The 57314-nt window shown below is 58.9% G+C and carries 56 protein-coding genes and 4 pseudogenes (1 of these 60 running past the window's edge); 30 read left to right on the top strand and 30 right to left on the bottom strand.

What is annotated here, in order from left to right; translation table 11 throughout:
* The 11 genes and pseudogenes from FF80_RS05040 to FF80_RS04985 all read left to right on the top strand — a co-directional run.
* A protein-coding gene (locus FF80_RS05040; RefSeq protein WP_152558272.1) for a Gfo/Idh/MocA family oxidoreductase crosses the window boundary here: on the top strand, positions 1-628 show its 3' portion. Its footprint begins 581 nt before the window's first position; the window shows 628 of its 1209 coding nt (coding positions 582-1209); the start codon falls outside the window, past its left edge; the stop codon is at positions 626-628.
* Positions 628-1620 carry an ABC transporter substrate-binding protein gene (locus FF80_RS05035; protein ID WP_200877157.1) on the top strand — a complete coding sequence of 331 codons (993 nt, stop codon included), beginning with the start codon at positions 628-630 and terminating at the stop codon, positions 1618-1620. Before FF80_RS05040 ends, FF80_RS05035 begins: the two co-directional genes overlap by 1 nt.
* A gap of 47 nt (positions 1621-1667) precedes the next feature.
* Positions 1668-2111, top strand: a complete 444-nt coding sequence (locus tag FF80_RS05030) for a hypothetical protein (RefSeq protein WP_035098158.1) — start codon at positions 1668-1670, stop codon at positions 2109-2111.
* Between the two features lie 312 nt (positions 2112-2423).
* Positions 2424-3419 carry a TAXI family TRAP transporter solute-binding subunit gene (locus FF80_RS05025; protein ID WP_052153188.1) on the top strand — a complete coding sequence of 332 codons (996 nt, stop codon included), beginning with the start codon at positions 2424-2426 and terminating at the stop codon, positions 3417-3419.
* Positions 3416-5344 (top strand): TRAP transporter fused permease subunit, encoded by a 1929-nt coding sequence (locus FF80_RS05020; RefSeq protein WP_081917259.1) that lies wholly within the window; start codon positions 3416-3418, stop codon positions 5342-5344. The genes FF80_RS05025 and FF80_RS05020 overlap by 4 nt, the downstream gene beginning before the upstream one ends.
* Before the next feature lie 105 nt (positions 5345-5449).
* Complete coding sequence (locus FF80_RS05015; protein WP_035098154.1) at positions 5450-5644, top strand: hypothetical protein; 195 nt, start codon at positions 5450-5452, stop codon at positions 5642-5644.
* Positions 5645-5708: 64 nt separating this feature from the next.
* The gene (locus FF80_RS05010) at positions 5709-6662 is read left to right on the top strand and encodes a DMT family transporter (protein WP_035098151.1); all 954 of its coding nucleotides are present in this window, start codon (positions 5709-5711) and stop codon (positions 6660-6662) included.
* A 217-nt stretch (positions 6663-6879) separates the two neighbouring features.
* Positions 6880-8432, top strand: a pseudogene (locus tag FF80_RS21280) (ISL3 family transposase).
* Between the two features lie 119 nt (positions 8433-8551).
* Complete coding sequence (locus FF80_RS04995; protein WP_052153187.1) at positions 8552-9031, top strand: MarR family transcriptional regulator; 480 nt, start codon at positions 8552-8554, stop codon at positions 9029-9031.
* 1140 nt (positions 9032-10171) lie between these two features.
* Entirely contained in the window at positions 10172-10510 is a 339-nt protein-coding gene (locus FF80_RS04990) for a ParB/Srx family N-terminal domain-containing protein (RefSeq protein WP_052153186.1), read from the top strand.
* Between the two features lie 69 nt (positions 10511-10579).
* A pseudogene (locus FF80_RS04985) lies at positions 10580-11281 on the top strand (IS256 family transposase); the annotation flags it as partial.
* Between the two features lie 76 nt (positions 11282-11357).
* Here FF80_RS04985 and FF80_RS21270 read toward each other — a convergent pair.
* The 3 genes and pseudogenes from FF80_RS21270 to FF80_RS04970 form a co-directional block, all read right to left on the bottom strand.
* Complete coding sequence (locus FF80_RS21270; RefSeq protein ID WP_081917258.1) at positions 11358-12221, bottom strand: TniQ family protein; 864 nt, start codon at positions 12219-12221, stop codon at positions 11358-11360.
* A pseudogene (locus tag FF80_RS04975) lies at positions 12221-13103 on the bottom strand (TniB family NTP-binding protein). Before FF80_RS04975 ends, FF80_RS21270 begins: the two are co-directional and overlap by 1 nt.
* Before the next feature lie 12 nt (positions 13104-13115).
* Positions 13116-14729 carry a Mu transposase C-terminal domain-containing protein gene (locus FF80_RS04970; protein WP_035098146.1) on the bottom strand — a complete coding sequence of 538 codons (1614 nt, stop codon included), beginning with the start codon at positions 14727-14729 and terminating at the stop codon, positions 13116-13118.
* Positions 14730-14893: 164 nt separating this feature from the next.
* On the opposite strand from FF80_RS04970, the pseudogene FF80_RS04965 reads away from it, so the two are divergent.
* The 4 genes and pseudogenes from FF80_RS04965 to FF80_RS04950 all read left to right on the top strand — a co-directional run.
* Positions 14894-15205: pseudogene (locus FF80_RS04965) on the top strand (SMC-Scp complex subunit ScpB); the annotation flags it as partial.
* Positions 15206-15472: 267 nt separating this feature from the next.
* Positions 15473-16288, top strand: a complete 816-nt coding sequence (locus FF80_RS04960) for a GH25 family lysozyme (protein WP_035098144.1) — start codon at positions 15473-15475, stop codon at positions 16286-16288.
* Between the two features lie 613 nt (positions 16289-16901).
* Positions 16902-18140 (top strand): plasmid replication protein RepC, encoded by a 1239-nt coding sequence (repC, locus tag FF80_RS04955; protein WP_035098143.1) that lies wholly within the window; start codon positions 16902-16904, stop codon positions 18138-18140.
* A gap of 405 nt (positions 18141-18545) precedes the next feature.
* A complete protein-coding gene (locus tag FF80_RS04950) occupies positions 18546-18878 on the top strand; it encodes a DUF736 family protein (RefSeq protein WP_035098141.1) in 333 nt (110 codons plus the stop codon).
* Positions 18879-19065: 187 nt separating this feature from the next.
* On the opposite strand, the gene arsH is transcribed toward FF80_RS04950, so the two are convergent.
* From arsH to FF80_RS04895, 11 genes are all read right to left on the bottom strand, one after another.
* Positions 19066-19773 carry an arsenical resistance protein ArsH gene (gene arsH, locus FF80_RS04945; RefSeq protein WP_035098138.1) on the bottom strand — a complete coding sequence of 236 codons (708 nt, stop codon included), beginning with the start codon at positions 19771-19773 and terminating at the stop codon, positions 19066-19068.
* Entirely contained in the window at positions 19766-20188 is a 423-nt protein-coding gene (arsC, locus tag FF80_RS04940; RefSeq protein WP_035098136.1) for an arsenate reductase (glutaredoxin), read from the bottom strand. Before arsC ends, arsH begins: the two co-directional genes overlap by 8 nt.
* Before the next feature lie 47 nt (positions 20189-20235).
* On the bottom strand, positions 20236-21309 hold the full coding sequence (gene arsB / locus FF80_RS04935) for an ACR3 family arsenite efflux transporter (RefSeq protein WP_035098134.1): 1074 nt from the start codon (positions 21307-21309) through the stop codon (positions 20236-20238).
* Between the two features lie 65 nt (positions 21310-21374).
* The gene (locus FF80_RS04930; RefSeq protein WP_035098132.1) at positions 21375-21902 is read right to left on the bottom strand and encodes an arsenate reductase ArsC; all 528 of its coding nucleotides are present in this window, start codon (positions 21900-21902) and stop codon (positions 21375-21377) included.
* Positions 21895-22251: a metalloregulator ArsR/SmtB family transcription factor gene (locus FF80_RS04925; RefSeq protein WP_035098131.1), complete on the bottom strand. Its 357-nt coding sequence runs from the start codon at positions 22249-22251 to the stop codon at positions 21895-21897. Before FF80_RS04925 ends, FF80_RS04930 begins: the two co-directional genes overlap by 8 nt.
* Before the next feature lie 407 nt (positions 22252-22658).
* Positions 22659-23858 (bottom strand): IS91 family transposase, encoded by a 1200-nt coding sequence (locus FF80_RS04920; RefSeq protein ID WP_035098130.1) that lies wholly within the window; start codon positions 23856-23858, stop codon positions 22659-22661.
* A gap of 4 nt (positions 23859-23862) precedes the next feature.
* Positions 23863-24768 (bottom strand): site-specific integrase, encoded by a 906-nt coding sequence (locus FF80_RS04915; RefSeq protein WP_035098128.1) that lies wholly within the window; start codon positions 24766-24768, stop codon positions 23863-23865.
* A gap of 202 nt (positions 24769-24970) precedes the next feature.
* Positions 24971-25711 carry a helix-turn-helix transcriptional regulator gene (locus tag FF80_RS04910; RefSeq protein WP_035098127.1) on the bottom strand — a complete coding sequence of 247 codons (741 nt, stop codon included), beginning with the start codon at positions 25709-25711 and terminating at the stop codon, positions 24971-24973.
* A 120-nt stretch (positions 25712-25831) separates the two neighbouring features.
* On the bottom strand, positions 25832-26185 hold the full coding sequence (locus FF80_RS04905) for a hypothetical protein (protein ID WP_152558271.1): 354 nt from the start codon (positions 26183-26185) through the stop codon (positions 25832-25834).
* Positions 26186-26238: 53 nt separating this feature from the next.
* Positions 26239-26604 carry a hypothetical protein gene (locus tag FF80_RS04900; RefSeq protein ID WP_035098123.1) on the bottom strand — a complete coding sequence of 122 codons (366 nt, stop codon included), beginning with the start codon at positions 26602-26604 and terminating at the stop codon, positions 26239-26241.
* Positions 26605-26617: 13 nt separating this feature from the next.
* On the bottom strand, positions 26618-27328 hold the full coding sequence (locus FF80_RS04895; RefSeq protein ID WP_035098120.1) for a ParA family protein: 711 nt from the start codon (positions 27326-27328) through the stop codon (positions 26618-26620).
* A gap of 424 nt (positions 27329-27752) precedes the next feature.
* Between FF80_RS04895 and mobC the strand changes: the two genes are divergently transcribed.
* Genes mobC through FF80_RS21610 form a run of 3 tightly spaced genes read left to right on the top strand, consistent with a single transcriptional unit; the run spans position 27753 to position 30904 of the window.
* Entirely contained in the window at positions 27753-28196 is a 444-nt protein-coding gene (gene mobC, locus FF80_RS04890) for a plasmid mobilization relaxosome protein MobC (RefSeq protein WP_081917255.1), read from the top strand.
* Positions 28196-30661 carry a hypothetical protein gene (locus FF80_RS04885; RefSeq protein WP_052153184.1) on the top strand — a complete coding sequence of 822 codons (2466 nt, stop codon included), beginning with the start codon at positions 28196-28198 and terminating at the stop codon, positions 30659-30661. The genes mobC and FF80_RS04885 overlap by 1 nt, the downstream gene beginning before the upstream one ends.
* 12 nt (positions 30662-30673) lie before the next feature.
* Complete coding sequence (locus tag FF80_RS21610) at positions 30674-30904, top strand: hypothetical protein (RefSeq protein WP_152558270.1); 231 nt, start codon at positions 30674-30676, stop codon at positions 30902-30904.
* Between the two features lie 30 nt (positions 30905-30934).
* On the opposite strand, the gene FF80_RS04880 is transcribed toward FF80_RS21610, so the two are convergent.
* The 12 genes from FF80_RS04880 to FF80_RS21260 form a co-directional block, all read right to left on the bottom strand.
* The gene (locus tag FF80_RS04880; RefSeq protein WP_035098118.1) at positions 30935-33070 is read right to left on the bottom strand and encodes a type IV secretory system conjugative DNA transfer family protein; all 2136 of its coding nucleotides are present in this window, start codon (positions 33068-33070) and stop codon (positions 30935-30937) included.
* Positions 33054-34079 carry a P-type DNA transfer ATPase VirB11 gene (virB11, locus tag FF80_RS04875; protein WP_052153183.1) on the bottom strand — a complete coding sequence of 342 codons (1026 nt, stop codon included), beginning with the start codon at positions 34077-34079 and terminating at the stop codon, positions 33054-33056. Before virB11 ends, FF80_RS04880 begins: the two co-directional genes overlap by 17 nt.
* On the bottom strand, positions 34079-35338 hold the full coding sequence (virB10, locus tag FF80_RS04870; protein WP_035098115.1) for a type IV secretion system protein VirB10: 1260 nt from the start codon (positions 35336-35338) through the stop codon (positions 34079-34081). Before virB10 ends, virB11 begins: the two co-directional genes overlap by 1 nt.
* Positions 35338-36141, bottom strand: a complete 804-nt coding sequence (locus FF80_RS04865) for a TrbG/VirB9 family P-type conjugative transfer protein (RefSeq protein WP_035098113.1) — start codon at positions 36139-36141, stop codon at positions 35338-35340. Before FF80_RS04865 ends, virB10 begins: the two co-directional genes overlap by 1 nt.
* Positions 36142-36143: 2 nt before the next feature.
* On the bottom strand, positions 36144-36833 hold the full coding sequence (locus FF80_RS04860; protein WP_035098111.1) for a type IV secretion system protein: 690 nt from the start codon (positions 36831-36833) through the stop codon (positions 36144-36146).
* Positions 36834-36850: 17 nt separating this feature from the next.
* Positions 36851-37873 (bottom strand): type IV secretion system protein, encoded by a 1023-nt coding sequence (locus FF80_RS04855; protein WP_035098109.1) that lies wholly within the window; start codon positions 37871-37873, stop codon positions 36851-36853.
* 208 nt (positions 37874-38081) lie between these two features.
* Positions 38082-38804: a type IV secretion system protein gene (locus tag FF80_RS04850; RefSeq protein ID WP_035098107.1), complete on the bottom strand. Its 723-nt coding sequence runs from the start codon at positions 38802-38804 to the stop codon at positions 38082-38084.
* A gap of 2 nt (positions 38805-38806) precedes the next feature.
* Entirely contained in the window at positions 38807-39901 is a 1095-nt protein-coding gene (locus FF80_RS22310) for a lytic transglycosylase domain-containing protein (RefSeq protein ID WP_035098105.1), read from the bottom strand.
* Positions 39901-42303, bottom strand: coding sequence for a VirB4 family type IV secretion/conjugal transfer ATPase (locus FF80_RS04840; RefSeq protein WP_035098103.1), 2403 nt, complete (start codon positions 42301-42303; stop codon positions 39901-39903). Before FF80_RS04840 ends, FF80_RS22310 begins: the two co-directional genes overlap by 1 nt.
* A gap of 3 nt (positions 42304-42306) precedes the next feature.
* Positions 42307-42606 (bottom strand): VirB3 family type IV secretion system protein, encoded by a 300-nt coding sequence (locus FF80_RS04835; RefSeq protein WP_152558277.1) that lies wholly within the window; start codon positions 42604-42606, stop codon positions 42307-42309.
* Positions 42603-42944 (bottom strand): TrbC/VirB2 family protein, encoded by a 342-nt coding sequence (locus FF80_RS04830; protein WP_035098101.1) that lies wholly within the window; start codon positions 42942-42944, stop codon positions 42603-42605. The genes FF80_RS04835 and FF80_RS04830 overlap by 4 nt, the downstream gene beginning before the upstream one ends.
* Positions 42945-42963: 19 nt before the next feature.
* On the bottom strand, positions 42964-43776 hold the full coding sequence (locus FF80_RS21260; RefSeq protein WP_160172791.1) for a lytic transglycosylase domain-containing protein: 813 nt from the start codon (positions 43774-43776) through the stop codon (positions 42964-42966).
* 218 nt (positions 43777-43994) lie between these two features.
* On the opposite strand from FF80_RS21260, the gene FF80_RS04820 reads away from it, so the two are divergent.
* From FF80_RS04820 to FF80_RS04805, 4 genes are all read left to right on the top strand, one after another.
* A complete protein-coding gene (locus tag FF80_RS04820) occupies positions 43995-44612 on the top strand; it encodes a hypothetical protein (RefSeq protein WP_052153181.1) in 618 nt (205 codons plus the stop codon).
* Positions 44609-45160, top strand: a complete 552-nt coding sequence (locus FF80_RS04815) for a succinoglycan biosynthesis protein exoi (protein WP_035098097.1) — start codon at positions 44609-44611, stop codon at positions 45158-45160. Before FF80_RS04820 ends, FF80_RS04815 begins: the two co-directional genes overlap by 4 nt.
* Positions 45157-45810, top strand: coding sequence for a thermonuclease family protein (locus tag FF80_RS04810; protein ID WP_035098094.1), 654 nt, complete (start codon positions 45157-45159; stop codon positions 45808-45810). The genes FF80_RS04815 and FF80_RS04810 overlap by 4 nt, the downstream gene beginning before the upstream one ends.
* Positions 45811-46260: 450 nt before the next feature.
* Positions 46261-46644 carry a hypothetical protein gene (locus FF80_RS04805; RefSeq protein ID WP_035098091.1) on the top strand — a complete coding sequence of 128 codons (384 nt, stop codon included), beginning with the start codon at positions 46261-46263 and terminating at the stop codon, positions 46642-46644.
* A 44-nt stretch (positions 46645-46688) separates the two neighbouring features.
* On the opposite strand, the gene FF80_RS04800 is transcribed toward FF80_RS04805, so the two are convergent.
* A complete protein-coding gene (locus FF80_RS04800; protein WP_035098089.1) occupies positions 46689-46952 on the bottom strand; it encodes a hypothetical protein in 264 nt (87 codons plus the stop codon).
* 272 nt (positions 46953-47224) lie between these two features.
* On the opposite strand from FF80_RS04800, the gene FF80_RS04795 reads away from it, so the two are divergent.
* The 5 genes from FF80_RS04795 (at position 47225) to FF80_RS04775 (ending at position 51410) form a co-directional block, all read left to right on the top strand.
* On the top strand, positions 47225-47953 hold the full coding sequence (locus FF80_RS04795) for a recombinase family protein (protein ID WP_244445702.1): 729 nt from the start codon (positions 47225-47227) through the stop codon (positions 47951-47953).
* A 280-nt stretch (positions 47954-48233) separates the two neighbouring features.
* Positions 48234-48881 (top strand): response regulator, encoded by a 648-nt coding sequence (locus FF80_RS21605; RefSeq protein ID WP_244445701.1) that lies wholly within the window; start codon positions 48234-48236, stop codon positions 48879-48881.
* 3 nt (positions 48882-48884) lie between these two features.
* Entirely contained in the window at positions 48885-49595 is a 711-nt protein-coding gene (locus tag FF80_RS21600) for an FkbM family methyltransferase (RefSeq protein WP_035098083.1), read from the top strand.
* Positions 49596-49686: 91 nt separating this feature from the next.
* Complete coding sequence (locus FF80_RS04780) at positions 49687-50145, top strand: hypothetical protein (RefSeq protein WP_152558269.1); 459 nt, start codon at positions 49687-49689, stop codon at positions 50143-50145.
* Between the two features lie 47 nt (positions 50146-50192).
* Positions 50193-51410 carry an ATP-binding protein gene (locus tag FF80_RS04775; RefSeq protein ID WP_160172790.1) on the top strand — a complete coding sequence of 406 codons (1218 nt, stop codon included), beginning with the start codon at positions 50193-50195 and terminating at the stop codon, positions 51408-51410.
* A gap of 179 nt (positions 51411-51589) precedes the next feature.
* Here FF80_RS04775 and lspA read toward each other — a convergent pair whose 3' ends face one another.
* Together lspA and FF80_RS04765 are read right to left on the bottom strand one after the other, a co-directional pair.
* Complete coding sequence (gene lspA, locus FF80_RS04770; RefSeq protein WP_052153180.1) at positions 51590-52081, bottom strand: signal peptidase II; 492 nt, start codon at positions 52079-52081, stop codon at positions 51590-51592.
* Positions 52078-52962, bottom strand: coding sequence for a cation transporter (locus FF80_RS04765; RefSeq protein WP_244445700.1), 885 nt, complete (start codon positions 52960-52962; stop codon positions 52078-52080). The genes lspA and FF80_RS04765 overlap by 4 nt, the downstream gene beginning before the upstream one ends.
* A 71-nt stretch (positions 52963-53033) precedes the next feature.
* On the opposite strand from FF80_RS04765, the gene FF80_RS04760 reads away from it, so the two are divergent.
* The gene (locus FF80_RS04760; protein WP_035098075.1) at positions 53034-53429 is read left to right on the top strand and encodes a helix-turn-helix domain-containing protein; all 396 of its coding nucleotides are present in this window, start codon (positions 53034-53036) and stop codon (positions 53427-53429) included.
* Positions 53430-53523: 94 nt separating this feature from the next.
* Positions 53524-54810 carry a cytochrome P450 gene (locus tag FF80_RS04755; protein WP_035098072.1) on the top strand — a complete coding sequence of 429 codons (1287 nt, stop codon included), beginning with the start codon at positions 53524-53526 and terminating at the stop codon, positions 54808-54810.
* 180 nt (positions 54811-54990) lie between these two features.
* Here FF80_RS04755 and FF80_RS04750 read toward each other — a convergent pair whose 3' ends face one another.
* Positions 54991-55422, bottom strand: a complete 432-nt coding sequence (locus tag FF80_RS04750) for a helix-turn-helix domain-containing protein (RefSeq protein WP_035098071.1) — start codon at positions 55420-55422, stop codon at positions 54991-54993.
* Between the two features lie 67 nt (positions 55423-55489).
* Here FF80_RS04750 and FF80_RS04745 point away from each other — a divergent pair.
* Positions 55490-57314 (top strand): heavy metal translocating P-type ATPase (locus tag FF80_RS04745; RefSeq protein WP_035098259.1); only part of this gene is annotated, 1825 nt, incomplete at its 3' end.

The following is a 57314-nucleotide window of genomic DNA, read 5'->3' as shown; positions in this document are numbered from 1 at the left end:
ATTAGCGAGCTCGGTTACGGCGATGACGGGCGCTTGGGACCCCGCGCGTCCGACTGAGGGCGCGTATTCGGCGCTACTTGACTTTCAGGGCAGCGCCTTCGCGTCGTTGACGTATTCTGGCTATGCGCATTTCGACAGTGACGAATGGATGGGCTGGATCGGCGAACTCGGCCACCCAAAGTCGCCGGAAGCCTATGGCGGGGCGCGAAAGGCGCTGCAAGCGGTTGATGCGGCCGACGCCGAGGCCGCGCTCAAATCGACGCGCACCTATGGGGCGGGCGAGGCACCGCCGGCAGCATCCCACCACGAACATTTCGGACCGATCATCGTCTTGTGCGAACGTGGTGATTTGCGGCTGACGCCAACGGGTCTTCACGTCTATGATAACTTCGAAAAATCTTTCCGCCCGGCCCCAGTGCTGCGTTTTCCACGGGCAGAGGTTTTCGATGCCGTTGTCAATGCGGTGCGCGGCAATAGGGCGCCAGCCCAGACAGGCGCCTGGGGGCTGGCGACCCTCGAAGTCTGCTACGCTATCCTGGAGGCGGCCCGGACCGGCACATCCGTCGCCCTTAACCATCAAATCGCCGCAGCTGACGGCGCACCACATCCAATTGCGGAGGAACGCTAATGATCGATCTCAACCTGTCCATTGCCATGGGCGACTACGACCGCACGCGGCCCATTGCCGACGGACGGGTCAAGATCGACGGCGTCGAACCAACCTGCATGCTCCTGTCGCCTGAAGAGATGTTTTTTCGCGCGTTCCGCCATCAGGCCTTCGATGTCAGTGAATTGTCGCTGTCGTCCTATTCAATCTCCGTCGCGCGGGACGACCCGCATTACGTCGCCATTCCGGTATTCCTGTCGCGTGCCTTCCGTCACACCTCGATCTATATCCGAACCGATAAGGGGATCGAAAAGCCGCAGGATCTGAAGGGCAAGCGCATCGGCATTGCGGAGTACCAGCTCTCGGCCAATGTGTGGGTGCGCGGCATCCTAGAAGACGAGTACGGCGTCAAGCCGTCCGACATCGTCTGGGTTCGCGGGGGAATGGATACGCCCGGTCGCCCAGAAAAAATGAAGATTGACCTGCCTGCCGACATCCGCATCGAGCAGGCGCCCGAAGGGGAAACGCTCAACGAGATGCTTGCGGCGGGCGAGATCGACGGCTTCATCGGCCCGCGCTGGCCGCGCTGCTACGACGAAGGACATCCACATGTCGACCGTCTGTTTCCGGACACGGTCGCGACCGCGGAGGATTACTTCCGCCGCCGCAAGATCTTCCCGATCATGCATGTGCTGGGCGTGCGCCGGCAACTCGCCGACGCGCATCCTTGGCTGCCGGGCGCACTGCTCAAGGCGTTCTCGCAGTCCAAGCAGATCGCGCAGGCTGCCCTCGGCGACACCTCGGCGACCAAGGTGACTATGCCGTTCGTCGAAGATAATCTGCGCCGCGCGCGCCAACTGATCGGTCCCGACATCTGGACCTATGGACTAACCCCCAATGTTGGTGTGCTGGAGACCTTCCTCGACTATCACTATGCGCAGGGGCTTTCGCCGCGCCGGGTTGCCGTCGAGGAGCTGTTTCATCCGGCGACGGTCGAAGCCTATAGCCTGTGACTATAGGCAAAATCGATTCGGACAGAGCACCTTCTGGGAGAACGAACATGAACGAATTTCAGCCGGGCGACGTCGTCGAGATCAAGACGAAGACGGACCTTGCCTATGTTCAGGTCACGCATCGACATGCATCCTATCCGGAGGTCGTGCGCGCATTGCCGGGCCTTTTTCAGGACCGGCCGGACAACCTTGACGATCTGGCGGCACAACCGAGCGTGTTCACCGCAATGATCCCTCTGGGCGGTGCGATAGCTCGCGGCGCGCTCGCTGGTGAGAAGGTCGCCCAGGCCGACATTCCGGCAAGAGATCAGATCTTCCCGACCTTCAGGATGGCGATCCGCGATAAGCACGGCGATATTGCCTACTGGTGGTTCTGGGACGGTGACGGTTTGCGCTACGATGAACATCCGGGTGGGGAGACCGAAGACTACCCATTGCGCGAGGTGCTGACCGTAAGCGCATTTCTGGGGCGCCTCGCTGCCGCGAACTAAACCTAATCGCCCGTAGCCGCGATCGAGGCTTCGTTCTGTCACGCCTACGGAGCAAACTTCTGGCCAAAATTCACAAGTGTCGGGTCGACAAGACTGTTGGCACGAGCGTTTTATCCGGTGGCCGGCATTGACGCATGGCACAGAATGGACATAGCTTAGACATGTAAGTATTTTGCTCCGATGAGCAGACCACACATTCCGCCTGCCGTACAGGTGACCATCTGTCCGTAGCGCGACGTGCAAATCTGCAGGGAGAGAAGGTGGAACGGAGCTCTATAGGCAGAAACCTAGATTATAATGGGAGAGGAAACCATGTTCACTTCAAGAATGCGTTCAATTGGAATTGCAGTTGCCATCAGCGCGCTGGCAGCAGTGCCGGCGAACGCCCAATCGCTCAACCTGACGCTGGCCGGCGCGAGCCCCGGCGGATTGTGGACGCTCCTGGGGGCTGGGCTCGATGCAGCGCTCAAGGGCACGCAGCCCGACTCAACCGTGACGTATCAGACCACCGGCGGCGGATTTGCCAATGCCGCCATGATCAGCCAGGGCCGTGCTCATATTGGTCTTATCCATGATGCCGAGCTTGCCATTGCTGTTCAAGGAGGCGAGCCGTTCGAAGCGCCGATCGAGAACCTTCGCACAATCGGCTATCTGTATGATTGGGCACCGATGCAATTCATCGCATCGAAATCATTTGCGGATGAACATAGTATCGAGACCCTGACGGATTTTGCCGAGAAGCAGGTGCCGGTGCGCATTACGGTGAACCGCGCAGGCAACATTACCGGGCAAGTGGCCACGGCTATGATGGAAGCGGCTGGCGCTGACGACGCTTCGATCGAAGCATGGGGCGGCGCGACTATCCAGGCGGGCTCATCGGAGCAAAGCGGACTGTTAATGAACGGCCGCGTCGACATCTATACCAACGGTGTCTTTGTTGGGCACAGCTCCATCCGAGAAATCGAGAACGGGGTTGACATTAAGATTCTGAGCGTTCCGGAGGATGTCCGGGCAAAGGTCGCAGAGCAGTTCTCGATCGGCAACTTCACCATCCCCGCGAACTCGTATGAGAACCAGCCTGAGCCTGTCGAAACCGTGGCACTCGGTGCCGTTCTCATCGCCAGCGCCGATATGCCCGAAGAGGATGCCTATACACTGACCAAGGCGCTAATCGATAACATCGATTCCGTCCGTTCGGTGCATCCCGCGATGGCCGAGCTCGATCATGAACTGCTGACGCGCGAGACGGCGGCCCCATTCCATGATGGCGCCATCCGCGCCTATCGCGAAGCAGGCCTGATGCAATGAATCTAAAACCCCTTGGTATCGGCCGATTTCTGGGCACGGGCCGGCGCCGTTCATTCAACGGCGCTGCCCGCACTGCTCTCTTTTCTGCGGCGGCCGTCGTTGCGCTTGGCGTAGTTTACGGCAATATCTTTGCGCTACCCGACGCGTTGCTGATCGGCATCCTGTTCGTCTGCGGCATTTTCGCGCTTTTATTCCTGACAGTGGGCGCAACGCGCGATTGCAGTGAGCGGCCAAGCATTCTCGATTGGCTGCTGAGCGCAGCCAGCCTTGCCTGCGGCATCTATTTCTACATGATCCGCTCCGACCTCGTGAACCACATTACGCTACTTAATCCGCTCTCGCCGTATATGCTCTTCTTCGGCACGGTTCTTCTGTTGCTGACGGTCGAAGCCACGCGACGCACGACGGGGCTTGGTCTAACTGTCGTTGTTCTCGTTTTTATGGCTTATAATCTGTGGGGCCATTTGATCCCGCCACCACTCGGTCATGGCTACATCGATTTCGGTTCCTTCATTGACACGCTGATGTTCACCACCGACGGTGTCTTCGGCGTTCCCATCCAAGTGGCGGCCAGCTATGTGTTTTTGTTCGTCATGTTCGGCTCACTTCTATCGCATACGGGCGGTGCCGACTTCATGTTCCAACTGGCCGCCGCGTTAACCGGCAAATCTCCAGGCGGACCAGCGAAGATTGCGGTCGTGTCGTCTGGCATGTACGGTATGATTTCCGGCAGCCCGACATCGGACGTAGCAACGACCGGTTCGGTGACGATCCCTATGATGAAGCGTCTTGGTTACACGCCTCGCTTTGCAGGCGCGGTCGAGGTTGCCGCATCGACCGGGGGTGCCGCACTGCCGCCCGTCATGGGCTCGGCCGCATTCATTCTCGCCGAGTACACCGGCATTGACTACCGCAACATCGTGCTCGCTGCCATTATACCGGCCGTGCTCTATTATCTAGGCGTCTATCTGCAGGTGCATTTTCGTGCCGTGCGTCAGGGGCTGCGCGGCGTCGACGAGGTTGATCCGGTGCTCGAGACGCTGAAGACCGGGTGGGTGTTCATTGTGCCGCTCATCGTCATCATGATCGCGCTGTTGTTGGGCTATACGCCTACCTATGTCGCCGTCTACGGCACGATCGCGTTGGTTGTGGCATCCTTCTTCACGCGAAAGACCCGCATGACTCCGACTAAAATGCTGGAAGGCTTGGGCGAGACGACGCTACGAATGTTGCCGGTCGTGGGTGCCTGTGCTGCCGCTGGACTCGTCATCGGCGGCTTGACGATGACTGGGCTGGCGCTGAAGACGTCCAGTCTCGTCCTGCTTGTCGCGGGCTCGGGATCAATCATGCTTCTCTTGGTCGGTGCCGGTATCACCATAATTCTTGGCCTCGGGATGCCGACTCCGAGCGCCTACATCTTGGCGGCTGTGCTTGTTGGTCCGGCCTTTGCGGCCAGCGGTCTGCCAGTACTTTCGTCCAATATGTTCCTGTTGTATTTCGCACTCCTGTCCGCGCTGACACCTCCCGTTGCCGTGGCCGCCTTTACTGCATCGGCGATTGCCGACGAGGATGCGATGAAGATTGCGACCACATCGGTAAAGCTTGCTTCTGTAGGGTTCATCATTCCGTTCTTTTTTGTTTGGAACGAGGCGCTTCTGGCGCAGGGAAGCGGCCTGCAGATCACGGTCGCAGCCCTCGGCGGCATTGTCGCCGTAACGCTCCTGGCACTTGCGGTGGAGGTGAAGATGAATGCTGTCGTGCGGATCGTGTGTCTGGCGCTCGGTGCAGCCGCGCTGTCGCCTTATCTGTGGCTTGCCATTCCGATCATCGTGCTTGCGCTCATCGCTGGCCTGTGGTGGAAGCGAAAGGGTGGGCTTCCCTTCATTCGCGTTCCGGCGCCGCCGACCTTGGACGCGGGTCGCTAAGCGTCAAGCTTGCAATCTCGCCTCTGACCACTTTCGCAAGCGTGGCCAGGGGCGCAACATTCGACTAGGGCGCGAGCCGAATGTTGCCAAACTAAGAGAAACTGAATGACGGCTGCCTCGGACATAGTAAGCTCAGCCTTCCAAGTCATCTCGAAGGCGCATTTCGACCGCGAAGTGAACTTCATCCTTTCTGTCATGCCTGAGGGCGCGCGCCGGCGTATCGGACGCGAGGAAAGCGTCGACGACCTGTCAAGTTTTAGGCAAGAGAAAACCATCCTTGTGAACCTTGTAGGCCAATAAAAGTGCGGCGTAGACACAAGGGTGGATTCAGTCGCGGTATGATTCCCTTCGCGGCGCAGCACGCATGATCGGAGCGGGGTTCGCCTTCTTGGCCGCGCTCTGCTTCGGAACGGCAAGCGCGGCAATCGCCAAGGCCTCCAAAGTCAAACGCGGCGACAATGGGGCCTTACTTTCGATCGTCTTAACCTGCCTTCTCTCCGGCGTATTGTGGCTCGTCATCAGCCCCTCCTATGAACAGGGACTGTGCACAGAGGGGCTGTGGCTGGGCATCGCGATCTTCGTCGTCGGGGGAGTACTTGCCACAGTCATCGGTCGGACGATGATGTTCAAGTCGGTCGCGCTGGCTGGCGCGATCAATGCTAGTCTGTTCCGCCGGCTCATTCCCCTCTTCGCAGCATTGATTGCGTTCGCCGTTCTCGGGGAAACGATCGCCGCACTCGCTATTGCCGGCATGGTCATCACGGTTGCCAGCCTGATGATCGTCCTCTTCGACAGATCGCCGCAGGCGGTTGCTTCGGGCGAATTCAAACTGCGTCAGCCGGCAGGCGACCTTGGGCCCATTTCTTCAGCTTATTCGTCGTTGCGGCTTGGGCATATGCTAGGAACCGCTTCGGCGGCATCCTACGGCGCCTCCTTTGTCGTGCGCAAAATTGCTATGCGACATCTGCCGGACCCGGCCTTAGGTGCATTCGTGGGAGCGGTTACGGGGCTTGTGTGGCACCTCGCCGCCGCGCTTTTCAACAAGCGATACAGGCAAACGTTCAGGGGTTTGTTTCGCGACACCGGGCGGTGGCAGTTTATTGCAGCGGCCAGCATGTCGCTTGGCCAAACATCTCAATTCTTCGCGCTCCAGAATGCCGGCGTCGCGGTGGTGGCCGTCATCGGCTCGCTTGAAGTGTTTATCGGCGCCTATCTGGCCGCCTACGTGTTGCGCACCGAAGCTAAGCCAAATATGCGTATCATCATTGCGTCGATCGTCGCCACGATCGGCGTGGCGCTGGTCGCGATCAGCTCATAGCTGACGCTTGATCGAGGAGGTAATCGAGCCCGGGTGCCTGCCGACTGTATTGGGCACGCCTATGGGGCGTCTGGTGCCCAAAGCCTTGAAGTTACCCATAAGTCCTGTCAAAGACCACGCCATCGGGACTCTATTTTTTCGTCCAAACGGGGGCCTGACTCAATCTCGCTGCTTGTGAAGGCTGATGTCGCGCAATTTTCGAGAGGGAATCAGCGCGATGGAACGGAGATTCGGGTCAACGAGACTGGTGCCGGCAGGCTTTGTCGTCGATCATGCGCAGATCGACACGGATTGGGTATTTCTTGACGTACGGGCCTCGGCGATTTCGGCGATATGTCCGTGTTGTGGAACTGCTTCACGCCGAACCCAGAGCCGATATCTGCGGCAAGCTACCGATCTGCCCGTCGCTGGCCGACGTGTTGTCCTACGGGTGATGGTTCGTCGTTTCTGGTGCGATGCCGTTCTTTGCAACCACCGAATCTTTGCGGAGCGGTTTGGCGACAATGTATTGGCTCCCTTGTCGCGAAGGACCGGACGCCTTGAGACGATAGTGCATCACCCGGGGCTGGCGTTGGGCGGCCGACCGGCGGCGGCCTTTGCCGATCGCCTGATGATGCCGGTGAGCAACGATACCCTGTTGCGTCTCGTGCGGCGACGGACTGAACAGCCGCGTGATAAACTCGCCATCATCGGCATCGATGACTTCGCATTTCGCCGCGGCCAGCGATACGGGACGAATGTCTGCGATCTCGAGCGGCGCGGGCCAGTGACGCTGCTTCCCGATCGCGAGCAGGCGACATCGCAGGCCTGGCTCTCAGACCATCCTTCTATCACAACCGTGGCACGCGACAGGGGCGGTGGATATGGCGAGGCGATCGCCAGCGCTACCTAACGTCGATCAGGTGGCCGACCGCTGGCATCTCATGGAAAACGCCAGTCGCGCCTTTCTCGACGCGGTCAGCAAATCCATGCGTCAAATCCGAAAGGCTGTCGGCAGCGCCATTATCGATCCGAAGCTTCTGACCTATGCCGAATGCTGCAATATGAAGGATATCTACGCCGGCATGAGACGAACGAGGCCATTCTCGCGCTGTCGAAGCAGGGTGTGCCGATCAAGCAGATCGTCAAGCGCAGCGGGCATAGCCGCAAGCTCGTCCGTAGTGTCTTGCGCGGACAAAGCTCCGACGTGTTCCGCGTCCGCCAGAGCTCGCTTGAGGAATGGCTCCCGTGGCTCGACGGCCGTTGGGAGCAAGGCGCGCATAACGCCTCGGCGCTCTGGCGAGAAATGCGCGAGAAAGGCTTTCGCGGCCAGATCGGTGTAGTCTCCGAATGGGTGCGACGGCGGCGTCTTGCCGAAAGGGCCAATCAAAGCGCGCTTGCTCGCACGCCTTCGGCGCGAAGCATCGCCAGGCTGATGACGCTGGCACGCAACGACCTGTCCAAATCAGACGCCGTGCTGGTCGCAGCAATTGAGAGCAACGTTCCTGACCTGACCACCGCGCGAACGTTGATCGACGACTTTCAGACGATGATCCGATCGAAGGCGGCCGCAAAACTGGATAGTTGGCTGAAGGACGCCGAGACAAGTCTCGTCGGATCATTCGCGAACGGCGTCAAAAAGGATATCGATGCCGTCCGCAACGCCATCGTCTCTCCGTGGTCGAATGGCCAGACCGAAGGTCAGATCACCAAGCTCAAACTCATCAAGCGGCAGATGTACGGCCGCGCCAACTCGATCTGCTCCAAGCGCGTCTCATTGGTACCACCTGAGCCGAAGATGCAGCGAGATTGAGTCAGGCCCCCGTCTGGACGAAAATTACCCCCTAAACAGGGTCCTCATTCCATGAAAAATCACTCAATATGGCCCAATTGTGTATTGGAAAGTCTTGATGTCAAAAAATCGCCATCTCCTACCGTTCGAAATAAGCCTTGGCTATCAAATCAGAGCAACGCACCGCTTATTCCAGAGCTACCTCCAGTCGAAGATCGGACCTTATGGCGTATCTCTCGGCATGTGGTACTTCCTACGTGTACTATGGGAAGCGGACGGCCTTACCCAGCGCGAACTCTCGCACCGGGTCGGTACTATGGAGCCGACTACGTTAACCGCAATGCGTTCTATGGAACGGTCCGGCTTCATCCGGCGTGAGCGGAACGCTGAGGACGGCCGGAAGATTAACATCTTCCTAACCGACAAGGGGCGCGACCTCAAACCGCTGCTTTTGCCGCTTGCCAAGCAGGTCGTCGACGATTCCGTGGCCAATTTCACAGCAGACGAAAGACGTCAGTTCCTCGGACTCCTGGGCGCCGTTCAAAAGAGCATCGTCGCGAAGATGGGCACGGCACCTGCCAATGAGGATCAGTCGTAGCTCAGGCCGCCGTCGATTGCCAGCGACTGGGCGGTGGCAAGCGCGTGAGCCGCGGGTCAGTCGGCCAAACGACAGCACCAGCTCGACCTCAACGACTCCGATCCGGACCCTTAAGAGGTTAGGCGCAGGCCGCGCAACTGCAAAATTGGCGACCCAAGCGTCATTGGTCAACCGCAAATAGGCGACATCGGCTGCGTCCGCTCTTGGTAAATTCGCCGCCAGCGGTAGACGACAAAAATGGTGAAGGTTTTCGGGTGCCGTCAGGCGTACGAAAGCCCCTCATGCAGGAACCCGCGGTCGGCATGGTTTGGGCTATGGGATTTTGTATTTTAGGGCTGCCCAGGAGTGAGCGGCTTGAGGAGCGTTTATTGGCCCCATCGGTTCGCCGACGTTGCTTGCGGGCTGGACCGCAGAGCTTTTTGAGGCGTTCTGGTGTGCGCTTGTCCGACTGGGAGCGATCGCCATTCGGCATGGCGCAAGCCATCTCGTTGGCCGCCGCTGGTTTGAAGAGGCCATATGGAGAGCAAGCCATGCGGGGTCATGGTGCATTCTCCCGGTTCGTTGCCACCGTATTTGGCGGTCCGCGGGGCTGACGCCAGCGTTTGAAGATCTCGATGACAATCATGCGTCCGCCGCAGCACGGGCATGGCGGGCGAACGTCCGACGGGTCTTCGGCTGTGGCTTGATCAGGCGGCGGGACGGCGTTCAGGAGCTCGCGGGCATATTCGTCGTGCCAACGAAATGATCGAACGTGGCGAATACCCGTAAGCCGATCACTTAGGTTCATTGAAGCTATCCGATCATGGTGGCCGCCAATGGCGGCCGAGTTGCCCCGTTTAGGGGGATAGGGGGCTCTGCCCGCCTTTCCCCGCAAGCGGAAAGAGCGCATCCCCCATCCTTCACTTACTCCTGGCGCCGGCAGACCGGCGCGCATCCGTTCGTTGCAGGACGGCCGACACGGATTCCGCTTCGCGAGATCCGTTCTGGCCGCGCTGCGCGTGGGTGGTCCCCCCTGCCCTCTTTCCGCTTGCCCCCTTCACCCCCGGTCTCCCCGGCGACACCTCGGGAGCAGGAGCGGGCTCCTGCCCCTTCGGGCAGGAAAAGCCGCTTCGCGGGAAAAGGGAAAACAGGAGAGAAGCTATGACCGATATTCAGATGATCGCCCTAAACAAGCTGGATCGCGACCCCAAGAACGTGCGGAAGAACTACCGTGCCGATGGCGTTGCCGAACTGGCCGCATCGATCAAGGCCGAGGGGCTTTTGCAAAACATCGTCGTGCGACCCGGCGAAAAGCGTGGCCGCTATTTCGTTACCGCTGGCGGACGCCGGTTTGCTGCACTTACCCATTTGGTCGAAAGCGGCGATTGCGCCAACGATCGGCTGATCGAATGTAAGGTGCGCAATGCGGACGAGGCGACGGAAATCAGCCTTACTGAAAACGTGCAGGGTCGTGTCCCCAGACGTGGTGTAGCTGAGTAGCACGGTAGTCATCGGCGCTTTCCGGTAGGGTCTGGTTGCTTACACCAACCTGATACCGGAGGACGACCGATGACCGAGGATATGATGAACCTGCGCACGCTGGTGGAGAAGACCCCCGACGCCGATATTCTGCGCGAGATGATAGGCTTTGCTGCCGAGCGACTGATGGAGCTGGAGGTGGGTGCGGCCACCGGCGCCGGCTATGGTGAAAAGAGCGCCGCGCGCCTGGCGCAGCGCAATGGCTACCGCGACCGGGACTGGGAGACACGGGCCGGCACCGTCGAGCTTCGGATTCCCAAACTCAGGAAGGGCAGTTACTTCCCCGGCTTCCTTGAGCCGCGGCGGCTGGCCGAGAAGGCGCTGACGGCGGTGATCCAGGAGGCCTATGTCCAGGGCATCTCGACCCGTTCGGTCGACGACCTGGTCAAGGCCATGGGAATGAGCGGCATCTCCAAAAGCCAGGTGAGCCGGCTCTGCGAGGAGATTGACGGCAAGGTCAAAGCCTTCCTCGATCGCCCCATCGAAGGCGACTGGCCTTATTTGTGGATCGATGCGACCTACCTCAAGGTTCGCCGGGGTGGCCGCATCGTCTCGGTGGCCGCCATCATGGCTATCGGCGTCAACAGCGACGGCCGGCGCGAGGTCCTTGGCATGCAGATCGGCACTTCGGAAGCCGAGCCAATCTGGACCGAGTTCCTGCGCAAGCTCACGCGGCGTGGTCTGCGCGGGGTGAAGCTGGTGGTCTCGGACGCCCATGAGGGCATTGTCGCTTGGCAGTTAATTGTAAGAATGCTCCGGTTCGGCACTGATTTGGCATTAAATCGTGAGAATGGTCGGTGCTGGATTCTCAAATTAACTGCATCTGTGAACAAGCTTTTGGCCTGCGCACTTGGGCGATCAGGCCTTCTACGGCGTCTGTGAATCGGACCCTATTGTCCCCCATCATGTGACCACGCAGCATTTGCAGCATTTCCGGTCCGGCACGCTCTACGATCGCAATTCCTGCCAGCAGCGCTGGCCGCAGATGAAGTGGCAGTATCGGCTTGGCAGGTGTGGGTAGGTACTCCTCTTGCTCGGCAACAACATGGTCGAGATCGGGAATGATGGCACCGAGCACGCGGAACCGCCAAAGGTCATGCTCGTGGGGTATAGGTCTCGGAATCCGTCGCATCAGCAGCAGCCGAGCAATGTCGGCTGGCGACGTCCAGGTGCGGATGCCACGTTCGGCCTCATCGTCGAGCAGCTTTTCGCCACGAACAGCTGCAGCGCGATACGGCTGGAAAGGGGAGGGGAGTTTGCGCGCGCCCGCATCCCTGAGTTGCTCTCCACACAACGGGCATGTGATGCGCCATCCCAGCAGTTGGCTTCGCAGGACCGGCGCCGGTTCAGCGCCACCGGGGCTGCAGGTCGCGCAAAACTGCGTTGGCCGCGTTGCAATGAGCCGACGCGATGGTTGCGCGACATTTGCGAAGGTCATTCGATGTACCGCTGCCGGCTCGGTGCCAAAGATGTTGGCCAAGCGGGCTTCCTGATCACTGCTCAGATGGAGATCGGCCGCTCGCAATGAGGGAGCCTCCGACAGGCAATGCCGCAGCATGATCAGCGGCGGAACCGCATAAAACGCGGCGTGCCGGCCGATCCAGGACGACAGGAGTTCACTTGAATAGGGCGGCAACCTCACTGGCAATTGGCGCGCCGGTGTGTTCTCCATCACGCGAATGCCGCCTCAGTATCGAACTCCGGTTCCCAGTTTTCGACAGCTTCGTCAGTGATGTGCTCGCGGCCACTCTCGACGGCCTCAATGGCGAGGCTATTGATCATGTGGAAGATGTTGGCGGTGATGCCCTCGGTGATCTGCAAAATTCGCCGCAGCGATTTCGGCGTCAGCACGGAGGGTCTGCGCAAAGGCGTATTGCGCAGAATCGATACCATCAGGGTCTCGAACTGCTCGTTGGCTGCCCACCTGTTCAGGGTGAACTGCTCGAAGCGCCGGGCAAGTTGGACGTCGCCGCCGATGGCCTCACGCGCTTCATTGACACCGAAGCAGACGAGCGAGATCTGGAGACGATTGCTGAGGAACCGCAGGGTGTTGAGGACAATGCGCTGCTCGCGATAGGAGCCTGCGAGGATGTTGTGTACCTCGTCGATGACCAGCACCTGCACGCCGATGGCTTCCATGATGCGCAGAGCGGCCTGTTCCATCCGGGCGATGTCGGCGCGCGGGCGTTGCGGTGCACCGAGTAGAGTGAGGAGTTCGGCGTAGAAACGCCGCTCGCCAGGCCGGCTGGTCATTTCCATGGCAAGTACAGGTGTCTTCAAGGTACCAGTCCACCGCGTTGAAGCTTGGTGGATGCTTGTCACGGAACCGCTTCATGATCATGGTTTTGCCCATGCCGCTGTCACCGTAGATCGCGACTGAGGGCATACGCGTGCCCCGTGGGTGATCGAGGAGCGCGCTCAGCCGGTCGAGCGCCTGTTTGGCGCGTGGGTAGAGTACCCATCGACGTGATCGTATCGCCCGAATGCGCCGCTCGTCGGTTTCAGCAAGTAGCGCCGCGGCGCCAGTGGTCAGATGGGCAGCTTCATCGTTCATGTTCACTCCAGCTCAATCTGTATCCTCAACAAAGGGTACAGGTTTGCTGGAGTCGACACCGCGGAGCGAGCCCCATCCCCGCTCATCCACTTTCGATTTCGATAACGCTTTCCCTCGTCGTGCGGACGCAGTCTTCTTGGCTGCCGCCTCGACCAATTCTCGCTGCGCGATGACGGTGCGTACGATGGCGCGGGAATCGACCTCACGGCGGCCTTTCGCCAAAAGGGTCCGCCGGGCGGTCACTGCTTCGTGCAGGGTGACCGAAGGCAGCGTCAGATCTGCATAGCGGGCTTCCACGAAGTTTCCTGAAGGCCGCCTAATGAAGACGCGCGCCATATCGCGTGGATCGTATTTGACAAGCAGACGCCGGTCGGAACGTCCGACGTCGGCGCTGAGGGCTGCGGACCAATAGCGCAGGCCGAACATGTGAATGCCGGTTGGCCGCAAAGTGCGTTCCTGCTCGGGTAAGAAGGTGAGCCAAAAGCGGAGTCTATCTTGCGGCAGTCTGAGTGGAATCTCGCCCTCGTGCTCCCGCCAGACTGCAATCGGCGGGCGGGCCAGGGTACCGTGGATTGACTGGTGATAGGAGCCAACAATGTCGAGTGCAATGTATCGCTCGAGCTCACGCAGGGTCAGCGCCGCATGCCGTTTCGAGTCATACTCGCCGACCTCCTGCGCATTGCTGAATGTCGTGCCGGGCAGAAGGTGCAGCTTTCCCATCTGCGTGCCGATCAAACGCTCGATGTGACCACCGAAGCGCGGCTCGCCCGGGGGGCGCCAGTCAATCGCAATGCCAGCATCATCGCATCCGCGCTTGAACGCCCGACTGCGGAAGTCTGCGCCGTTGTCGACGTGAATCGTTGTTGGCAAACCGGCGACAGGCCAGGGTTCCGTGATTTCGCGTTCTCTCAGCCATGCCGACTTGTCGAAGACTGAATGGAGCAGGCACAGGCTGGTGGACAACCGGGACGGAGCGTCCATCGTAAGATAGAAACCGGTCACCATACGACTGCAGACGTCCATCGCCAGCGTCAGCCATGGTCGGCCGAGTGGCAGCCGGGTCTCTTCATCGACGACGAAGACGTCGGCCTTGGTGTGGTCGATCTGGACTACATCCAGCGGGCGGGAAGCGCTGAAAGTCCCGGGGACAGCCGTTGTCTCCTTCACGATCTTCTGTTCACCGCGGCGCCGGGCGCGCTTCTGGAGGTCAATATCCTCGAGGCGAGCCACGATCGTCCGGCGATGCGGCGGTTTCATTCCAACCGAAATGCAGCTTGTCTGTACGTCCCGGACCAACTGCGAAATGCTCGGTCTGGTTCGCTTCAGGTAGTACGCGCTGATTGTGGCGCGGATGACTTGTTCTCGCCTATCGTCGAGGACACGGTGCCCCTCTGGCCGGCCGCGTTTGCGATCGACCAGCGACAGGACAGTTCCGCCGCGGCGAAACATCTTGATTAAACGATATGCCGTTGCCTGGCTGAGACCCAATTCCGCTGCAAGTTCCGCAACGTCGCGGGACGTGGTGCCGTCAGGATGGCCCTTCAGGAAGTTGCGGATCGCATCCGCCCGCCGGCACGCTTCGTCCCAAAGCGTCTGGTCGATCTCGTCGGGGAAAGGGTCGGTCATGGCTAGCTCGCGAGAGAAACACCGCGGTCCCCATTCTCACATTAAATGACAAACGCCAAGGCAGATTCGCAAATTAACGGCTCATTCTCAAATTAAGTGCGCGAGTAACATACTGAAATCGTTGAGGTCGGATTCGCAGAATTAAATGGAAAGCGACAGCAGGGGTGTCGGAAATCTTGGGCCGGGAGGTGTCGCGGGACGTGATCGGGGCGCTGCGGGACAAGAACATGATCACTGCGGGGCCGCGCAGCCCGACGCCGGGGGCGCCGTTCACCTATGTGACGACCAAGGGGTTTTTGGGATATTTCGGGCTCGATACGTTGCGTGATCTGCCTGATTTGGAGGCATTTGAAGGAGCGGGATTGCTTGTGAGAAGTGATGAGGCACCCGTCGAACTACCCGCGACCTTGACGAAACAAGACCGCTATAATGCGCACGATGTTACGGGCGTCGAAGATGACTCAAGATACGGATAGGACATCGGGGCCTGAATACACCGGCGTCAAACATGGCATGTCCGAACTCCCGTGGAAATCCACACTACCTATATTTCCTCTTGGGCGAACCGAAACGGAGTAGTCAGCTTTCGCGACGACGTCTGCGAGTTCGATATGGCCGGAAAGGTGAGCTCCGAAGCGTGAAGCCAAAACATCTGAGATTGTTGGCCTGCGAGTGCCGCCACCCGCAGCCTTAGCGACTGGGATGATCGCCTTTCCTATCGCTTTGACCAGTGGAGCCGTACAGTGAAGCTGCCATACTCAAAAAGAGGGTGGCTCTCTGCCCTGTTTCTGGCTGCTGTGCTCTCAGCATGCTCCTCAGGCGCGGGTCTCTATGACCCTATACAAGGTGATAGCCGTCCCCATTCCGGGGTTGATCGCGCACGCGCCCTGCCGATACAGGGTATTGACGTCGCCCGTTACCAGGAGAACGTGGACTTCGCGGCTGCAAAGGGTGACGGTATTAGGTTTGTCTACCTGAAATCGACCGAGGGCAAGGACTATATCGACCCAAACTTTCTGCGCAACTGGGATGGGGCCCGGCAGGCTGGCATGCCCCGCGGCGCCTATCATTTCATGAACTGGTGTTCTTCAGCGGAAGAGCAGGCTGCATGGTTCACCCTGATGGTACCCAATGACGCCGACGCGCTGCCCCCAGTGCTGGACCTCGAATGGCAGAACGGCTCGCGCTGTCCAAACAAGGCCAGTCGCGTGGACACACTGGCCAAGGTCAGGCTCATGCTTGACGCGATGGAGCGGCATACCGGAAAGCTACCGGTCATTTACACCGACATCAATTTCCATCGCGACATCATGGAAAACGAGTCGTTCCCCAACATGTTTTGGCTACGCTCCACCGCAAACGAACCGCAGGAGCGGTACGTCAACCGCACCTGGACTTTCTGGCAATGGACGCAGACCGGTATCGTACGCGGTGTACGCGGTGACGTGGACCGCAATGCGTTTTTCGGTTCGGAAAGCGATTGGCAGGTATTCCTCACCACCGGATGCGACGTCCGAGCGGTCGAGACGCTCGCGCCCACCGGCCGGTGCCAGCGATGAACCCCAATTCGCTCCTGTCTGTTCGCTAGGCGGCCGTGCATACCCCCACACGCCTGTTACCCGAGCTGCTGGGACCGCGCGCATCCAAGTGGCGATTTGCGGGCCTTCACCCTGATCCCGTGCCCTCGCACGGGCTCCCACGGCGACTTACGACATAGGCCAATTTGCGCAAGCCAATTCCGGCCAGCGAGCCGGCCCTTGTTATGCATTTGGATCTCCAAGACACGCCTAAACCACAAAGGTATCAACAGACCCATCTGCCTTGCCAAATGAGCCATAACACCGCCGAAAAGCTGTAAATTTGACACTTAGCCACACCTTGAAAGATTCTGATTAGGGTAGTGCTAGCGCGAAAATGTTGCAGTTCCTCCGTTTGCATGTAAGTTCTTCGGACGCGAATCCTCACCTACCTGACGGATCCTTCGCTGCATACAGCATTTGGAGATGACCAACCGGCACAAACGAAAACCGCCCCGGAATGAACCGAAGCGGGGATCGTCGTAAAAACAGAATGTGGTAATTCTTTCTACGGCTTCCCCCTCCACCCGTCAAGTCTTTGGCGCCATTTCGGCGATCGATTTCGCGCGCCTGGTCATAACTGTTGGAGACAGTTTTGACGAACGATCAGAAAGGCCGGCGTCAGACCGACGCCCGCGCCCGCTATAGAAAAATGGCCGACGAGGTCGAGCTAGGCACGATCACACGCTCGCATCTGCAAGTGCTGGCGAAAGACCTGCCGCAGACAGGGTTGGTCAACTCGACTGAAGCCCTGTTGCTAGTGACGCTGGTTCACAGCGCCCCCGCCAAGCAATTTGAGCCGGGCGGCATGCCCATCGTCTTTAAGTCTAACGCGACCCTGGCCTTCGAGATCAGAAAGTCGCCAAACCACACCGGGGCGCTGCTGTCTCGGCTATTCGATGCCGGCTTGGTCGCCATGCGCGATAGCGGGAACTATAAGCGCTTTGCCCGCCGCGACGAGGCTGGCAATCTAGCCAGCGTGTCAGGCATCGACTTGCGCGTTCTGGTTGCGCGTTATGAGGAGCTGAATGCCCTCGTGGCATTGGCTCGCAGCGAGCGCAACGCCAAGGAGGCTGCGTGGAGTGAATACCGGGGAGCGGTACGCCAGTTGCACCTGGTGCTAAGCGGCGCCGAGGATTTGGCGGGCCGCATCCTCGCTAGCCTAAAAAGCAGGTTCGACACGATCCTGGCCAATGCCAGCAAGAGGTCACCGGCCACGCGGATCGAGCAAGCGACGCGGCTTTGCCGCTGGCTTGCTGAACGGGCCTACGGCCTTCGTAAAGGGCGAAAGGAGGCACCGGTACTGAGTAAAATCATGAGCACGATCACGGAAAATCGTGACCACATACAGACTACAAATCTCAACCATTCAGTATCTCGTAGTGAAGACAAGCGGCGTCCGGCTCACGCCGGACAAGTTGACTTGAATGGAGCGAGCTTCGCTCGCTGGGCTTGGGATGAAAGAGGGGGCGATACAAAATCCAGCCCGAAAGCACCAGCTGAGCCAGCCCGGCCTATGCAAATAAAAACCCTGACGGCGGCATGCCCCGCCCTGGCAATGTGGCTGGGCACAGTTCCGACGAGTTGGCCGGCCTTGATCGATAAATACCCGCTGTTGTGCTCGCTGGTCGGCATATCACCCGACGCGCGGGATCTGGCGGCGAGAGTTTTGGGTCAAAGGGGCGCGGCAATGGCCGCGGCTCTCATCATCGAGCGTCGTGAAGCGGGCGAGATCAAATCCGCTGGCGGATTCATGCGGGCGCTGATCGATCGGGCTTCCACTGGCGATTTGCACCTTGAAAAGTCGATTTATGCCCGCGCCAAATTCGGCTAGAGATAGCTTAGTTGTTTCTACCGTTGGCCTTCCACAGGCTGCAAAAGGAAGCCGTATCGAGAAGAAGTGCCAGAAACAGGCATGATACGGGTTAACCGAGAACACGAATTACCTTGTTAGCGCCATCGTATTAGGTTCACAGTGCCGTGGTGACTTGGCAACATCGTTCGATTTGGACGAGGTGATGGGATTGCGCTCTCGAAAGGGGCGTCAGCAATTTGAACTTGTTCGCAGAGCGTCGTCAAAAATCGAGCCCGTCAGGCCAGAAATTTCCCCGCCTGCCGGCTTCCTCGCGCTACAATTTTCAGTCCTTGTGGGCTTCTCCGCTTCGCTCCGCCGAGCGCTTTTTGCCATATCCGCCCTGCGTTAACGGCGACATTGCAACCGCCCAATAGGAGAGCGAAAATGACCATCACCAACTTCATCAAGTTCGATACCGACGATTTCGACAAATCCACCGGTACCGGCCTGGTGTCCACCTTGGACCGCGACCTAGACATTAAGGTTGTGCCCTTCACGTCCGATAATCCCAAAGCTCCATCACACCGAGTTTTCGCGAAATCTCCACGAGGCCTCGACATCGAAGTTGGCGGCATCTGGAAGAAGACCAGCAACGACAAAAAGCCCTACTACACTCTCAGCATTAAGGGCATTAAGCTCAACGCCAATCTAGGCCGTTTCTCTGGCCAGGACGACGAGCAGATTCAGGCGATCATCCCCTGGGACCCGCAGGACTGATGCAGTCCCTGTCCCGGCGCTACGGCGCCGGGCTTTCGACCGGTAGGGCCGCTTGTGTATGTAGATAGATCGAACTACATTCGTATAGGAAATATCTACATAGGTGCAGCGTGCCGTACCCGATTATCTGGGTGACGCCGAGGGCCCAAATGGCGCCGGCGTTGGAATGGGTATCGGCCATCGTAATCTAGATCGACTTCAGGCCGACCCGCTCCTCGAGATTGGCTGCCGCCTCCTTGCGCTCGCTGTAGCGAGAGGTCAGGTAGCCGGACACGCCGCGGTTGATCAACGTGAACTTCACCAGCTCTTCCATGACGTCGACTACCCTATCGTAATAGGATGACGGTTTCATGCGACCGGCCTCGTCGAACTCCTGGAAAGCCTTGGCAACGGACGACTGGTTCGGGATCGTCACCATCCGCATCCAGCGCCCTAGGATACGCATCTGGTTCAGGGCGTTGAACGACTGCGAGCCACCGGACACCTGCATCAATGCGAGCGTGCGACCCTGCGTCGGACGTATGGCACCGCCCGGCAGAGGTATCCAGTCGATCTGAGACTTCAGCACCGCCGACATGGCGCCATGACGTTCCGGCGATGTCCATACCTGTCCTTCAGACCACAGCATGGCCTCGCGAAGCTCCTGCACCTTCGGATGGGTATCGGGCGCATCGTTCGGCAGCGGCAGGCCGTTGGCATGGAATATCCGAACCTCGGCGCCGAATGCCTCGAGCAGACGCTGCGCCTCCAAGGTCAGGAATCGGCTGTATGAGCGTTCCCGCAGTGAACCGTAGAGCATAAGGATACGCGGCTTGTGCTGCAGGTCCGGTGCGGTGAGCTTGGAGAGGTCCGGGACCTCGAAGGCACCGGGCGCGATATTGGATAGATCAGACAAGCCGTTTGCCTTCGGCGTCTAAGATGACCTCGCCGTCTTCCTTGGTGAACGGCCCGATGTTGGGATTCTCCAAGATGTCGAGCACGACCTCGGACGGACGGCAAAGGCGGGTGCCGACCGGAGTTTCGACGAATGGACGATTCAATAGGATCGGATGAGCTTGGATGGCATCGAGCAGCGCGTCGTCGGTAACGTCAGCACTCGAAAGCCCGAGATCCTCATACGGCGTATCCTTTTTCCGTATGGCGTCCCGCAGCGGCATGCCGGCTGCCGATACCAGCTCAACGATGCGGTCACGGTTTGGAGGCGCCTTGAGGTATTCGATAACCGTGGGCTCGACACCCGATTGCCGGATCATGGCTAGTGTGTTGCGCGAGGTGCCGCAGTCGGGATTGTGGTAGATGATGACAGTCATGGGCATTCCAGATGGTTGGGTTCGTCGGCGGGATTGCAGGGCGACGCTCAGTTGCCGGTGGCCAATCCTGCAGAACGCGGGAAGTATCGGCGACCCAGCCACAGGGCCAAGTGGACCAGCACGACGAGCACCGGCACTTCCACCAACGGTCCGATGACCGCAGCGAAGGCGACCGGCGATGCCAGGCCGAATTCAGCGATGGCGACGGCAATGGCCAGCTCGAAATTGTTACCGGCTGCGGTGAAGGCGATCGCCGTCGAGCGCGGATAGTCCTTGGCGATCCACTTGCCCATGAAGAAGCTCACCGTGAACTGGATCAGGAAATAGATGGTCAGGGGCACGGCTATGAGGAGGGCATCGAGCGGCAGGCGCACGATATCTCCGCCCTTGAGGCTGAACATGGAAACGATGGTGAACAGCAGCGCCAGCAGGGTGATCGGGCTGATCCTTGGCAGGAAGACCTGTTCGTACCAGTCGTTCCCCCTGGCTCGGATCAGGAAGAACCTTGTCAGGAAGCCGGCAAGAAACGGGACGCCGAGATAGATCAGAACTGCTTCGGTGATGGTCCAGAACCCGACGTCAATGACGCTGCCTTCAAGCCCGAACAACGGCGGCAGAACAGTCAAAAACAGCCAGGCGTAGGTGGAAAAGAACAGGATCTGGAAGATGGAATTGAAGGCGACGAGCCCAGCAACATACTGGTTTGAACCGCCGGCCAACTTGTTCCAGACCAGCACCATAGCGATGCAGCGTGCCAGGCCGATCAGGATCAGACCCGTCATGTATTCGGGATGGTCGCGAAGAAATATGACTGCCAGCAAGAACATCAGAACCGGTCCGATGATCCAGTTTTGGACAAGAGAGAGGGCCAGCACGCGCTTATCGGAGAACACCTCATGCAGCGCCTCGTACTTCACCTTGGCGAGCGGCGGGTACATCATCAGGATCAGGCCGATGGCGATCGGGATATTGGTCGAACCGACCGACATAGATTCGAGGGCGACGGGAAGACCAGGGATCATGGACCCCAGGGCCAGGCCCAACGCCATGGCCGCGAAAATCCAGACCGTGAGATAGCGGTCGAGGAAGGAAAGGCGCACCGGCGCCGCATTGACTGACATGGAGGAGTGATCCAGTTGTTCGGCGGAAAAAACCGGCTTCGCGGCCGTAATCTCTGCGTGCCCCGTCAGGCGACGTTCGACGACTTTGTGGTGGTGCCGTCCATGCCGCCGATGCCTTCGAGCTTCGAGTTGAGCGCCATACGGTCGATGCTGGCCAGTGGCAGGTTGATGAAGGCACCGATGCGTTTGCGGAGATAACGCAGGGCGTCCTCGAATGCGGCACGCTGCTTGAACTCGGGGCCTTTAACGGCTGCGGGATCCTCGATACCCCAATGGGCGGTCATCGGCTGCCCAGGCCAGATCGGGCAGGTCTCGCCCGCGGCGTTGTCGCAGACCGTGAAAATGAAATCCATCTTCGGCGCACCCGACCCGGCGAATTCGTCCCACGCCTTGGAGCGGAGGCAATCTGTCGGGATGCCGACCTTTGTCAGTGTTTCCAGCGTCATGGGCTGGACGACACCCTTGGGACTGGACCCGGCGGAGTAGGCGCGGAAGCGACCTTGGCCGACATGGTTGAGAATGGCCTCGCCCAGGATGGAGCGAGCGGAATTGCCGGTGCAGAGGAACAAGACGTTGTAGACGCGGTCAGACATGGCTCGACTCCTTCGGAGAGCAGCACGGGGTGAATTCGGCAACAAGGGGTTCGCACAGCTCCGGGCGACCGCCGCAGCAGTCCTGGACCAGGAAGCTTGTGATCTCCCGCACCCGATCAACCACGGCCCGATAGACGATCGACCTGCTGTGGCGCTCGGCTTCGATAAGTCCGGCTCGGGTCAGGATGGCTAGATGGGTGGACATGGTGTTCTGCGGCACCTCGAGACGACGGGCGATCTCGCCAGCCGCAAGGCCATCAGGCTCATACTCCATCAGGAGACGGAACGTATCCAGACGGGTGCTTTGAGACAGGGCAGCAAAAACATCGATGGCTTGGGTCGATTCCATATATCGAATATTATCGATCTAACGGTCGAGGGTCAAGCACTCCGGTTTTCGTTGGGCGGCCATTTCGTTTCCGAATGGCCGCTTTCAGGCTTCCGCAAATAGTGGCTGAGAGTCTGAAAAGGTGAAGGGTTTGGGATGCCTCTTGGCGTCGCAAAGCCACCCATGCAGGAACCCGCGGCCCGCATGCTTTGCGCTATGGGGTTTGCTGTTTTGGTGCAGTTGGGCGGATGCCAATAGCTGAGGCGCCAAGCTTTCCAGGCGCGCCCAGCGGTCGGCGGTCAGGCCTGTTGAAGGCGCGGTTGTAGGCGCTTTTCGTGGGGTCGGCGTGCCTGGCGCCGGTCGCCGCGGCGCTGGGCGCGCACCATCCCATCGGCCGGTGACGTGGCGCGGCCGTATGAACAAGCAGGTCATGCCGGGTCATGGATGGTCTCCCGGTTCGGCTGTCGCGCTGCAGGTGGCGCGCGCGGCCTACAGCCCCGGGCGAAGGTCTCGATGATCACCATGGTGCCGCCACAGCACGGGCATGGCGGGCGCTGGTCTGCGGGCTCTTCGCCTGGCGGTTCTTCCGGTGGAGGCGCGACCGCAAGTAATGCACGGGCCTGTGCAATGCAGTCCTTGCGGGCGGAGCCGGCAAGTAGGCCGTAGTGCCGGATGCGGTGGAAGCCGCGCGGCAGGATGTGGATCAGGAAGCGGCGGATGAACTCGTTGGCGGCGATCGTCATGACCTGCTGCCGGTCGGCACCGCCGCGGCGGTAATCCTTGTAGCGGAAGGTCACCCCGGTCTGATCGAACGCGATGAGGCGGCTATTGGAGATCGCCACCCGGTGGGTATAGCGGGAGAGATAGGCGAGGACAGCTTCGGGCCCAGCAAAGGGCGGCTTGGCATAAACCACCCAGCGCTTTCTGCGGGCCGGCGCGAGGTGACGTTGGAAGGCACGGCGATCGCTGAGCCCTGCCATCCTGCCGAAGAAGGCGAGCCGGCCGGCATCGTGCAGCTCGAGCAGCCGGGTCAGGAACAGGCGACGGAACAGGGTGCCGAGCACCCGAACCGGCAGCAGGAACGCCGGTCGGGATGAGATCCATCGCCCATCCGGTGCAATGCCGCCACCCGGCACGATCATGTGGATATGGGGATGGTGGGTCATGGCCGACCCCCAGGTGTGCAGCACGGCGGTGATGCCGATGCGGGCGCCCAGGTGCCGGGGATCGGCGGCGATCGTCAGCATGGTCTGCGATGCCGCCTTGAACAGCAGATCATAGATCTGCGCCTTGTTCTGGAAGGCGATATCGGCGATCTCTGCGGGTAACGTGAAGACGACATGGAAGTAGCCCACCGGCAGGAGATTGGCCTCTTGTGCTTCGAGCCAGGCACGTGCTGCAGCGCCCTGGCACCGGGGACAGTGCCGGTTGCGGCAGGAGTTATAGGCGATGCGCTGGTGCCCGCAGTCCGTACAGGCCTCGACGTGACCGCCCAGCGCAGCGGTGCGGCAGGGCTCGATCGCCGACATGACCTTGAGCTGGCCCAGGCTCAGATGCCCGGCATGGGCGAGCCGATAGCCAGGACCGGCAGCACGGAAGATATCGGCGACCTCGATGGTGGCGCGCACCGGTTCAACTGGGCGGCGTCTTATCTTCCATCAGTTCCATCAACCGGTCGAGTGGCCCGGCGACCGCGTGGATCGTGCGGGTCGAGACCTTGGTATAGAGCGCGGTGGTATCGAGCTTGCTGTGCCCGAGCAGCACCTGGATGACGCGGATATCGACGTCCTGCTCAAGCAGGTGGGTGGCGAAGCTGTGCCGCAGCGTGTGCGGGCTGACCCGCTTGCGGATGCCGGCGACCTCGGCCGCCTCCTGCACGGCACGATGCAGCTGCCGCGACGAGATCGGATCGGTGCAAGAGCGGCCTGGAAACAGCCAGCCATGCGGCAGCATCACGCCCGACTGCTTGCCCTGGCGCCACCACAACCGCAGCAGCTCCAAAAGTTGGGGCGAGAGCATGGCGTTGCGGTCCTTGCGCCCCTTGCCCTGCTCGACCCGGATCAGCATGCGGGTGCTGTCGATATCATCGACCTTGAGGTGGGCAACCTCGGAGACGCGCAGCCCCGCGCCATAGGCAACACCGAGCGCGGCCTTGTACTTGATGGTTGGCGCCGCCTGGAGCAGCCGGGCGGCTTCCTCCACACTCAGCACATCGGGCAGCTTGCGCGGATAGCGGGTGATCACCAGCGCGCGGGCCAGATCCCGCCGCTTCAGCGTCACTTCAAACAGGAAGCGCAGCGCCGAGACCGCGCCATTGATGGTCGCCGGTCCGACGCCGTTCTCATGCTGATAGAGCTGGAAGCGGCGGATATCCTCGGCGTTGGCCGCGTCGGGAGTGCGCCCAAGAAACGCGGCGAAGCGCCGAACGTGCCGGATGTAGTCCTGCTGGGTATGCGAGCCCAGCCCGCGCATCAGCATATCCTGCTGCATGCGCTGACGGAGCGGTGTGACGGGGGCGTCGATTGAAGGGGTAGCCATGGGGAGTTCCTCTCGTTGAAGGGGACTCCATGGTCAGATCAGGTGCCGCTCGACCAAAAGCCTATAATGATGCCGCGACCGCGCCGCCCGCACCCCTCCCGCGAAGCGGGTTCGTGCATGGGGGGTCGGGAGTAGACATGCGGATCGAGCTCGGCTGGTATAGGCTGGAAAACGCTAGGACGGGATAGCAGCAGCCGAAATGCTACCTGTCCGTTTCGCTTACGTCGTCGCCGGCACCCGATCCGTCATTGCGCTTGCGCCGTTTGCGCGGGCCACGTTTGGCTTTTTCGGCCAGGATCAGCCCTTTAACGTCTTCACTGGTCAAGCCGTTCTTGTCCATCAGCTCTTTTACGTCGCGGACAATTTCGTGATCTGCTTCGTCCCGTTCGCGCTGTGCCAAGTCAGCTATGAGTGAAACATAGGTCAGAATCTCGTAAACGTTTTTAGCTGGCAGCCTCATGATCGTGCTCACGAGCTTACCGCGGGCTTTGGCTTCGGCTTCGCTTTTTCCGAAGATTTGCGGAGCGACATGGGCCAGGACGTCGAACATTTCCGGGCCAAGAATTTCGATCATGAAAATCAGGCGTGTGACGCGTAATTGGGCCTCACGCCGTTCTGCGCGCCCGTAGAATTGTTGAGACAGCCCCAGCAATTCCGCCATTTCCTCTTTTGAGATATTGGCGTTTTCGCGCGTGGCCGCCAAGTGGTCCGAAATACCTTTCTCCATCTCCTCGGAAGACGGAACAGGTAAATCCGTTTTTCTTCGGTAGATTGTGCGGTCGGTTTCCGCGTCGAAGACGGGTACCAATCCCTGCAGTTTGATGTGGCGCTCGATCTCTTTCACATCAATGTCCCGCGATGCGTCGTCATTCGCATTAGCTCTTTCCAAGGTTTCGGAGTTGTAGGCCTCCAATGCTAAAGAGGACAACGCCTGGTAGCCCATATTCTTTCGTGAATCGCGCGAAAGATACAGTGCTGACGCTGGGCTGGCTGACAGGTTGACTAAGCGAAGGCCGGAACGCGCTAACCAAATAGCGCTGTAGAGACGGCCGGAGCGTCTGACTCACGTTGGCTTAATCTCCTTGAGGCCAAGCATTGACCACCGATCCAAGGTTTTTCTGAATGTGGCTTCTACTTTGCGGGGCGTTTCCACCCATGACAGATTCATTGTCAATAAGCAGACCATATCGCTGCCAATCGACAAACAATTGTCGACGTTGATGCTCGAGGTGTCGCCGGCCTTGGGGGCCGGCCATCTTGAGAACTCAAAAAGTGCGACCAATACTTCCGGGCCGCTTGGCCAGGCGGCTGCCGGCGGCCTTGGCGCCATTTGTGCAGCCATGCCGTTGACGGCTTGTGCGAGCGCCCCGCCGGCGAAATTCGAGCTGGTCATGATGGGCGACAGAAAAACACCCATCAAAAGTCCGACCGCAAGCCCCGTGAAGAATATTCGCCCCGACTTCATGACCGCTAAAAGCCATTCTTTTCGAGATACTCATCGAGCGCTGCAATGACGATCTGAACGCGTGGCACCTTTGACGCATAATTGGCAGCATCCAGCCGCGCCTTCAACTCAGGCGCCAGGAGGAGATTGACCGCCCCTTTTGAGTTCGGCCGCTCAGCAGCCTTCAGATCAAACAGCGAACCTTTTTTTATGGTAGGCGCGGCGTCGGCCTTCCTCGGACGGATCTCCTGGATGACATCCTCAGCGGTTGGCTGGGGTGACTGCCCTGGCTCGTTGGGAGGTGACGTGAGATTGTCTTGAGGGCGTCCGGTGGAAGCGGACTTGCGTCGCATGGTGGGCACGCTATCGAGCAGTTCGTCTTTACCAGCCACTTTTTGGCCTCCTCTAGGCGGTGATCTTGGTTTTGCCGACCGCAAGGATTTGGTCGAATTCGGTGACGAACCTCTGGACCTCAAGTCGGGCCTTCTTGATCGTTGGATTAAGCTCGATGATCTGAAGCGGGCCTAACCCGTTTCGGAGTTCCTTGTAGATGTTGCGCGAATAGAGTTCCGTCTTCAAAATCCGTGTTGAGTAGCCATCCTCTTGGAGTTTGACGATAAAGTTGTGCAGGGTGGCGTAGGCCGACAGCGACTTTTGGACTTCGGCCAGCTCGGTGACATAGGTGACGTGGGGGATTTCTAGTCCAAGTTCGTCGCTCACCTGGGCCACGTCTGCCGCAACGACGGACATCGCCTTGACTTCATCGCGGCCTATTTTGACCGGTGTTGCCACAATGTCGGATTGGCGCAGCACTTCTTGGTTCACCGCGCCTTCGGTGCCTGGGGCGTCGATAATCACGTAATCGAATTTGCCGTGAGCGAGCTGAACCTCCCGCGCAACTGCAGCTTTGGTCAACGCCGTTGTGACCGTCATAAACTCAGGACCATTGCCGCGGCGGATAGACTCGGAAAACCAGTCGGAAAACCGCTGGGTTGGGTCTGCGTCAACCACGAGCACTTGGTTTTCACGAAGCGCGTATTCGCCAGAGGTCAAGATTGCGCCAAGGGTTTTGCCGACGCCGCCCTTGCCACTGACAAACGAAATCACCTTCGCCATTTATCTTCCTAACGTCGTTCCAGGCAAAGCTGGTCGCTGTACCCTTTTGGTCGAATGGTGACCTGGTGAATCCAAATTATGCAGGTCTGCGAGACTGGTGACCATCATACTGGCATTTAACCAGTTGAGCAAATCTGCATGTCTGGTGAACTGGTGGAATGGTGTTCTGCTTTTCATCAATTTGTCCGAAACCAGTTCACCGGAAAACCAGGACATCTAGAGGTCCACGCCGGGCTCTCTTCAGTGCATCTCTCCGGCGCATCACCGATGTGGCTCACACTGGACGTAGTGGGAGAATTTGGTAGTGCTAGGTGAGTGTTTCCTTTGGCAGGATACGCATGTTTGTGGTACAACATGCTGAAAATCGAGGGACATGCCCTCGGTTTGGCCCGCTGGCGGGCGTTGAAGGCGAGGCTGAGTAAGAATGGCTCGACGCAAAGGAACTGCCAGCGAGAGGGATGGGGCCGCAAAGGCGGGCGCCCGGCGCGACCCGACCGGCGAGAAATCCAAGTCAGAAGTGGTGCGGGTGCGCGTTAGCGGCAGCGAATTGCAGCAGATCGAGGCGGCGGCAGAAGCCGCAGACTTGACCATTTCAAGCTTTATTAGGTCCCTCAGTCTGGAGGGAGCAGGGGTAAAGCCCTTCCTGTCCTACGAGGACAGGAAGGTTTTCGCAGCTTTGGCGGAGGAATTTCGGGCGGTTGGCGTCAATCTCAATCAGATCGCGCGGGCGATCAACGCCAAGCGCGAAGTGCATCCAGACGAGGTTTTGATGGCCTTAGGCAACGTCCTGACCATGACAGGTGTCGTCGGTTTCGAGGTTCGAGAGCTTGCCAAGCGCGGTCCAAGCCGGCGCCGGGAGACCGTGTGATGGACTTAGCAGCGTTTGGCAGTGCGGCAAGCCAGCTCCGGGAACGGTTGCGCGCCGAGGTAGAGGACGAGCGCCGGCGCAAGCGCTTGATGCAATTGCAGGACCAAGCTGCCCCAAAAAGCTCTGTCGGGGTCAGCAGTGGGTACAGCGGCGGCGGGCGGTCACCAGGCACGCCGATGGTGCAGCGCGCGCCTAGCAGGCCGACGGCGGTGCGCTACGCGGGCATAGCGAAGGGCAGTCAGTCCGCCGTGGTGAAACTGGCATCCTATGCTGGCGGCGCTAGGGCAGGGGCCATGTTGGACTACGTGTCGCGCGAAGGAAGTTTGCGGGTCGAAAACGAACGGGGTGAAAAGCTGGGTCAGGCCGGGGACAGGGCCAAGATCCTCGAAGAATGGGAACCGCTGATGGATAATCGCGCCCATAGCAAGGACATGGCCAGCTTCACCCTGCAGCTCGAGGGCGACTTCGCTGGTCTATCGGATTTGGAGTTGTGTGAGGTCGGCCGGTCAACGTTTCATGGCCTTGTGTCGTCGCGCACTGAAGACGGCGAGGATCGTCACAGCTTTGCGTTCGGCATCGAGCGGCAGGGCGGCGGTGCGGCAGTCATGACCGGCCTGATGGTCCTGCGCAGTACAGGCGGTCTCCGTCGCACGCCTGATGCAAAGGGCGAGGGAATGATTGCCCGCGCCATTAGTCAAAACAAGCTCGACCTGCCGGCGCAGCCTAGCAACTTTCGGTTCGTCGGCTACGGCAACGGTGTTGAATACGGCACCCATAAACTGCGTGATCTGGTCGAGGAGTTTGACGGCGGCGTCACAACTGATCGTGGGCGCGCCATAGCGGATCAGAAGCAGGCTGGTGACCTGGTGCAGCGCGAGTGGCGCAAGGAGCTGCATAGTCGGGCCCCGCGCGATGTGATGCATGTCATCATGTCTGCTAAGGCGGGGACCGATCCCGAGGCTTTCGAAAGCGCCGTGCGGGGCTTTATGGCGCGGACTTTCGGGGAGCAGAGACACAAATATGTCTTTGCCATGCACGACCCCGCGACGGATCCCAAAGGGGCCAACGATGGCGGTAAGCGGCCTCACGTCCACGCCCACGCGATCATCACCACCAAAAACGAGCATGGCGAGCGTCCGAGGAATGGGCCGGCGACCTTCCGCGATTGGCGAGAAAATCTGGCGGAGCATGCGCGGCAAAATGGCATTCAGATGGAAATGACGGATCGGCGCGATATCGCCAGTGCACCGGCATATACGAAAAACCAAGTCCGACCGGTCAGCCGGAAAGGACGCACGGAACACGAAGGGACGAGCCGGCCGGCTCATGCCCGCTATATCGCCAAACGCGAAGGGGCGCGTGTCTATGCGAGCAGTCCGCGGAGCCAGCAATATCGCACCGAGGCGGTCAGCACCTGGGGCGCTTTGGCGCTATCTGCCGATAGTAAAGTTGCACAGTTCGCCCGCGCTCAAGTCGAACAAATCCGGGGCATTGAGACCCACGGAGCGCAGGTCATCAAACTTGATGAGCGCCGCGAAGGCTCTCCCGCCTTTACCAGGCATATGGTATCGTTGATGGCACTCATTTCGGAGGAATCCAGCATGTCCGATGGCGCGCAGCAGGATATCAGAACCAAGCCAGAATTTGAGCAATATGAGAAGGCCGTTGGGGCCGCGATCTTCAAGGCAGAGCGCGAGATAATCGACCCCGAGGAGCGCAAGGCCCTTGATGAGCTCACTCAGTCGGTGCGCGAGGTTGTCGAAGCTAAGCGCGTCGTTGTCGAAACCGCGGCCGAGCTGGTCGAACACGCGGAACTACGGGCTCAAGGCGTGGATGTTGACGAGGGTCGCAGGCAATATCGTGACGCCGTCGAAAAGCATGGTGCTGACGACGTCGATGCTGGCATTGCGCTATTGAAAAATATGGATCGCGCGCAGGATGCCTGGATAGAGGCGGGAGAGCCGAAGGACCCAGATCATCCGACAACAGCCATTTTCTCTGCCGAGCTGTCGGCCGTCATCAACGCAGCGCGCGACGGAAACACATATCTGGCTGAAGTCGTTCAAGAAACAGAGGTCCTACGCGAGCTCGATCAGGAAAATGAGCGCGGGGACGAGCCGGCCGAAAGCGATGGCAGCGAGGGCAAATCCGTTCCGCTCCAAGCCCCAGAGGGGAATGCGAAGACGAGTGCGGCTAGTCAGCCAGCAACCACGACTGATCGGCATATTGCAGAACCAGACTATCAGTCCGGCGAAAATCACGATGACCGTGAAGCAAACGACAATACCCGTCAGCTGCACGAACAACAGATGCGCGTTGACGGGGCAAAACAATCCCCGGAAAAAGGCCGCACGGAGCAGGACGCTCGCAAAGAGCAGACGAGCAGCGACCCGGCTGGTCAACAGGTTCCGCGCCAGAATGAGCAGCAGCGCGAGCGTGATCGCGATGATGACTTAGACCGATAGGGGTAGGATTTCATGAGAGATCAGCAGCAGCAGCATATTTGGGCAGCGCAAGAACAACAAAATGCGGAGATTGCTGCCAGCAATCGGCGGGCTAGCCGTGAAAGTGCCGCCTGGGATAAGGCTCATCCAGAAGCAGCTGACCGACGCGGTTTATTCTGGCTGATTACTATTGCAGTGGTCTCTCTAATCCTGCTTTGGGCGCACTACGGCCCGATTATTCGGGACGCGATCTACGGCGCCTAGCAATGGAAAAGGAGCCAACTGGCTCCTTTTTTAAGCGGGAACGCTGTCCGCCTCGGCGGCACTTGTTTCCTCAAGTGATAGCCGAAACAGATCCTCAACTGGGCGGCGACGAGGTTTTCCGATTTTGGTGACGGCCACGTCGCCAGTTGCCTTAACCTTTGCCTTTACGACCTCAACAGTCGCCAGCTTGCTTTCAAGGCCTTCATCGGTCACGTCACGAATTTTCTTTGCTGCCCGCACTTTCACCTGTCGCAACGGGACGATTTTGGCGGCGGGCTTTTTCGCGCGGGGCGATCGTTTGACGGTCGTCGGAGGTGACTCGGCCGCAACGATATCGGCCTCATTGGTCTCTGCAGCCGGCTTTACGGCGGGAAGGACGGCAACAACAGGCGCCTCGACCGGGGCAGATTGGGCAGGTTGTTCAGCTGGTACTGGCGATGCTGGTGGAGCGATCGGTTCGGCCTCAACCTGCCTCTTGCCATATCCTTCAGCCAGGGCCGGGACAGGAAGCCGCTCGCGAATTTCGACGTGGGGGACTCCCGGTCGATGCGCTTCCCCATAAGCGGCCGCTGTCTGGAAAGGCTCCATCTTAAAAAAGCGGACCTTCTTGGCGCGGACTGGTTTTTGGCCTTCGACGAGCAGCACCAAGTCCGTCTCCGGTAATTGGCGGACCTCTTGGGGCATCATTAGATCGCGATCACGCATCTGCTCGATGCGCGTCCGTCGGTTGAGACCCATGACCTCAATCTGGCGGGATTCGGTTTGGTAGCGGATCGTCTGCTTCCCAAGCGCCTTTGAAACATAGTCAGCCGTCGCCTGGTCGTTGGCGCCGAGAATGAGCTGATAGCCGCAATTGCCGAGCAGCGAATGGCGGGCTGTCTCACCGTAGATTTCGTCCAAGTTTTTCAAATCCTGGATGATGAAGGCCATCTTGATCTTATAGCCGGCCACATATGGCAGCTTGTTCATGACCTCGTCGACGCGACGGAGCTGACGAAATTCATCGAGCAGAAACAGCATCGGGATCGGGTTCGGCCGCAGCTCCCGCGTCAACAGATCCATGGTCTGTTGAATGAACAAGGTCAGGAGGGGTTTGAGCAGAGAAATGTCGGTAATTGAGGGGGCCAGATAAATGCTCACTGGCCGTTGTTGAAGCCCAGCCAAATTAATGTCGGTCACCGAGGTGGCCGCCACAATGCGTTCATTCATGAAAGGCTTCATTGCCTTTTGAATGTCGATCAGCGCCGATGCGGCCGCGCGATCGGAAAGGGCCAGGTAAGCGTTGAAGCTCTCGATGGTGAAGCGTGACAAATAAGGCTCTGCCGCGATGATCGTCCGCAGCAGCTCCTGCAGGTTCACGCCGCAATTAAGCAAGGAATTGACCTCGCCAAAATTGCGCCGACCCTCGTAAAGCGGGCTTTCCAGCAGATAGCTGATAATCCCGCCGATGACCTGTTGCGCCAGCCCTTGCCAAACCGCGTTATTGGAATCGGATTGCTCAGGAATGAGGATCGAGGCGATATTCTGAATGTCGGTGGTGCGCGTTCCCCGGTCCTGCCGCACAAAATCGAGTGGGTTGTAGCGATGCGTTTCGGCGGCTCCAGGCGAGAACAAGAAGACCTGGTTGCCTTGCTTTCGGCGATAGCCGGCCGTTGCGGAATACACTTCACCCTTTAGATCGGTGACGATCATCGATCCCTGATGTTGCAGCGCGTTCGGGATCACATAGCCGGCGCCTTTGCCCGAGCGGGTAGGGCCGATCACCAAATGATGCCGATCGTCATCACGACGAAGGTATTTGCCGGCGACGACACCGAACACATGGCCCTTTTTACCAAACCATTTGCCCATCCGAAGATCTGGCATGGTCTGGAACGATGCGTCGCCCAACGGGTTCTTGGGCCTGCGCAAGCCGATGGCGCCGACGATGCCGGCGACGAAGAGGGCAGGGAGGGCCGCCATTCCAGCAACACCCTGCAAAGCGGTGTTGGTGCGGAAAGCAGAGAACTGTTCAGCAGCGATCAATGGCCGTTCAGCCAGTGTCAGCATGAGAATATTGGGATCATCGTAGACGCCCCACATAATTGCGCCATAGGCCAGCAACCAGACGGCAAACCCGATCACGAGACAAAACAGCCCGAGCAAGACCTTAAACAGCATAGTCATGCTGTCGCGCGAAGAAGATTTCGGAAACGCCGCGCTTGCCGCCGTCGCGCCGAAGCTGGATCACGACCGGGATGACCATATGCAGGTACGACAGCAAATCGGCCTTGCTGAAGGAGCCTGCCATACCGCCTTGCATGATCATCATCACCAACTGCTCATAGGCGCCCTGAGGGGTATCCGCGTGGACTGTCGACATCGAGCCAGGGTGTCCGGTGTTGATGGCGCGCAAGAAGGTGAATGCCTCTGCACCACGAATTTCGCCGACGAAAAGCCGGTCTGGCCGCATGCGCAGGGACGATTCGAGCAGGCTTTGAATGGTGACATTGGCGGTTCCCTGATCGCCCTTTGAGGCGATCAAGTGAACGACGTTCTTTTGCGTTGGGAACAGCTCGCGCGTATCCTCGAGGGTTAAAATCCGCTCGTTGGGATCGACACTTTTGAGGCACGCATTGAGAAATGTCGTTTTCCCGGTCGACGTGCCCCCACTGATCAGGATTGAGACGCGATTGCGGATGGCGGCATCAAGGAACTCATAAATCCGTTGCGCCTGAAGATGGCCGATCAAGTCATGATCGAGCTGTGAGAGCCCACCAAGCGAAACGGCAACCTTGTCGAGCGAGCCATTGTCCCGGTATTCCTCCAGGGTAAAATGCTGTGTCACTTGCTTTCGGATCGAGAGCGTTCCTCCATCCGGGGCGGCCGGCGGCAAGACGACTTGAATGCGCTCCCCAGTTGGCAGGGCCGCGCTCAGCAAAGGCCTTTCACTGTTGACGAACTGGTTGGTATAGGCCGCGACCCGCTGCGCTATCTGGCTGATCACCTCTGCCGTTATCGCCGGAATGGAGTGAAACTCCATATGGGCTTGACCTATGCGCTCAACAAAAACGTGCCCTGGTTTGTTGACGGAGATTTCAACGACGGCCGGGTCGTCTAGGAGGCTTCGAAGGGGCTCCAATGCCTGTTCGACAACATAGAGCAGGGTTGGCAACATCGACGTAACTGAGGACATTATTTCCGCTCACTAACGATTTGGCGCATTGCCTCCGTTATGGGGTCCTCGTACATCGCCGCAAACGAGAGGTCCTGGCGCACATAGACGAAAACCCGCTCGCCTTGATCTATGCTGATCGTCGGCTTGAGGTTTGAATTGGCCTGGATCTCGCTCGAAATGAAATCTGCCATGGTTTGAGCGACGCCATCGGCCGCTTTTTGCCTCGCGCTACGATCATCATCTTCGCCTTCTTCAAATGCAGGCTCGCCGCTGGAATCAGTCAGATAATTGATGCCGCCGCCCAGAACCGACAACATCAATGCCGAGGTGAAACGTTCCTTGAACTTGGTATCGATAAACCCGGTCATGCCGGAGCGGCCCAGGCTATCCGAGCCCATAGAATTGAGCCGCACGGACACTCCATCGGAGCGGATCAGACGAGACCAGACCACGAATACCCGACTTTGGCCGCGGGTGACTTCAGACTGGTATTCCCCAATCAGGCGAGAACCGATCGGGATCAGAATGCGGCGGCCATCGAACGAATAGACGTCCTCGTTGACCACAGCACGGATTTGCCCCGGCAGGTCGCTATTGATGGCAGTCTCGAGCAGGCCAGAAATCATCGTGCCTTCGGGCACAAGGGCGTCAATCCGCTCAAGGGTGCGTGCGTTTGCGCTACGATCCTCTTGAGAAATCGAGCTTGCGAGATATTGGCTTGCTGAATCTGTGCCCGATACAATAGCAGGCGGCGTGGCATTGCCATCAAAGGCTGCAGGTTCGGACAGGCCCTTATCGGGCGCCGAAACGTCCATCACGACAAGGCCGGACAGGTAGCGTTCGGGAAATTCCTCTTCGACCACTGGCGCCGGCTCCTGCACGATCACCATTGGCTCAACCACTGGTGGCGGCGGAACCATGGGAGGGGGCGGAGGTACGGTAAATTCGGCTACATCGGGCTCAGGCTCGTCAGCCTCAACCGGTGGAGGGGGCGGCGGTATGACGACGATATTGGGCTCTACTTCCGGCTCAGGCGTGGCCTCCGCTGTATCTCGTACGAACCCAGGAGGGGAGAATGTCTCGGTATTGAAGGCTTCCTCAGATTGGAGCATGTCGCGCGGTGCGGTGTTGCCCGCTGTGAAGTTGAGGTAGAGAGCGCCAAGGCCCACCAGACCCAGCAGGCCGAAGCCCAAGAGCTGCTTGCCTTTGGCGCCCCGGTCAGCAACGACGCTTTCGCCGCTGCCTTGGAGAGCTTGCAGTTCAGGCGCGCGTTCCATCAGTTGTTGCTCCCACTGCGCGTCGTCGCTGTGGTGTCGAGAACGGGCGCGTTGATATAGGGATCGGGTGCGGCGATATCGGGCACACGAAGATTAAAGATGCAGGTCCATAAGTCCCCTTCGCGCAGGGTGAATTGGGCAGCCGTGCCGTCGACCACGATGTATTCCCCCTCACGCCGGAAATTCACCAGCGATTCCGTGAAGTCGAGGTTGACCTTGAAGATTGCCGGCATGCGGCCGGCGAAGCGGAAAAAGGTCATCTTGCCGTCGTCAAAAACTTCGACGGGCTTGAGCGCATCCTGGCCCGAGAAGGAGTAATTGATGTTGAGGTTGGCCTTGTCGATGTTGCTGATCGCAGGATTGGCCGCGCGGATCGTAGCTTCTTCGCGAAGCGCATCGTTGAGCGCATTTTCAGGGTAATTGAACTGGATACCGAACACGTCGCCGTTGCCGGGCGCCTGGTCGACCAGCTCTAGGAAATAGATGCGCTTATCGGTGACGATGTTCAGGTTGGTGGGCACGTCGCGCGCGATCGGCTTGACGAACAGGATGTTGCCCGCAGCTGCTGGGACGATTTGCCAACTCTCCGTATCACCCAGTGACAGGGTCTGGAACTTTTCAGACTCGTCAAAAATGATCATGGTCGAAATGCCATATGCCGCGCGGACCTTGACCACATTGTTGGCTTGGTAGGTCACATGTGTGACACGCTGGTCTAGACGGCCCGATTGCGGGGTCTGCGCTGCAAATCCCTGTGTCAGAAGGCCGGCCAGGGCGCTCAGGATGAGGATGATACGCTTCATTGTTATTGGCTCCCGGCCGTTACGGTTTCCTGGTCGCGCTGGTACTCATAAACCTGGAATCCAAGCGGATTATCGAAGCGCCATTCCATGCGGAGCGGGGTATCGGTGTAGCGAAAGCGAACAACAGAGATGAAGTGTTTGACCGCCACCTGGGCGGGGCCGGTTTCCGTGGTCGAGAACCGGACTAATGCCGTTGAAGTATTGGGGAAGGTCACCGATTTGATCTCAACGGCCACAGTCCGATTGGTGCCGTACACTTTCGTCGGGTTGGTCGGATTGGTATTGCTGTAAAGCCGGGTCAATTCGTCAGAGGCGCGGTCGGTCGATAGCAATTGCGCCAGACCGAAATTCTCCGACACTGCGTAGGGATCGTATTTTTCCCGGGCGCGGATATAGCGCACGACATTGGCCTGGGTAACGGCCTGCTGTTCCGTCAATGTCGTGGTGCGGGTCAGTCCCGAAGTGACTTCCATGTAGCCAGTCGTTTTATCGACTTCCACGAAATAGGGCTCAAAGGTCTTGAGCGGCATCAGCATTGCCAACACCAAGAGGCTGCAGACCGCGACGAGGCCGAGGATCATTGCGATAAGCCAGGCGACGGCGCGCGAACGCCGATCACGGCGCGAAATGTCTTCTTCCCAGCGTTGCCCGTCCTGGTAGTAGGTTACGAGCCCTGAATCGGCTTTAGCCATAGTAAAACCCTGATTTATCACCCGACGCGGGGTGTGCTGTTCTGTTTGATGGATTGGGCCATATGCCGAGCCGCTGGCATCGTGCTCGACATTTTGTCGAGTGCATTGACGTTGGCATTTACGCCGGCTGCGGCGCCCCTATATCCAAGCTTGCCCGCCGATGTTCCCGCAGCCGTGCCCCTACGAGCGGTGCCCTTAAGAAGGCCACCAGTAGCGCCCGCCATGTTCATCGCCTGCCCACCCGCGATGCTCGCTGCAATCGACTGGACGTTGAGCAACACGAAAGACCCGGCAATGACGATGAGAATGAAAGAGGCGAAGTCCGACATTTGGAGGCTATTGGCCTCCATAGCCGCTTTCATCTTGCCAAGTTCGGGGGTCGCGGCGGCAATCATGAAGGCCGCGACGGTGTAGATGAACAGAGGCATGATGGCGTAGAGGATCACCTGATCGAGCCAGCCGGCGCCATATTTCCGGGTCTCTGGAAACAAAAAACAGGCGATAAAGATCGGAGCGGTGCCCAGCAAAACCCACATCGCGAGCTTGGCGAGGATCAGTAGCGCCAAGGCAATTGCTATGAATATGCCGGCTGCGATCCAGATGATCGCGGCCATCACGCCGGGCAGGATCGCCCAGATCGAGGTTTGAGCGGAATAAGCGCCGGCGACCTCGTTGGCGCTGTGCCAAATATCGGAAAGTCCGCTCGTCGGTTCCGTTACGCCCGTACCCGACACGGTTAGCACCGCCCGTCCCGCATTCTCCGGAACGGTCGTCATCCATTCATAAAAGAGGGTGTTGAAGTTGCCCCAGTTGCTCACCAGCAGCAGGATCACCAGCATCCGGCACACCCGGCCAACAATGTTGGCAAAGCTGGCGGAGGCCGTGCCCATCATGATCTGCAAGCCGTAGTAGCCAACGTAGAGATAGAACGCGATCGTCAGCAGGGGTACGACTTCGCTGCCCAGGACACCAAAGGCCGTCTCGCTAAAATTGGTGCCCGTATCGTCGATGCGTTGCAGCAATTGGCTCAGAAAATCCATTCGACGCTCCTAGAGAGCCAGAATTGCAGCCGCGGTTTCAGCCGAGTTGACGGGTGACATCGGGCCGCAGTCTTGCAGCTCGATCGCTGCATATGCCGAAAGGTTGGCGGGGCGCTTGCACGGCGCGGACTTTGAGGGCGGGGGCGTCGTTGCGCACCCCGCTAGCAACCCTGCCAGAACCGCGAGCGTGACAGCTTTCGCAAGCATCTTAGTTTTCGCTGCCGCGGTCATACTCAAGTCCTTTGGTGGTGTTGGAAATATCGGTCAGCGTGCGGACGTTGTCCGCCTGCAGTGACGACACGGCCCCGTTCATCACGCCGATCAACTCGTTGATGGTGAGGCCCGCTTGCACCTGCAACTGAGTGTTTTGATCGATTGAACCCTTGATATCCTCGGCTTGGCCGATCTGTTGGCCGGCCTGCTCAAAGGAATCCCGGCGCGTCGTGACGCCCTCTTGGGTGCCCTTCACGAGCGCGGAAACGCCCATAACGGTGTTCATCAGTTGCTCGTAGGATTTGTCCCCGGCAAAGTCGGAATTTTCCTCTCCCGAGAGCGACTTCACCAGCTTCATGCCGTTGATGAAGAGGCTGGCAAATTTGGCAATGTCGTCATTGCCCGACCCAAAATTGGGAACCCCGCCCGACATTATGCTCGAAAAGTCGGGCATTGAGCCGACGGAAAAGCCGCTGCCAACGGCGAGGTCTTGCATGGGCTGTTGGACGCTCGATCGGTCGCCGATAACCGCCTTTAGCGTGTCCTCGACGGTCGTCAGGATTTCCTTATTCGTATCGAGGATTTCGTTTGTCGTGCTGGCAGTGTCACGCGCAATGCTGAGGTTTTCGCGGTCAATCACGGGCACTTGAGCCATGGCGGGCACGGAGAGCCCCATCATTGCCGCGATGCTGATAAAGCCGATTTCCTTGATCGTCATAGCTATAACTCCGGGGTCAGTTGCAGGGTGACGCGCCCAGTGGGTTCAAGCTCGGCGACGCAGGTCTTGGTTTCTCCGTCCCAGGCGGTGCCGGGCCCGTCGCAGAGATTTTCGACTGGCTGGGTTGGGTCAGGTTCAGCAGGTTTGGGCGTCGGATTGAGAGATTGTGCCGTGCTCGACTGATCGGTGAGCTGCATCGCGTTCTTGCTGTTGAGCAGTTCAGCAAAGACCGCTGCCATGCCAATTGCCTGGTTGAACAATTCGAGGTTGGCATTGCGCGCCGTCGAATTGTGATCAAACGATTCAATCATGGTTCCAGGCTGTTGCTGGCCGAGCTGGGTCAGCCATGAGGCGACATTGCCCAGATTAGCCGAAGCACCCTGACTCGCTCCCATGGCATTTAGCGTGGCGTCGCGCATGTTGGTGTAGCCCGACGAGCCGCCGCCGTAATTGAGCGGAATGCTCGACATGTCGGCGCCACCAAGAGCAGGAATCCAGCGGGTCGTGATGTTGCGAACGTAGGCCTGGGTTTCCTTGAACGGCGGAATGCCGCCGTATTTGGAAACGTTGCCTGGGCCGGCATTATAGGCAGCCAGGGCGAGGGATACATTGCCACCATGGGCGTTGAGCTGACGGCGAAAATAGCGTGCGCCGCCGCGTAAGTTCTGCTCGATGTTATGCCGATTGACCTCCAAATCCTCTGCCGTTCCCGGCATAAGCTGAGCCAATCCGTAGGCGCCGGCAGAGGAGCCGATACAGGGATTGAGGCGGCTTTCCTGATAGACCAGGGCCATAAAGGTCTCTTCATCGATGCCTTCTTCGCGCGCTATTCGGCGAACGAGCCCCGCAATTTCCGGATTGCGGGCCATTGCATCATTTGGATCGTCTCGGGTGGAGGGCCGATACATAGAGCAGGTTATGTTGGTCGAAACGACCGCGCGACTGCTGTCCGCCGTGCCGATTTCGGTCGTGGCACTATCCCGCTCGGATCGTTCGCCCTCGATCGCCTCGTCACTGACGGGCACTTGCGCCATTGCCGGAACCGCAACCATCATTGCCGCCGCGCAGACCGCAATCAGAACATGGGGTCGCTTCATCAGTTACTCCCATTCATGAACAGCTCGAGCCAGTCCGCAGGGTCATTGCCATTCTCCATGCGCAGCGCTTCGCACTCCGCAATCGTCTCGCGTCGTCCAGAGAGAACCTTGACCATTTCCGGCATGGTGGAGAGATCGAGCTTGGCGATCACCGAGTCATTGCCATGCTTGATCAGGAACGTGCGCGATTCCGGCGCCGTGGTTTTGATGAAGCCAAATTCCTTTGCCGTAAGGCCAAAGCGCTTCATGTAGCTTTCCTCGTCCGCCCGCGGATTTGGAAAATGGATGTTGGTCGATGATTGCTCGATCAGGGTGTGGGACACAGATGACTTGGCGATATCGGCAGCCGATTGCGTGCCAAAACCCACGATGCCGTTCAGCTTACGGATCGTTTTCATCTTATCCATGATGAAGTGGCTAAAGGTCGGATCGGACAAAAGCTGCCAGCCTTCGTCCATAAAGAACATGACCGGCTCGCCATTCAGCAGCTCGTCCAGGCGATGATAGATATACATCAGGGCCGGAGTCCGAACTTCGGTATTGCTCAGGATATTGGTCATATCGAAGCCAAAGCAGCGGGTGCCGCCCAGGCTCAGAGCATCGGTTGGGGCATTGAACAGCCAGGCCTTGTCGCCATCAAACCAAGGACGGAGTCGTGCGGCCAGATCGTTGCTATCGGCCCGATTTCGCCCGGCCATCAAAGCGGCCAGCGTTGCGAGATTGCGACGCCCTAACCCCTGCTGCATAGTCTGGCTAATGCCCTGCTCAATCAGATCATTGTCCGATTGCGACAGGCTCAGCTCACCGCCCACCATCACCTTGATCAGCCGGTTCAAGAAATCCCGGTTTTCGGCATTGTCGGGCAGCTGCAGAGGGTTAAAACCCGTCGGCGTCCCGGGCGTCAGCACTTCGTAGGAGCCGCCCATGGCGCGGATGAAAATTTCCGCGCCGCGATCCTTGTCAAAGAAAACGGCGCGGGGCCGTGGCGAGACGCGAAAGCTCTGCGCCAAGAGGAACGTCATTGCCACTGTCTTGCCTGATCCGGTTGGCCCGGTGACAAGAAAATGGCCGATGTCGCGTTGGTGAAAGTTGAACCAGTATGGGGTTTGAGACGTGGTTTCGAGGATCGAAACCGGGAGATTCCAGTGCGGAGCCTGTTCCTGTCCTTGCGCAAAATTATGCATCGAGGACAGGCCGGTAAAATTGGAGCTCGAAAGCATCGCCCCGCGCGCGATATAGCCGTGGTTTCCCGGCAATTGCGCCCAGAACGCCGCTTCAAGATTCAGATCTTCACGCACCCAATTGATGTTCATGTCGGTCAGGCTTGCGCCCAGGTCCGACACCACCTTGCCCAGCTTTTCATTCGAGCGGGCGATTGCCAGAAGGCTTAAATGGTGGACGCCAAAGACCGCCTCTTGATTGGCAAGCTGGTTGAGCGCCCGGTCGATATTGTCCTCGACGGCGCTGCCGGCCTCGTCAGAAGCCGCAATCTGGCGCTTGAGGCGCGTGATGCGTTCCTGGGCTATCGGCTTATCCGAGATGGAAAACGACTGGGTCAGGATGAATTCGTGGGGAAGCTGTAAGAGACCATCCAGCATCCCAGGCCCGGTAAAGGGCGGGTATTCCTTAATCGACAGCATGGCGCCGAACCGATCGTCGGCCTCGGCCGCCGCCTGGACCTGCATGGCGCGCTTGCCAAAGTGCAGCCGCGCCGAGCCGACATAGCTATTGATCCCCATGCGGGGCAGTCGCATCTGCCGCGACACACCACCTGACAGGATCAGCTCGAGGAATTCGCACGGCTCCGAGTAGGGGTCGCCGTCACGATGCACGATGCCCAGGACCCGCGCACCATATTTGGCAAGACCGCCCGCGATGTTGACGACATGTTCCTCCAGATCGGAAGCAGACTCGCGCAACTGCTGGGTCGTTACGGCATTGCCGTTGGAGCGGCCCCAGAGGCGTTTGACCTGATCGCTGAGCCCGAGCGCGCCTTTCAAATCTGAGCGTACGATGGTTAGAAAAATATCGTTTGTGAACATGCGCTTTTGGGCCAGTCGGGCCTGATAGCGCTTGTCCAGCTCCCGGCAGAACGGATCGTCAAAGTCGCTAGGCAGAGACGGCTTGACCTCACGCCGCACTATCGTGGACCAGACCGAAAACCGGCTCGACCCGAGGGCACGGATCAACGTGTTTTGAACTGCCGAGCGCAGGTTGATTTCGGCCTGATCCTCAGTCTGGAAAAACAGACCGTTGAGCTTGATAACGCTCATCAGGGCGCCATTCTGCAAGCGCACAACGCTGTCCGCTACGTGTCGCGTATAGGGGATATGGCGGCTCATCAGGGCTTCGCCCTTCAAAGGGCTTCCAAAACCCATTTCGTCGCGCAGCGCATTCAGCATGGTCTATGGTCCATATGAATTTGTGCCCCAAAACCCCTTGTTCCGGGTGCGGGGCGTACGGCGTGAGGTGACTTGCAGGACGTCCAGGATGCGGGCGTCGCGGGCGCAAAGGCTGAAAAGGACCAGATAGGCGACAGGCACGACGAGCAGCGACCAAAGCGAGTTCGTCGCCAGCCACGCGATAATGCCCAGCCCGACCACCAGAACGATCGCCATGTAGGGCACGCCCCAAAGCGTTGGGGATCGCGTCAGCCCGATCACCAGCGGGGTGATGTCTGGATCGACATCTTGTGGGTCCATCAGTTGCCGCCAACGGTGCCAATCAACGCATCGACCATGGCCGGAGCGCCAAACACCAGGCCGATGCCGATAACAACCCCGCCGGCCGTGAACCACGACAGCCGGCCAGCAAAGGCCATGAAACCAAGAGAGATGACGGCAATGATCGCCAGCGATCGGCCAAAGGGTCCGGTCACAAAATCCACGATCATCTGAACGGCGGCTTCCAACGGCCCGAAGGCGCCACCACCACCCTGACCCTGCGCATAGGCCTGGGACGGTAGTGCCATCTGCGCCGCGACCGTCAGTGGGACGGCCAGGCCATATTTGCGGAGGGTCTTGGGCGGCCAGATTTTAAGCATGGGTAGTCCTTTCGCTGCGCTAAAATTCCATCACCCCAGCGACAAATTCGCCGGGTTTAGTTGCTTGGATGATGCCGCCAACAGGGGCTTTGGAGGGGGGAGCCGCGCCCGAAGTCGGACTTGCAGACAAGGCTGTCGGCGTGGCTTTGCCAGCAGGCTCGATCTCGATACCCATCTGGTAATTCACGACGGTCGCAAGGTAGTTGACCGTCTCGAATATCGGCGGCACCCCGCCGTATTCCATGACCCGGCCTTCGCCGGCATTGTAAGCGGCAGCCACGAGTAGGGGATTGCCGAATTTCTCGGTCAGCCAAGCCAAATATCGCACGCCACCGTCGATATTGGTCACGGCATCGCAAGCGTCCGTGACGCCGAAGCGTTCTGCCGTAGCTGGCATCAATTGCATTGGACCGCGCGCGCCTGCCGGCGAATTTCGCTGTCGGTCAAACCGGCTCTCTGCGTAGGCAATCGCTATAGCGAGCGAAATATCAACATCGTGCTGCTCTGCAGCCTCAGTCACCATTTGCTGGATTTGATCGGCCGAAAACGGCGATGGACCGCATTCAACAACATTAGAAATACCCTTATCGGGCGCCTCATTCGCAATCTCAGGTAGAGCAATTGCGGGTTTGTCATACCCTATTAAGTTCAAAAAATTATCCTGTACCGGTAAGTGGCCTACGCTGGATACAATCCCATCAGCGCCAAATACGAAATCATCCGTTGTTGGCTGATCCAGTAGAGATTGGATCGACGAAGGAGACACTTCCGTCTGCTGATGCGGAAAAAACGTAGATATATCAATGGCTAGTGATTGCTCTTGTGCTATCACGCATGGGGGGCTGATAGCTAGGGCCGCGACCGCTCCGCAGAGTTTCAAGAAAGGCGCACTCGGTCCCATTTAGATGTCCCGTAGGGTTGTCGAGGGGGTTACAAAGCGGTCTAAAATCTGCTTAGTAAGCTTTCATTGCGATTTCTAGTACGCGGTTACGTCCAAAATCGAAACCCCTTAATTCGCATTAGAACTAGCTAAATCGGGACATTCGCAGCATGACACGCAAAAGCAACACTTTTGGATTGGCTGTCCTTGTGCTGGTTGTAGCCACAGCATCGGCTCGAGCGATCGAGCCCGTTGACCAGAGCTATGTCCGCTCTCTGGCAGCGCTCGGCAAAACTGTGCTGGTCATGGAATATTCCGACGCCACTGGTGCTGTCGTTGAGCGCAAAGGGTACGCTTCGGCCGACGGCTTCAAGGCAGTCTCTGGCACCGAATTTCGCATTACCTCAGACACGACGGTCAAGCTCTATGGGCTTGAGGCTTGCGATGGCGACATGGTCAATCAGAGCGAAGGCTATACCGGCAGTTGTGCAGACTGGGCCTTGAACGGTCTGACCACGGAGCTAGAAAACCCAAAAGTTATTTATTGCCGTGCCTTTATTTCAGAGCAGAACGCCGCCGAGCAGGACGCCAGTTGTTACCTCTACACCTATTTTCCCGGCGCAATGGACAGCGTTTACAATCTGGAAGAACAACTGGTTTCGACCGGCTTCCTGAGGCTCGAAAAAGACGGTTCGGGCAATCTGCTTCGCCCCGATCTTGAAGAAAGCGCCGCCATAGGCAAGGAAGGCTATGGCATGTGGGCAGACCCACGAGTGCAAGCCCAATGAGCGGGCTTCGCACCGTTGCACTCGCTCTTTTTGTCACTAGCTTTGGTGCTACCGCGGGCGTCGCCGCACCCCCTGGCTACTTCGACCTTGCCCCTGGCGTTACCCTGACAAGTGGCGAATCTTGGAGCGATGGCGTCAAAACCTATCGCCTTTATGGCGTGCAATCATGCCTTCGCTCCACCACCTATACCAATGCCGCCGGTCAGATTGCAGATTGCGGCGAAGCGTCCCTTGCCATGTTTGCCGCCTATATCAAGGACACGAAGCCGGTTTGCGCTCCGGTGATCGTCCTGGGCGAGATCACGTATGTCATGTGTTACTCCAGCGTTCGCGGCGAGCAACTGGATCTTGGCACCTTGCTCGTATCGAGCGGTTTTGCCTTCGCCGCGCTCGACAAGGATGGATTGCCCTACAGCGCTAACTACGCCGTCGCAGAGCAAACCGCCCGCGAAGAAAAACGCGGCCTTTGGCAGTTTTCCGATGTACAGCACCCAGCCATTGCCCTCGCCATCGAGGCCGGTAAACCTGCAGGAAGCTTCCAGCAATGATCGCTCGCGCTGCCATTCTTGCCGCTATTAGCCTGTCAGTCGCGTTGACCGGCTGCACCTCAAGTCAGCGGTATACCGCATCCGACGCCCGGCTCGCCCTTCCCGCTTTCTCCGGTCGCGTGAGTGTTGTTGACGGTCGAACCTTACTGTTCCCCGAGTATGGCCGGACCGTTCAGCTCATGAACATCGACACGTGCGACCTTCCGCAATGGGCGGTCGTGCAATCATCGTCCGGGCCTTCTCCCGTTCCGTGCGGCGCAAAAGCCAAAGCTTGGCTCACGCGGACAGTGGGAGCGCAGACGGTCGATTGCCTTGGTACAGGCTACACCCAATCGGGTCAGGTGCTCGCCTACTGCTCTGTAAAGGGCAGAGACGTTGCGCTTGAAATGCTTCGGGTCGGTCTGGCCGTGATCGACACGCCAAGGCCGCTCCGCGCTGAGTATTTCTCGGTTCAGTCCGAAGCCGTCGCCAAGCGGTACGGCATCTGGGGCACTTTTGTACTCGATATGGACGAGTGGCGCCGGCGCGCTATCGACCAAACCCCCACACGTCAGCCGATTGCTGACTACAATCTCCTCGCTGATCGTCACCGCGACGTGACGCCGCCCATGTTCGAGAGCCGCAACCTTCCTAAAACCACGAGCAAGTGAGGCAAGCCGATGCTGAAACGAACATTGTTCGCCGCCACCGTCATTGCAGGCGTCGCATTTGCCGCCGCACCCGCCTATGCCGATGACTAGGGTTGCGAAGTCCTGATGTGCTCAATGTCGAACAACCCAACCTGGCCCGGTGTGCCGTCCTGCATTCTGCCCATGACTAGGCTCATCAACGCCATGAATGTCGCATCGCTGTTTAACCCTTTTCGCTGGCCGATTTGCGAGGGGTCAAACGCTAGCGTTCCACAGCGCTCCAACTATCCTGAATGCCCTCAAGGCACGGAATCTTTCGCTCTGTCAGATCTATCGCCGGGCTGTATCGACCGGAGCAATCAAAACATTGTAGCGCTCGAGCCACGCCCGGCCCCTTGGTACTTTGACATGAAAGGCGACGACGGCATTACGACGCGCCATTGGTTCAGCCTCACGCGATAGGGCGACGACATGATCGTGAATAAACCAGCCCTTGGCGCCGCCCTGGCCCTTTGTCTCATCGCCGGCAGCGTCGGCGGTTATGCCATTGGTGTTTCAACGACCTCGGCTAAAGTTGAAATCAGGGAAGTTGCTGTAGCGCCGGTCCTTGTTCTGCCATCGGCAGAAGAAGCCACGCTCGCTTGGAACGAACAGCGCAGACGCAATCCGACAGGTTACATGGAGGATCAAAACCCCGATCACACCATCGTTCTAGGTGATTGCGCACCGTCACAACTGATGCCGGGAGTCATGTGCATGTCCACCATTCAGGCAAATCCGGAAGCAAAGCCCTACAATCGAAACGTCAACTTCTCACGCGCCGCCGATGGCACTTGGGTCGCAATCCCGGTCTAATGGCTGACCTTGCTTGCAAAAAAGACTTTCAAGGTCGCTCCCCGTTAAGGAGCACCAACCATCTCTCCGGCAAGCCGTTCACCCCCGCTGACCTGACTGACAATCATAAATCCTACGATGTAGGACAGCCGCCTGGTTTCGGTTTCGTTGCTGCCCCCACGCCCCTCCAAAAGAGCACGGCGCAGTTCAAATTCGCGCGCACTGAATTCCGCGAGCTTTTCAACCACCCCGCCATGTTCCGCCCTAGTGAAAAGCCTGTACGCTTCTATGTGGGCGTTTATCGCGGCTTCGGTCTGCTCGTCATTCATGCCTTTTGCTCCACTCAGCGCAGCGGGAGCAGGCCCCGCCAGCTCCCCTGTCTCGCGGCGAGCAGCGGGTGTGCAAGCGTCCAGCCGGTTCGCGGGGAACCGGCTGCAAGGAGCGGAGCGGATGAAGCTGGGCGGAAGCGGCTGGACGAGCGCCGAGGGAAGCGCCCTAAGCTCTTCGTCGCTTTGATAAACAAACGACCGTTTTCTTTGCGGCACGACGACCCCCTATCAACCCACGCCAATCCGTGCTCAATAATCCGTGTAAATATTCAATGCTCAACAAGATCAGCCAAATGACCATTTCTGAGCAGACGAAAGTCCATCTTGGGTATATGCGGGTCTCGAAGTCGGACGGCTCCCAATCCATCGACTTGCAGCGCGACGCGCTGCTGGCCGCTGGTCTGGAAACCAACAGGCTCTATCAGGACCTGATGAGTGGACGCAGCGATGATCGACCTGGACTGAAAGCCTGCCTTAAAGCCCTTCAACCCGGTAACGTCCTCGTTGTTTGGAAGCTCGACAGGTTGGGCCGCAGTTTGCGCGACCTCGTCAACATCGTGCACGAGCTCGCTGCGCGCGGTATCGGGGTCAAAGTGCTGACCGGCCAAGGCGCGATGCTCGACACCACTACCCCCCACGGACAACTCATGTTCAATTTCTTCGCCATGCTCTCCGAGTATGAGCGAGATCTGATTGTCGAACGAACCCGCGCCGGCATAGAGGCGGCGCGTGCGCGCGGCCGCAAGGGCGGTCGACCCCAGAAGATGACGGCCGACAAGATCAGGTCTGCCCAAGCCCTCATTGCGATCCCCAATACGAGCGTGATTGAGGTGGCGAAAACTTTGGGCATTAGTACCCCTTCGCTCTACACCTATCTCAATGGCGACGGTTCCTTGAAAGAACCTGGGGTCAAGATCATTGCAGAAGAAGCGGAGCGTGTGAGTGCCAAAAAGCCGCGCGCCGGTGTCAAAACCGTCCCTGGTCAACCCGCTGCCGAGTGAACGCCAGGCATGAAAAAGTCGTGTCGTATGGAGGCGCCTAGAGGCCCAGATCAGCGGCAAAACAACCCCCAGACGGCTTTCCCCTGCTTTTAGTTCTTTGGGCTGAAATGGGGATGTACCTGACGCTTTGGACGAGCGGAACGGCTGGTTCTGCGAAACGCTGGACCAACCATTTGCAGGGACGCTACCGGGTACACCCCGAAAAAAAAGGGATGGAGCTGTCCCTATTTGGCTCCGTGATTCCATGGCAGACGGCACATTCGACCCTCGAACAAATGGAATGAAAACCGTGAACCGAATGCATCGCGCTCTGGTGGTCGAAGATCAGAATCTTATGCGCCTGGCGCTGATGGACCAGATCAGCACAGCTTTCGAGAATACCGCGGTACTCGGTGCGCAGACGCTCGAAATCGCCCTCTATGAGCTTGCGAAGGAGAATTTCGACCTCGTGATTATCGACCCCGGATTACCTGGTTTTGACCCAACGTCCCAGGATGACCGGCTCTCGGTAGTCCATAGGATCATTGAGGCATCACCAGCTGCTCTGCACGTGGTCATAACTGGCTCTGACAACATGACCGAAGCGGAGCAGTTCCGCGGACTGGGGGCTGTCGCATACCTTGGCAAAACTGGACTGGAACCTGGCATGCTCGGTGATGTGCTTGATGACATATCGACAAGCGGATTCTCTATCCGCTTGTCCAAGGTCACCATGACAGTTCCCGATTATTTTCATTCAGCACTGACCCCGCGCGAACAGGAGGTCATCACCTTGATGGCTCGGAGGGAGCCTGGAATGTCGCGCACCCAGATCTACGAGCAGGTAGCGGGCAAGCTCGGCATAGATCGCGATTCAGCCGAAAAATACTTCAAAAAGGCGCGCGCTAAAATAATGAAATCGGACCACAAATTGCCTGTTGGGATCTAACGCATGCATATTTTGAATGTTCACGGTGTCAAAGTCCCCGTTAAAGACGGCGACATTTCACCGGTGATATGGCAGTCCATCGTGAGCGGTTCCTATGAGGCGAAGGAAGCCAAAAGGGTCGCCGCTGTGGTCAAGCCAAACGATCGTGTTTTAGAACTCGGCAGCGGTCTTTCTGTCATTACAACGCTGATTTCTCGCATCGAAGGCGTCAAGGTCTGGGCCGTCGAGGCTAATCCGACCACCGTTGACCTGGGGCAGCGGGTGCTTGCGGCCAACGGCGTCGGCAACGTTGCGCTGACCCAGGGACTGCTCACAGCAGGCCCCGCCACGGAATACACGTTCTACGTCCGAAAAGACCTCTGGATGTCTTCTCTGGACCAAAATCAGGGTCCCTATGAGCAGGCCATCACCCTCGCTTCATCCAACATCGACGACTTCATCGCCGATCACGCCATAAACGTTCTCTTCATGGACATTGAGGGAGCGGAGAGGGACTTACTTGTTGGCGCCGAACTGACCGGCATCCAGCGTATTTTTATTGAGCTGCACGACCATTTGTACGGGTTGGATGGCATACGCCGCATTACTCAAGCGCTGGCACTTCGTGGATTCGCCTACGATCCGCGAGCCTCCTTTGGGTCTTGTGTGCTATTTGCACAGGACGATGGCCCACGCGAATTTCAGTCAGAGGCAAGCAATGAAAACTTCAAATAAATCAGCAGTTTTGGCTTGGTCCATAGCGGTAGCGTCTCTGGCTTGCCTTACGGTAACTGCCTCGGCGGTAGATGTGCTGGACCCCAACATCATGACCGTCAAAGACGTCAACGGGGAGACCGTCGAAAGCTTCAGCACAGAGCAATTGAAGACCGATTTCTCTCAGCAAACCTACGACACGCGCACGCCTTGGACCGCAGAAGATGAAACCGTCATCTATCGCGGCCCGTTGCTCGCTGATGTCTTGTCTGAGACGGGACAGGCCGATGGCGCGTCCGTTCGGGTGACCGCCTATGACGATTTCTATTCAGACATCACCATGGAAGAGATTCAGAGCTATAATCCCATCATCGCCCTTGAGCGGAACTGCACTGAAGAAGATCGGCAGAGCGCCTTATGTGCGCCAGAGCAAAATTTCCGCCCTATCGGCATGGTTGAAAAAGGTCCCATGTTCATGGTTTGGCCGTATGACCGCCTGCCTGAATATTACCACCCGTCGCGCAATGCGATCTGGGTGTTCTTCCCGGTCTCCGTTCAACCCCTCGCATGAAAAGGGTCATACCTAGACGCTTCTTTTCGGCCCTTCCCTACATCGGATTGATCGTCTTTCTCGCCGGAACAATCTGGGCATTTGTACAGACCGAAAGTTTCCGGGTTCAGACCAGCAAGATACTGACTCAAACGTCTGAATTCCAATGGCGCGCTAGCCAGGCCCGCGAAGCCTTCATTCGGCTTACCGGCTATATTGAACTCGCCGTAGCAACCGGAGAAGTTCTCAATCCTGACGCTATGCGGCAGACCTTGCTGGCACAGACCAACATCGCGCAGATTATGTCGTTGCCATATTTAGCGGATTTGGTTGATGCCGATCAAATTGCGCTCCTAGAACAGAGCCAACATGCCTATGAAACCGATATTGTGTCGGCCATCCTGTCGGGCGGCCCTATTGTTGCAACACTATCCCGTCAACTGCGCGACCTTACAAAAAATCTGACGACGACACCGCGAAACCATAGCACCCGAATGCAGGTTACCGCGCAGATTAGGCAGAATATCCTAAACAACTGGATATATTTTTGGCTGTCTTTAGGGCCGCTCGCTCTCATCTATGTCATCATTTATCGCCGCTATTCTTACCTGTTCTGGAAGGACAAGCAGATTCGCGCTTTCGCTTCGCTGTTCGTGCATATGACTCGATCCCGCGTGACAGCCTTGCGACTGTTCTTAGATAACGTTAGCGCCGAAAAACCCCCAAACACCGCAATGATGGCCGCCGCTAAGAGCGCTGCGATTGAGCTGGAAGGCATCAATGATGACCTGCATCAGATTGCCCACGCCAAAAGCGAACAACGCACAGAGGTCCTGGGCGAGCTGATGCGGGATTTGGCCCGAAACAACGTCGTGGAAATCGTGGCGAATGGCGATGTCGTTCAGTGGAATGTGCCCGCAAGCGCCATAAGCGTGTTGCTGGACGAGCTCGTTCAGAACGCGCTAGCGGCTGTCGAACTAGTGGAAGTTCCCAAGGTCGTTGTCCAAGCTGCCATCCAGCGTCCGACCTTGCCATTCCAGCCCCATAAGTTGCTCCTGCATGTCACCGATAACGGGATTGGGATGAGCCGCGAAATCGTAGAAAAGGCCACCATACCTTTCTTTTCAACCAAGGCGGCCGAGCACACGGGGCTTGGGTTGACCAGTTGCGCCCAAATGGCAACGTCCCTTGGCGGTAAGCTGACGATAGCCAGCAAGCCCGGGGTGGGCACCACCATCAAAGTTCGTATTTCGCTTCCTGGAGCGGCTAGGTTTTTTCGTAGTTAGGGGGAGAGACCGCCCCGCGCTCTCTCCCCGCACTAGCTACAGCGGGGTCTCTCCATCCTTCACTTCCGGCCGTTGGCCTCCGTTGCAGGTGCGCCCAGGGTCCGCACACACGGATTTTCGTCACCCCTCGGATGAGTGATCCCCCTCCCCCGGTCGCCTTGCGTAGGCGACCGGTCCCTTCAAGCGCCTCGCCCGCGTGCGCCAACATGGCTTCCCAAAGCACCGGCAAGAGCCGATACCAGCAACATCATGACGCCAGCCGCAATGCCGACATCGGCCAGATTGAAGGTGGGGAAGTGCCAGCCACCGGCGTGGATGTCGATGAAGTCGGTAACGGCCCCGTCCGGAACCCTGTCCACAAGGTTGCCGAGTGCCCCGCCGAGGATAGAGGCATAGCCGAGACGTTCGAGAAGATGTCGGCTCTTGTGCCAAAGCCACGCCACCACAGAGCAGATGGCAAGGGTCAAAAGGACTATCGCCAACCAGCCCTGCGTTCCGTCCGAGGCGAACATACCGAAGCTCACGCCGGTGTTGAACCCGAGCGTCAGGTTCAACACCGGCAGAACCGGCACGACACTGCCATCGAGATACATCAGCGCCGCCTCCTTGGTGGAGGCATCCACGCCGATGATCCCGAGGACAAGAAAGAGGGAAGCGTCCTGGTTGCTCATCTGCCGGCCTGCTTGAGGTCCGAACGTGCATCGCGGATGATCGACCAGGCGGACTGCAGGAACAGCCCCGCGACCGCAAAGGCGACGATCAGGTCCGGCCATTGCGAGCCGGTCCACCAGACGACCGCCGCCGCGGCGACCACGGCCAGGTTGCCGATGGCATCATTGCGCGAGAAGAGCCATACGGCCCGCATGTTGGCATCACCCTTGCGATGCGGGATAAGCACCACGGCAGCCAGCACGTTGACGGCGAAGGCGACCAGGGCGAACCCGCCCATCAACAGGCTCTCGGGTTGGTGTTCGACGAAGATCCGGTAGACTGTTGAAGCCACCACGCCCAATCCAAGGAGGCCGAGAAAGATCCCCTGTAACAGCGCCGCCTTGGCTCGAGCCGCAAGGCCCCATCCTACCGCTATGAGGCCAAGAAACGAAATCAGGCCATCGCCGAGAAAGTCGAGCGAATCCGCCTGCAGCGCCTGGGAGCCGGCGATGAAACTGCCGACGATCTCGATGATGCCGTAGCCGACGTTGAGCAGCACGACAGTCCAGAGCGCACGCTTGTAGTCCGGCGTGACATGCGACAGGTCAGGGATATGGTCATCGTCGTCACCGCCGCCGCCGCCCTGGTCGCGTTCGAAACCGGAATCCTTTCGCACGCCGATCCGATCGAGCTGGTAGCCAAGGTCGGTCACCGCACTCTCAAGCACTGGCAATCGCCGGTCCGGATCGTCCACTTCCAGGGTCATGACCTGCGATGCGATGGAGACCTTCACGTCCTGAACACCTTCCACCTTTCGGGCGGCGCCTTCGATCTTCGCGGCGCAGGAGGAACAGTCCATGCCGGTGACTTGGTAGCGGATGGTTTCGGCAGCAGCACTCATGCTCATGCTCCTTCTTGAGGTGGATCGGCACAGAGGCTACAACCTGTAGTGACTACAGGAGCAAGCGGAAAATGCAGATCGGAGACCTGTCGCGTGAAACGGGGGTCAATATCGAGACCATCCGGTACTACGAGCGTTCGGGAGTGCTCCCTCCACCAGCGCGGCAGGATAATGGCCGGCGTGTCTATGACGCCGCGGACGTGCGGCGCCTTGGTTTTATCCGGCATGCCCGCGATCTGGGATTCGACCTGCAGTCGGTGCAAACCCTGCTGGCCCTGCAGGAGCAGCCGCAGGCTTCGTGTGCCGATGCCAGCCGCATCGCCCAGGCGCAGCTGGACGAAGTGGAGCGACGAATTGCCAGGCTACAGAACCTTCAGCTTGAATTGTCCAGAATGGTGACAGAATGCCGGAAAGGAGTGGTGGCGGAATGTCGGGTCATCGAAGCGCTCAGCACGCCATTGTCCTGATCGCAACCACCATGCTGTGGCTGGGCGCACCTCTTAGATTTGGGCTGCAAAATAACGGACGGAACAAGCAGGGCGTTTTCTCGTTGGCTGGCTTATGAGTGAAGGATACATCCAGGTTCCGGCAGCTCCGGGCTTCGACAACACCTTGGCCTTCCTCCGCGAAGGCTACGACTTCATCGGCACTCGTTGCGACGATCTCGGTGCGGATGGTTTCGAGACAAGGCTGATGCTGCGCCCGGTTCTATGCCTGCGCGGAGAAGACGCCGCCGATCTATTTTATGGACAGAACCTGTTCACCCGGAAGGGCGCAATGCCTCCGTCCACACTGCGATTGTTGCAGGACAAGGGTAGCGTTCAAGCTCTTGACGGCGAGGCGCATCGGCACCGCAAGCGGATGTTTGCGCAACTTCTGGTTGATACCCCGCCTGATCGGATGGTCAGTCTATTCGAGCGGCATTGGCGGGAAGCCGCGATAACCTGGATAGCGAAGGAAGGAACGGAACTCTTTGCAGCGTCCAATCTGGTCCTGACGCGTGCGGCCTGGGAGTGGTGCGGACTACCCGTCTACACCGTGAACATCAACGACCTTTGCGATCAGTTGGTGGGAATGGTGGAGAATGCGGGCCGCGTCGGTCCACGCATGTGGCGGGAACTCGTACGGCGGGCCGCATTGGAGCGAAAGCTCGAGAGCCTTATCGTTCAACTCCGCAAGGGAGAACTCGAGGCACCTGAGGATGCGCCCGTCAGCTTTGTTGCCCATTGGATTGACAGTGACGGAAAGCAACTATCTGCAAAGGTGGCGGCGGTGGAGCTCATCAACTTGCTGCGCCCCATCGTCGCCATCGGTCGCTGGATACTTTTTTCAGCCATGGCGCTCCATCACCACCCGCAATGGCAGACAAGAATTGCCGGGGGAGAAGATGATTGGATCGAGCCCTTTGCGGAGGAAGTGCGCCGAACGTACCCGTTTTTTCCGGTGATCGGCGGGCGGTCACTTCGTCCATTCACCTGGGGCGGTAAGCGTTTCGACAAGGGTCAGTGGGTGATGCTGGACCTCTTCAGCACCAATCGAGACGGTAGGATTTACCCGGACCCACTCATGATCCACCCAGAGAGGGCCTCCAGCTGGCGAGATCAGGACTTTCGTTTCATGCCACATGGAGCAGGCGATCTTCGGAAAGATCATCGCTGTCCCGGCGAGTGGTTGACTGTATCGATCATGAGCAGTGCGATCCGCCTGCTTACCCGGGAGATGCAGTATCAGGTTGATGATCAGGACCTAGCTATGCCGATGAACAGATTGCCCACCCGTCCGGCAGGTGGCCTGCGGATCCGATTTGTGGCTCACACGCTAAAGGCAGCACATCAGTCTAGCGGGTAGCGCCTTGTCGGCCCCGTTATGTCTCCTCAGACAAATGTCTGCTCCGTTAAAGTGCAACAGCTTGGCCATATCAATCTGACGGCGTGAAAGGCGTTCTCCTCTGGCAGGATGGCAAAGTGTCGAGCGCTTCCAGGAGGAGATGGACGCCGGAAGTAACGCGTGGAAGATCGAGCACGAAGCTCACGCGTCGTGCTGATGGTGCTTGCACTTGCCGTGGTCAGCCAGGATTTCGATCACCTGGCAGCTTTCGACCCTCCCGTGGGAACATCCTTCCACCATACGCTCCAGTTCGGCCTCGAGAGCCTTGAGGCTGGTGATCTTCTCCTTGACCTCGACCAGCCTCGCCTTCGCGATGGCGTCGGCTTCGCCGCATGACTGGCCAGGACGGTCTTGTAGCGACAACAGGGTGCGGATTTGGTCGATCTCGAAGCCCAACTCACGCGAATGGCGGATGAAGGTCAGGCGGTCCGCATCTTTCCTGTCATAGGTCCGCCGGTTGCCCTCGGTCCTGGGCGGTGGCGGCAACAGTCCGATCTGTTCGTAGTAGCGGATGGTGGGCACTTTCACCCCTGTCGCTTCCGAAACCTTGCCGATCGCAAACACGTGATTCATTCTCCGCTTGCTCCTCTAGTGACTTGAGGATGTAGGCACAGCGACAAGATTGCAAGGAGTCGCTGTCATGAACGCAAGGATTGAAACCACACGCTTCCGTGTAGAAGGCATGGATTGCGCTAGCTGCGCTATGAAAGTTGACACGGCTGCGCGCCGGGTTGCCGGGGTCGAGGATGTTTCCGTTTCGGTGATGAACGGCACCATGTCCGTGCGCCATAGTGCCCAGGCGGACCTCCAAACTGTTGCCGGCAAGGTGACCAATCTGGGCTACCCGACCAAGCCGATCCGATCTCCTGAGGCCACGGAGAGCCAGGATCAAACGACGGACCTGCACCTTCATGGCAACTCTGACCATGACGAAGACGGTCCCTGGTGGCGCACCCGCAAAGCCATGCTGACCCTGTCATGCGGGGCTGCTCTGCTCCTCGCCTACCTTGTCGGCCAGGTCCTTCCCGAAATCGGGCACTGGGCGTTCCTGATTGCCTTGTTGGTCGGTCTGGTGCCGATCGGGCGGCGTGCCGTCGCCGGTGCCATGGCAGGTTCACCATTCTCGATCGAGACACTGATGAGCATCGCCGCAATCGGGGCCGTCATCATCGGCGCCACGGAGGAGGCAGCGACCGTCGTGCTGCTGTTCCTGGTGGGGGAACTGCTGGAAGGCGTTGCTGCCGGACGGGCCCGGGCGAGCATCAAGGGGCTTGCCGACCTGGTCCCGAAGACGGCTCAACTGATCGAGGGTGACCAGGTTCGGGAAGTCCCGGCTGCAGGCCTTGCCCTCAAGGCGATGGTGATGATCCGCCCGGGTGACCGTATCCCCGCCGATGGCGACATCGTCGAAGGCAGCAGCGCCGTGGACGAGTCTCCGGTGACGGGAGAAAGTGTTCCCAAGAACAAGGGGCCAGGGGATCGCGTGTTCGCCGGCACCATCAACACCGACAACGTCCTCAAGGTACGGGTCACCGCCCAGGCCAGCGACAACACGATCGCCCGGGTGATCCGATTGGTGGAAGAAGCCCAGGAAAGCAAGGCGCCGACCGAACGCTTCATCGACCAATTTTCCCGCTACTACACGCCCGCCGTTCTGCTGGTCGGCGCTCTCGTTGCCATCGTGCCGCCGCTGCTGCTGGGCCAGGCCTGGGGCGAATGGGTCTACAAAGGTCTGGCCATCCTGCTGATCGGCTGCCCGTGCGCCCTGGTGATCTCCACGCCCGCCGCCATCGCAGCCGCTCTGTCGGCAGGCGCACGTCGTGGCTTGCTGCTGAAGGGTGGCGCCGTGCTCGAGGGGTTGCGCAAGGTGACCACCGTGGCGCTCGACAAGACCGGCACCCTGACCGAAGGCAAGCCCCAGGTGACCGATTTGATCGCCATAGGCATCTCGGATTCCAAGGTCCTGTCCATGGCAGCTGCCATTGAAACCGGATCGAGCCATCCCCTTGCTCTGGCGATTTTGGCTAAGGCCAAGGCTATGAACGTCCCGGTGCCGCCCGCCATGGATGCCAAGGCCATCGGCGGCAAGGGGGTGACAGGAACCGTTGGCGGCGATCGCCTGCTGCTTGCATCCCCGAAGGCAGCTAACGAACAGGCAGGCATTCCCGCCGAACTGCAGTCCCGGATCGATGGCTTCAACGACGAAGGCAAGACGGTCTCGGTCCTGCTCGCAAACGATAAGATCGTGGGTATCTTCGCGATCCGCGACGAGCCGCGCCTCGATGCCCGTGCCGGTCTGGATGCGCTCAAGGCCGCCGGCGTGAAGACTGTGATGTTGACCGGTGACAACGAACGCACGGCCCGTGCGATCGGATCCTCGCTCGGCATGGACGTCCGGGCCGGTCTGCTGCCCGAGGACAAGCAGCGTATCGTGCGTGAGCTGCAGGCCGGCGGCGCGGTGGTGG

This window comes from Devosia sp. LC5 (assembly GCF_000735585.1).
Lineage (GTDB): Bacteria > Pseudomonadota > Alphaproteobacteria > Rhizobiales > Devosiaceae > Devosia.
Note: the sequence above shows the minus strand (reverse complement) of the source record. Positions and strands in the feature narration are given on the sequence as shown.

Bases quoted from the DNA above. Each gene is read 5' to 3' on its own strand.
- FF80_RS04930 (WP_035098132.1), bottom strand. From the start codon at position 21,902: ATGTCTGACCGCGTCTACAACGTCTTGTTCCTCTGCACCGGCAATTCC.
- FF80_RS04880 (WP_035098118.1), bottom strand. From the start codon at position 33,070: ATGACTATGCTGTTTAAGGTCTTGCTCGGGCTGTTTTGTCTCGTGATC.
- FF80_RS05035 (WP_200877157.1), top strand. From the start codon at position 628: ATGATCGATCTCAACCTGTCCATTGCCATGGGCGACTACGACCGCACG.
- FF80_RS04915 (WP_035098128.1), bottom strand. From the start codon at position 24,768: ATGGCTACCCCTTCAATCGACGCCCCCGTCACACCGCTCCGTCAGCGC.
- FF80_RS04865 (WP_035098113.1), bottom strand. From the start codon at position 36,141: ATGAAGCGTATCATCCTCATCCTGAGCGCCCTGGCCGGCCTTCTGACA.
- FF80_RS04925 (WP_035098131.1), bottom strand. From the start codon at position 22,251: ATGGAATCGACCCAAGCCATCGATGTTTTTGCTGCCCTGTCTCAAAGC.
- FF80_RS04905 (WP_152558271.1), bottom strand. From the start codon at position 26,185: ATGGGTGTTTTTCTGTCGCCCATCATGACCAGCTCGAATTTCGCCGGC.
- FF80_RS05010 (WP_035098151.1), top strand. From the start codon at position 5,709: ATGATCGGAGCGGGGTTCGCCTTCTTGGCCGCGCTCTGCTTCGGAACG.
- FF80_RS05020 (WP_081917259.1), top strand. From the start codon at position 3,416: ATGAATCTAAAACCCCTTGGTATCGGCCGATTTCTGGGCACGGGCCGG.
- FF80_RS04810 (WP_035098094.1), top strand. From the start codon at position 45,157: ATGATCGCTCGCGCTGCCATTCTTGCCGCTATTAGCCTGTCAGTCGCG.
- FF80_RS04800 (WP_035098089.1), bottom strand. From the start codon at position 46,952: ATGAATGACGAGCAGACCGAAGCCGCGATAAACGCCCACATAGAAGCG.
- FF80_RS04830 (WP_035098101.1), bottom strand. From the start codon at position 42,944: ATGCTTAAAATCTGGCCGCCCAAGACCCTCCGCAAATATGGCCTGGCC.
- FF80_RS04850 (WP_035098107.1), bottom strand. From the start codon at position 38,804: ATGACGATCAAGGAAATCGGCTTTATCAGCATCGCGGCAATGATGGGG.
- mobC (WP_081917255.1), top strand. From the start codon at position 27,753: ATGGCTCGACGCAAAGGAACTGCCAGCGAGAGGGATGGGGCCGCAAAG.
- FF80_RS22310 (WP_035098105.1), bottom strand. From the start codon at position 39,901: ATGAAGCGACCCCATGTTCTGATTGCGGTCTGCGCGGCGGCAATGATG.
- FF80_RS21270 (WP_081917258.1), bottom strand. From the start codon at position 12,221: ATGGAGAACACACCGGCGCGCCAATTGCCAGTGAGGTTGCCGCCCTAT.
- FF80_RS21600 (WP_035098083.1), top strand. From the start codon at position 48,885: ATGCATATTTTGAATGTTCACGGTGTCAAAGTCCCCGTTAAAGACGGC.
- FF80_RS21610 (WP_152558270.1), top strand. From the start codon at position 30,674: ATGAGAGATCAGCAGCAGCAGCATATTTGGGCAGCGCAAGAACAACAA.
- FF80_RS04840 (WP_035098103.1), bottom strand. From the start codon at position 42,303: ATGCTGAATGCGCTGCGCGACGAAATGGGTTTTGGAAGCCCTTTGAAG.
- FF80_RS04895 (WP_035098120.1), bottom strand. From the start codon at position 27,328: ATGGCGAAGGTGATTTCGTTTGTCAGTGGCAAGGGCGGCGTCGGCAAA.
- FF80_RS04860 (WP_035098111.1), bottom strand. From the start codon at position 36,833: ATGGCTAAAGCCGATTCAGGGCTCGTAACCTACTACCAGGACGGGCAA.
- lspA (WP_052153180.1), bottom strand. From the start codon at position 52,081: ATGAGCAACCAGGACGCTTCCCTCTTTCTTGTCCTCGGGATCATCGGC.
- FF80_RS04755 (WP_035098072.1), top strand. From the start codon at position 53,524: ATGAGTGAAGGATACATCCAGGTTCCGGCAGCTCCGGGCTTCGACAAC.
- FF80_RS04765 (WP_244445700.1), bottom strand. From the start codon at position 52,962: ATGAGTGCTGCTGCCGAAACCATCCGCTACCAAGTCACCGGCATGGAC.
- FF80_RS21605 (WP_244445701.1), top strand. From the start codon at position 48,234: ATGAAAACCGTGAACCGAATGCATCGCGCTCTGGTGGTCGAAGATCAG.
- FF80_RS04910 (WP_035098127.1), bottom strand. From the start codon at position 25,711: ATGGGCTACCAGGCGTTGTCCTCTTTAGCATTGGAGGCCTACAACTCC.
- virB11 (WP_052153183.1), bottom strand. From the start codon at position 34,079: ATGTCCTCAGTTACGTCGATGTTGCCAACCCTGCTCTATGTTGTCGAA.
- FF80_RS04780 (WP_152558269.1), top strand. From the start codon at position 49,687: ATGACCGTCAAAGACGTCAACGGGGAGACCGTCGAAAGCTTCAGCACA.
- FF80_RS04855 (WP_035098109.1), bottom strand. From the start codon at position 37,873: ATGGATTTTCTGAGCCAATTGCTGCAACGCATCGACGATACGGGCACC.
- FF80_RS04815 (WP_035098097.1), top strand. From the start codon at position 44,609: ATGAGCGGGCTTCGCACCGTTGCACTCGCTCTTTTTGTCACTAGCTTT.
- FF80_RS04820 (WP_052153181.1), top strand. From the start codon at position 43,995: ATGACACGCAAAAGCAACACTTTTGGATTGGCTGTCCTTGTGCTGGTT.
- FF80_RS04805 (WP_035098091.1), top strand. From the start codon at position 46,261: ATGATCGTGAATAAACCAGCCCTTGGCGCCGCCCTGGCCCTTTGTCTC.
- FF80_RS04970 (WP_035098146.1), bottom strand. From the start codon at position 14,729: ATGACCGACCCTTTCCCCGACGAGATCGACCAGACGCTTTGGGACGAA.
- virB10 (WP_035098115.1), bottom strand. From the start codon at position 35,338: ATGGAACGCGCGCCTGAACTGCAAGCTCTCCAAGGCAGCGGCGAAAGC.
- arsB (WP_035098134.1), bottom strand. From the start codon at position 21,309: ATGTCAGTCAATGCGGCGCCGGTGCGCCTTTCCTTCCTCGACCGCTAT.
- FF80_RS04950 (WP_035098141.1), top strand. From the start codon at position 18,546: ATGACCATCACCAACTTCATCAAGTTCGATACCGACGATTTCGACAAA.
- arsC (WP_035098136.1), bottom strand. From the start codon at position 20,188: ATGACTGTCATCATCTACCACAATCCCGACTGCGGCACCTCGCGCAAC.
- FF80_RS04760 (WP_035098075.1), top strand. From the start codon at position 53,034: ATGCAGATCGGAGACCTGTCGCGTGAAACGGGGGTCAATATCGAGACC.
- FF80_RS05025 (WP_052153188.1), top strand. From the start codon at position 2,424: ATGTTCACTTCAAGAATGCGTTCAATTGGAATTGCAGTTGCCATCAGC.
- FF80_RS04795 (WP_244445702.1), top strand. From the start codon at position 47,225: ATGCTCAACAAGATCAGCCAAATGACCATTTCTGAGCAGACGAAAGTC.
- FF80_RS05030 (WP_035098158.1), top strand. From the start codon at position 1,668: ATGAACGAATTTCAGCCGGGCGACGTCGTCGAGATCAAGACGAAGACG.
- FF80_RS04990 (WP_052153186.1), top strand. From the start codon at position 10,172: ATGACCGATATTCAGATGATCGCCCTAAACAAGCTGGATCGCGACCCC.
- FF80_RS04750 (WP_035098071.1), bottom strand. From the start codon at position 55,422: ATGAATCACGTGTTTGCGATCGGCAAGGTTTCGGAAGCGACAGGGGTG.
- FF80_RS05015 (WP_035098154.1), top strand. From the start codon at position 5,450: ATGACGGCTGCCTCGGACATAGTAAGCTCAGCCTTCCAAGTCATCTCG.
- FF80_RS04885 (WP_052153184.1), top strand. From the start codon at position 28,196: ATGGACTTAGCAGCGTTTGGCAGTGCGGCAAGCCAGCTCCGGGAACGG.
- FF80_RS04995 (WP_052153187.1), top strand. From the start codon at position 8,552: ATGTCAAAAAATCGCCATCTCCTACCGTTCGAAATAAGCCTTGGCTAT.